Source organism: Roseibium sp. FZY0029 (assembly GCF_036350355.1).
GTDB lineage: Bacteria > Pseudomonadota > Alphaproteobacteria > Rhizobiales > Stappiaceae > Roseibium.
The window spans coordinates 420,438-478,108 of the sequence record NZ_JAZDVZ010000005.1 but is presented as its reverse complement, the minus strand read 5'-3'; the positions used below and the strand labels follow the sequence as shown (position 1 = coordinate 478,108).

The following is a 57,671-nucleotide window of genomic DNA, read 5'->3' as shown; positions in this document are numbered from 1 at the left end:
ACAACGTCGATGGATCCCTCGGTTTCCGCGTCGAAGCTTGCTCCATCCGCGACACGCACGACACCGTTTGTATCTACGGTGAAACGGTCATCGTCTACGGAATAGCTCACTGTCGCGGTTACATCGGCGTCGCTGGCGTGCGCGGTGATGCCGACGTCTGTTCCAGCCTTCGCATCTTCCGAAATCGTGTTTGCGGCAGCATCTGTGTCCGAAACCGCAGAGACGTCGTATTCATCGACATCAGAAACAGAAATGGTGAAGGTTTCCTGAGACGTGGAACCATCGGTCGAAGTGGCCGTGACCACAATATCGATAGAGCCCTCCGTCTCTGCGTCGAAAATCGCACCATCTGCAACGCGCACGACACCGTTTTCGTCAACCACGAAGCGATCGTCGTCGACCGTATAGGAGACTGTATCGGACGCGTTTTTATCGTCCGCAAAGGCGGTAACACCGACGGTTGTGCCCGCTGCCGCGTCTTCGGAAACGGTATTTTGACCCCTGTCTCTGTCGGTAACGCCCGTAATATCCTGCGCGATCAAATCGCCTGCAAGAATATCGCCGTCGGCAAATCGAAAATTCTCGACATTGACGACCGTGTCCGTACCGTCTGGAGAGCCGGACCTGTTGTCTGTAACCGTGAATATGCCCTCGCTCTCGGTAATCGTATAATCTGCAAAATTACCGCTAAAGACAGCCGTATCCGTGCCAAGACCACCATCGATCGTATCGTCGCCCGCACCGCCGGTGAGAATGTCGTCGCCCGGAATGACCGTAGCGGTACTTACAAAATCGGAGGTGAACAGATCTTCGGCCGCGCCGCCCGGAGGCGTAACCGTTGCCTCGAGCACCTCCTTGCCCTGGTTCTCCCAAACCTTGACGACAATCGTATAGATCTCGCCCGGCTCAAGATCGACGTCAGCCCAACGGGTTGTCGCGGACTGGTGATAATCGTTGTCCAGATAGTCGGTCTGGCTGTCATTCTGGTTGGTGAAGGTCAGCCGGTTGCCATATGCGTCAAAGATCTCGATTGTCGATCCATCGTCCGACCGCGTGGAAAACCGGTAGGTGCCGCCGTCGGCTGCGGTGAAATTGGACGTCAGGATAACGCCAAAGTCCTCTGGATTGTCGGAAGAACCGCGCGCCTGCTGAACAACTGTGTCCAGATCGAACGCATCTGTCGTTCCCTCGTCGATCAGCGTTCCGGACGATATGTCGCCCGTCTGGCCTGCTTCACCACTGAAGTTATGATCGTATACCTGGTAGTGCCAGGTGCCGGAAACAGGCGCATTTTCACCAAAGATCGTGTCGTTTCCAGCACCGCCTTCTATCGTGTCATCACCTTCACCACCAGCCAGCGTATCGGCAGCGTCATTTCCGGAAATGGTATCGTTGCCCGCCGCGCCATCAACGGTGCCGCCGCCCGCATGCACTATGATGGCATCGTCACCGGATCCACCGGTGATGCTGGTTTCCGCAACAGAAATGTCCGTGAAACTCTGACCACCATCTTCGAGTTGATAATCCTCGGCGACATCGGTTACGGACACGGAAAAGGCTTCCGAGGACGTGGAGCCGTCCGTAGACGTCGCCGTAACTGTCAAGGTGATGTTGGGCTCGCTTTCAAAATCGAACGACGCTCCATCGGCCACGCGGACGACGCCGTTTTCATCAACGGTAAAGCGTGTGTCATCGACGGAATAGGAGACCGTATCCGTAATGTCGCTGTCGGTGGCGAGAACGGTGATGCCGACTTGCGTTCCGGCAGAAGCATTTTCGGCAATCGAATTTGCCGATGTATCCTTATCGCTCACCGGTGTGACAACGCCTTCGTTGGCGTCGGATACGGCAATCGTGAATGTCTCTGTTGAACTCGAGCCATCGGTGGACGTGGCCGTCACGATGATCTTGATGGAACCTTCGGTTTCCGCATCAAAGCTCGCGCCGTCGGCAACGCGAACCACACCATTTTCATCGACAGTGAAGCGGGCATCATCGACAGAGTAGGTGACTGTGTCTGTAATGTCCTTGTCTTCTGCAAAAGCAGTGACACCAACACTTGTGCCGGCTGCCGCATCTTCAGAAACTGTGTTGGCCGATGTGTCTACGTCCTGAACTGCCGTCGTTGCGAATTCGTTTTCGTCAGCAACTGCCAAAGTGAAAGTCTGTGTGGACTGTGAACCGTCAGTCGATGTGGCCGTGACAGTGAAGGAAACAGTCGCTTCAGTTTCAGCGTCAAAGACAGCATCTTCGGCAATGCTGACCACTCCCTTGTCGTCAATCACAAACCGCGGGTCATCGACGGAGTAGGTGACGCTGTCCGTCACATCCTTGTCCGTCGCAACGACGGTAATACCGGTCTGACTGCCGCCAGCCAAACCTTCCGAGATTGTATCCGTCGCCGCTCCGACCGTTTCGATCGCGCTGACGTCATACTCGTTCACGTCACGGATCGCGATTGTAAAGGTTTCGGTTTGGGTTGCGCCATCGGAGCCTGTCGCAAGCACGACAATCTGGTGACTTCCGGTGGTTTCAGCGTCGAGTGCGCCGGCGACAGAGACGATACCCGTCTCCGGGTCGATAGAAAAAAGCCCGCCTGCATCATCGAGAAGACTGTAGACAACACTTGCGCCTTCCGCAGTGCTCGCGTTTGCCCGGATGCCTGTCGCGGAACCGGCAGCGGAATTCTCGTCGACCGTGTTTTCACTTTCATCAATATCCGTGACTGCGGACAGGTCTGACGTGATAACGCCAGTCGCAGCAATCGGACTATTGTCGCCGCCTTCACCGGAAGTGGCTGCATAAGCCGCCATGCTATTTTGCGTGCTGAACGATCCGTCAGACTGATCTGAAAAAGCGCTTCCGACGAAGGTCTGGTCCGGCCCTGTGTCCAAAGAAGAGGCGAGGCTCGCCGACGTGCCGTTACTGACCTGCGTGCCGCCACTGACCGGAGCACCGTCATCGCCAAAGCCGGAGGACTCTTGGGGAAGGTCGACAAGTGTCGCAAATTGATCCGCGTTCGTGTTTGCAGTTTCGCCGTCTTCTTCAGAAGTGAATTCCAGAGGGTCGTTTTCGAAACCGAAACCCTGCGCACCGGAAGAAGGATCATCCGCTTCGCCGTAGCGCTGCTCGTCCTCCTTACTCCCGAGATGCAGGTTGGCGTTCACCTGCTCCATGGACTCGCCCATGTCCTGGTCGAGATGGTAGTCGTGCACCTTGTCGAGAGACGGGTCCCGATTATCGAGAAGTCCCGAATGCAGAATGCTGTCGGAATTCAGTGTCGTCCTGGATTCCGTCGTGCCGTCTTTTGCATCGACTTTATTCTGGGTGTTTCGATTTTGAGTGTCGCTTGCCATTCCGGTCGCACGTCCGCACAATTTCCGATACTGTCAATGAACGGCGGCGTCCTTAACAAAGCGCAAAATTGCACATAGAATCTGAAAGTTAGTTCTAATAAAATTCGGGAAACACGGCGTAAGGTAAACGCTTTTTAAACCCGATCGGCACAGTTTGAGTGAGTAGATTCACCACTCTGGCCTTCATATGCTGAAACCGGTTTTTTCATCGTTCTTTTTGCCGCGTCTGAGAATTCGGCATTCTCCGTCCGGTAACTGGATCTCTTCGCCCGGTTTGCCGCGCGACGTCATTGTCGCATCCGTGTTTGCCAACATCATGGGCCTGGCGCTGCCCTTGGCAATTCTTCAGGTATATGACCGCGTTCTGCCGAACGCCTCCACGGACACGCTTCTGGTGCTTGTTCTTGGCGTCATTGTTTTTTTGATCACCGATGCTGCCATCAAGGTCTCAAGGAGCGCGGTTGTCGGCAGGCTAGGGGCCGGCTTCAACCATCAGGCACACATGGAGCTTTTTCGCAGGGTGCTCGGTGCGGAACCTTCTCAGTTTGCCAGCACGCCGGTGTCCGTTCAGGTACACAAACTGCGTTCGCTGCAATCGGTTGCCGATCACTACGGCGACCAGAGCCGCCTGTTGGCAATCGACTTGCCGGCAGGAGGTATCTTTCTGGCGGTGCTGGTTTTCATTGCCGGGCCGCTGGCTCTCGTTCCGGTGGCCTTGTTGGGCGTCTTCATGCTGTTCGCGCTGAACAGGAACAAGGTCCTGCAAAAGGTCGTCGCCGACCGGGCAGACCAGGACGACCGTAAATCCGATTTCATTCTCGAAGTGTTGTCTGGAGCGAAGACGGTCAAATCCCAGGCGATGGAAGCATTGATCATGCGCCGCTTCGAGCGGCTGCAACGCGTAACGGCCGAACTCAGTTCCAAATACATGCGGCTGTCAGGGCAGGCACGGGACGCATCGGCTCTCTTCGGCACTCTCACCACAATCTTTGTCGTCATCTTCGGTGCATTGATGACCATCTACGGCAACTTCAGTGTGGGGGGCGTTGCAGCCAGCACCTTGTTGTCCGGTCAATTCGTGCAGCCTTTTCTGCGCGCGATCAATCAACTCACCGACATGCAGCGCCTGAAGCACGATTACAGCCAGGTCAGCTCGCTGTTCGAACTGGCGGAAGTCGCTCCGCAGGAGCCTTTGAGTGTCGAGACCGATGGATCCATTCACCTGGTCAACGTTTCGGTCGCGCTCGATGAAGGCCGCCGCCCGGTGTTCGAAGATATCAACCTGACGATAGAATCCGGACAATTTGTCGGGTTCCGTGGGGCTGACGGCAGCGGCAAGTCTAGTCTCATGAAATTGTTGACCTGTGAAATCACGCCAACGTCCGGCAAGGTGATGATCGGGGGGCATGACTACGAAGGCATCCACCAGCACGCTCTGCGCAAGACGGTTGCCTACGTCGACAATCAGTCTTCCGTTTTCAACGGAACGATCCTCGAAAACATCACCATGTTCGGGGCGGTTTCCGACATCGCTCATGCGCGCATGGCGGCAAGCCTGATTGGACTTGAAAAAGAAATCCACCTTTTGCCACGTGGTTATGAAACACAGCTAGGCTCGGACCTGGGCGGCAAGGTTCCTGCCTCAACCCTGCAGCGCATCTGCATTGCCAGGGCTCTTGCGGGTGAGCCGAAGATCCTCATTTTGGACGAAGCGAATGCGCAACTGGATCAACAGGCCGAAAAGGCACTTGTCGAAGCGCTGATCCGTCTCAAAGGCTACCTGACGGTGATCATCATCAGCCACCGGCCTTCGATGCTGGCGGTCGCAGATCACCAATTCGAACTCAGGGACGGCTGTCTTCATGATCTCGGGTCCGTGAATGTCACCGGCGCACCTCAAAGAATGGGGATGCCGGCATGAGCAGGCCGCTGTTCAATCTTGAAGACATTCAAAGCGCCGACAATGCCGTGCACAGGCAGTGGCGCGATCTTTCGGCAGAACTGGCGGCGGACGGCAGTTCACCTGGCCATTTGGGGCTACCGGACGAAGGTGCGGCTCCTGCCGAACGATGCCTGATCCCACTCCTGCGCGAAATGCGCTGGCAGGGTAATGACCGGCTGTTGTTCGAAGCGTTGCCGCATTTCGATCGGATCGAAACCTTCCAGGCGTTGCGCACCGTACTCAGCCGGCTGACAGTCAAGACAACACCGTTCCATGGCGGCGCCGGAGAACTGACCCAGGCGCATTTGCCCTGTCTGCGTGTCACTGGTGACGATATTCAGGTACTCGTCACGAAAACTGAAAACGGGGAGTTTCGGGCGTATTCCGGACGGCAGGGTGCGGCGGTCATTGTTCCTGCCGCGGACATTCTGAAAACCGAGATCTATCTCGCTCTGGAAGACACTGACGAACACAGCCAGGTGCAGAACAACCGAAGCTGGTTCTCCACCGTGACCAGACGGTTCCGGACAAGCATTGTTTCCATCTTGGCTCTTGGGTTTATTCTGAACATCCTCGCCCTGGCACCGCCATTGTTCATCATGGCGATCTACGACAAGGCGATAGGTGCAAAATCGACCGAAGTTCTTCTGACGATGGCTGTCGGAATTGCAATCATCCTTCTTTGCGAAACCGCACTGCGGCGGATGAAAACATGGCTGCAATCCTATCTGGGTGGACGGATCGACGCGATTGTCGGCAACAAGACCTTTGAACGGATCCTCCATCTGCCGTACGCGATGTTGTCCGAAGCCCCAATTGGCACACAGGTCATGCGGCTGCGCTATTTCGACAGCGTGCGCGATATCTTTCAAAGCTCGCTGTTCAACGCGATCGTCGATATTCCTTTCACGCTGATCTTCATTGTCGCGATCTTTCTGATCGGCGGACCGGTTGCGCTGCCTCCACTGGCCTTGCTGGGGATTTACACGCTCCTGGCCGTTTATGTTTTGCCCAAAGTGCAAAGCGAAGTTGCGGCCGTTGGCGAGCAGAAGTCGAAGCTGAACAGTTTCATGATTGAAACCTTCCGCAATCAGCGTGCACTCAGAAACCTGTCGGTGGAAGAAACCTGGCTGGAGCGGTTTTCCGGTCTCTCCACCAACTTCAACAAGCTGAATATTCATGCGCGGCTGATCACGCATGTTCTGCAAACCCTTTCGCAGACCCTGATGACCATTTGTGGCGTTCTGGTTCTGGGGATCGGGGCAATGCGTGCCATGGAAGGGGAAATGAGTCTGGGGGCCCTGATCGCCACCATGGCGCTGAGCTGGCGCGTACTCAACCCGATGAACCAGGCGTTCCTGAGCGTCACCCAGCTCGCGCAGAGCCGCGCAGTAATCGAGCAGATCAACAATCTGATGCAGGTACAGCTCGAGCGTGAGCCGGGTCACTTGCCCAAGATCACGCGAGACATTCGCGGCGACCTGAAAATGTCGTCACTCGTGCTCAGATATCCAGGTGCAACAGAGGCTTCGCTAAAAGGCGTTGAGCTGACTGTGAAGGAAGGGGAAACCGTCGCTGTTACAGGCCCCAGCGGATCAGGCAAGACAGCGCTGTTTCAGGCAATCATCGGTCTGTTCCAGCCGCAGGTCGGATCCATCCTGTTTGACGGTCTGGACGTGCGCCAACTGGACACGGCCGAGTGGCGGTCCTCTATCGGCTACGCGCCAGACGATCTCGATTTTTTCTACGGCACCGTGAAACAGAATTTGCTGATGTCCGAACCGGCCGCAAGCGATGAGCGGTTAATCGAGATCACCGGCAGGCTCGGATTGCTGTCTTACCTGGAAGAAAATTTCAATGGACTGGAAACGCGTCTCAATGGCGAGGTGTTGAAGCAGATCCCGGACAACATGAAACAACGCATCGTGTTGGCCCGCGCCTTCGTGAAGATCGCGCCGCTGTACCTGTTCGACAACCCGGGAACGCATCTCGATTTTGAGGGCGACAAGAAGTTCATGGCGATGATCGAAGACCTCAAGGGCAAGGCGACCATCCTCATCAATACGCAGCGGCCAAGTCATATGAAGATGGCAAACCGCGTGGTCGTACTCAAAGGTGGCCAGATTGCGATGATGGGTCCGCCGGACCAGGTCGTACCGGTCCTGATGGGGCAGACCGCGAAAGCCGGATAAGAGAGATTCGATCGCAGGCATCAAAAAGCCCGCCGGGTTAATCCGGCGGGCTTTGTCGTGCGGACGAGTCAGGTCTTAAAAAACAGACTTCACCGCTTTCGCGGCTGCATCGACTACCTTGTCGATTTCACCTTGAGAAATGCACAGGGGAGGGGCAAACCCGAGGATATCACCCTGCGGCATGGCCCGGCCAATGACGCCTTCCTTCAACAGCGTCGCAGCGACCTGCGGCCCGGTTTTGCTTGCCGGGTCGAGATAGGTTCTGCTGGATTTGTCGGCAACGAATTCGACAGCGCACAAAAGACCGTCGCCGCGGATATCACCAACGTTTGCATGATCGCCAAGTGCATCCGTGAGAGCTTTCTTGAAGTAGGCACCCACAGACTTGGCGTTGGCGACCAGGCCCAGACTATCGATAAGCTTGAGATTGGCGACGCCGGCCGCAGCCCCGATCGGGTGCGCGGAATATGTCCAGCCATGGCCGATGGCGCCGAATTCATCGGTTCCATCCTCCAGCACCTTCCAGACCTTGTCGGAAATGATGGAGCCGGACAGGGGCGCATAGGCAGACGTCAGGCCCTTTGCGATGGTGATGAAGTCCGGCTTGATTCCGTAGTGGGTCGAACCGAACATGGAACCAAGACGGCCGAATCCGGACACGACTTCATCTGCAATCAGAAGAATGTCGTGTTTTGTGAGCACGGCTTGAATTGCTTCCCAATATCCGGCCGGTGGTGGTACGATCCCGCCTGTTCCAAGAGCTGGTTCGCCAATGAAGGCGGCAATCGTGTCAGCACCTTCCCGTTCGATCAGAGCCTCGAGATCGGCAACGCAATAGGCGACGAAATCAGCTTCGGACAGGGAAAGATCTTCCCGGCGGAAATAGTCGGGCGCGACCGTGTGCAGAACCTGCGACAGCGGCAGATCGAACTTCTTGTGAAACAGTTCAAGACCGGTCAAGGAACCCGTCATCAGCCCGGAACCGTGATAACCGCGCCAGCGAGAGATGATCTTCTTCTTTTCCGGACGGCCAAGAATGTTGTTGTAGTACCAGACAAGCTTGATGTTGGTTTCATTGGCATCTGACCCGCCAAGGCCGAAATAGACCTTGGACATGTGATCGGGCGCCCGATCCATCACCATCTTTGCAAGTGTGATGGAGGCTTCGGTGCCATGTCCGACATAGGCGTGATAATAGGCCAGCTCGCGCGCCTGCTCGGCAATTGCATCGGCAATTTCCGACCGACCATAGCCGACGTTGACGCAGTAAAGTCCGGCAAAGGCATCCAGAAGCTTTGTGCCGTCACGGTCTTCGATGTAGACACCGCTGCCACCGGTCACGATCCTGTTCGGACTTTCTCCGCGGGCATGTTGGGCGAGATGGGTCGAGGGATGAAAGAAGTTTTCCCGGTCCCAGGCATCCAGTTGGTCGTTCTTGAGCATATTCAAGTCCTTCTAATGTTGGCGTGGCCAGGTCAACTCCAGTCCCGGCAGACGTATTTGATTTCGGTAAAGGCCTCCAGACCGTAGCGAGCTCCTTCGCGGCCGAGACCGGATTGTTTGACGCCTCCGAAGGGGATCGGATAGCCGGTCACCTTTGTGCGGTTGACGGCAACCATGCCGTACTGAAGCGCTCGGCTGGCCCGGTAGATACGACGCGGGTTCTGGGTGTGGAGATAGGCAATAAGCCCATATTCGGTGTCGTTTGCCCGGGCGAGGACTTCTTCTTCCGTATCGAAGGCCGCAACCGCGGCAACAGGGCCAAACGTCTCCTCCCGGAAAATCGCCGCATCTGCAGGCACGTCGGCAAGCACCGTCGGTTCAAAAAACAAGGGGCCGGCCGGGTGACGGTGCCCACCGGTCAGGAGACGGGCGCCGCGGGCAAGTGCATCCCGCACATGGTGTTCCTGCTTGGCAATGGCCCGTTCATGCATCAACGGACCGATATCCGGATCCTCAAGCCCTGGCCCTACTGACAACGCTTCAACACGTTTGGTGAACGCCGCGCAAAACGCTTTATAGACTGGTCTTTCAATCAGAATGCGATTGGCTGCGAGACAATCCTGGCCGGAGGTCGCGAATTTTGCTGCGATTGCCTGATCGACTGCGTGATCCAGATCGGAATCGGCAAACACAAGGAATGGGGCATGACCGCCGAGCTCCAGCACAAGGCGCTTCACCGTCTCGGCCCCTTGCGAATAAAGAAGCTTGCCAATCTCTGTCGATCCTGTGAAGGAGACGGCCCTGACGCGAGGATCCGACATCCAGGGCTTCACAATGTCGCTGGCTTTGCCTGGGATCACGTTGAATACGCCCGCCGGAAGACCGGCCTGGTCGGCCAGTTCGGCAAGAGCAAGAGCGGAATAAGGAGTTTCCTGGGACGGATGGACTACCACCGTACAGCCCGCCGCCAGTGCAGCCGCTGCCTTTCGTGTGATCATCGCGCAGGGAAAGTTCCAGGGCGTGATCAATGCAGCAATGCCAACAGGTTCGCGCCAGACCTCCATCTCCGCGTCTGGAAGATGCGAAGTGATGCTCTCAATATTCGGGCGCTTGGCTTCTTCCGCATAAAACGAGACGAAGGAGGCCGCATAATCGATCTCTCCCCGGGACTCCGACAGCGGTTTGCCCTGTTCACGCGTCATGAGGCTGGCGAGATCTTCTTGGTTTTCGAGGATCAGAGCATGCCATGCCATCAGGTAAGTGGCTCTTTCCTGCGGCAGCAAGGCGGACCATTTCGAAAAGGCACTATCCGCCGCATCAACGGCGTCAGCAGATTCTTCGCGTGAGAGAGCAGTCACTTCACCGAGAAGACTTCCGTCCGCGGGGTCCGTTACCTGAAACACCTCGCCGCTGCGAGAGGCTACCCAACGACCTCCGGCATAGGCGAAATGCCTGACCAGATGGCGATTGTCGATCTGGTGAAAAAGCGAGCTCTCAAGAGCTGTCTCGGCAAGTGGCAGGGTCTGCATGGTGTCGCTCTCCAAGGTGGTGAGCAAACTTTAGAATTGTGCACGGGAACGAAACGCCTCTTCTGAGAAGGCATTACAGTTGTTTCGTTCTTATTCGGAGTGATCCGGCGATACATCCGTTCCCAGCATGCCGGTGAGCAACAAATCGAGAGAAGGTGAGGCGTTCTGCTTGACCGGTTTGGTGACCACATAGGTGAAGTAGCGCACAACGCCGAGGCCACGGTCGAGTAGGGCATCCATGAAGCGTTGGTAGCTGTCGATATCGCGTGTAACGGTTTGCATAAGGTAGTCGAGACCGCCCCCGATGGCCCAACAGGCAACGACTTCCTCACAGCTCCGGATTGCCCGCTCGAAGGCTTGAAAGTACTCGGCGCGGTGGTGTTCCAGCTCAACCGTCACGAAAACGGTGACGTGCGGTGCGATGTTTCGGAGAGAAAGACGGGCGCCATAACCTTCAATGATACCGGCTGCCTCCAGCCGTTCCAGGCGTTTCCAGCAAGGGCTGGGGCTGAGGTTGATGCGCTTGGCAAGATCGGCTTTTGAAATGCGCCCTTCTTCTGCGAGAACTTTGAGAATTTCGAGGTCTCTATTGTCCAGTTTCAGCATGCAGATCTCTTGCCGGTTCAGGAAACGAGCGTAGTGCCCGCATTCGATTTCTTGACCTTGCCAAGTGTAAGCGTTGCAATGGCCGTATCCTGAACGCCGGTGCCGGTCAAATCGCAGACGGTAATATCAGTTTCCTGGCGTCTGCCGGCGGTACTGCCCGTAACGACATCTCCCAGTTCGAGCACAGAGCTTGTATCCTGCAAAGCCCGGTATTCAAGGGCCGACCGCAGTTCGCCAAGTTTTTCGCATTGGCTGATCCGGTCGCAGACAACAGCGTCCGCCCGGCCCAGAATTTGCGGGTCAAGTTCGTTCTTGTCTTCCTGGTCGGAGCCCATGGCCGTGATATGCAGGCCGGGATGAAGACAATCTGCGCTCAGGATCGCCTCTTTCGCCGGTGTTGTTGTCACAACAAGCTGGCTGTCGGCAACAAGCTGCATCCGGTCTTCGACAGCGGCAACATTCATTCCAAGAAAAGCCGTCATTTCCGTAGCCAACTGCTTGGCCTTGTCCCGATCACGTCCCCAGATCAGTGCTCTTTGTGCCGGCCGCACCTTTGCGGCTGCAATCAATTGCAATCTTGCCTGAACACCGGTGCCCAGAATCCCGATTGTCGAGACTTCCGTGGGTGCCAGATGACGAGCGGCAACCGCTCCGGCGGCGGCCGTTCGGATGTCTGTCAGATAACCGTTGTCCAGAAAGATGGCCTGCACGAGGCCTGTCTTAGCGGACAACAGCACCATCAAACCGTTTAGACTGGATAACCCCAGCGCCGGATTGTTGAAGAAACCGGGAGAGACTTTGATCGCAAATCCATCAAGTCCGGGCACAAAGGCGGTTTTCACATCGACGTCCGCGTTTTCCTCCGGCAAGGCCATCGAGAGCACCGGTGGCATGACCACCGTACCGGTTGAAAGTTTTGCGAAAGCCTCTTCGATGCAGTTGATGACTTCCAGATCCATGTGAACGGACCGGCGCAAATCCGCTTCGTTTACCAGTCTAATTTCATGCGCCATAACGCTTTCCCTTTACCAAATAGCCATCAAGCGGCACGTCCTGACCTGTCATGATTTTCGTAAACTGGGTCATGTCGACGTTCCGCCCGGTGATGATTGTCGCAACTGGGCCTTTCAGACCGGGGAGCTTCCCGGCAAGACACGCAGCAATGCCGACGACACAAGCCCCTTCGGCAACGTGGTTGTCTTCGAAATAGAGCGTCTGCATCGCCCGGTAGATCTCCTCTTCGCTTACCAGAACGATTTCATCGAGAAGATCCCGGCACATGGCGAAGGACAGCCTGTTTTCCAGTCCGATGCCGCCACCCAGCGAATCTGCAAGGCTCGCCACCTCCAGAACTTCCACGGGATGCCCGGTATCTATGGAGGCTTTCATGGCGGCACCCCGGTCCATCGTAAGGCCAACAATACGGATCGACGGATTGATGGACTTTGCCGCGAGCGCAACACCGGCGGCAAGCCCTCCGCCTGATAGGGGAATCAGGAGCGTGCCGAGGTTTGGAAGGTCTTCGAGGATTTCAAGACCAATGGTTCCTTGACCCGCGATTACATAAGGATCATCAAACGGTGAAATTTCGAATACGCCGGGTGATTTCGCGAGCGCCTGGCAGTCGGCGAGAGCGTCATCCTGACTGTTGCCGACGATTCGCGTTTCGGCGCCCAAAGCCCTGATGCCTTCCAATTTGGTTCGCGGCACCAGTGACGACATGCAGATAACAGCTTTCATACCAAGCTGCCTTGCTGCGAAAGCAACCCCGCGCCCATGATTGCCAGTGGAACAGCAGGTGAGGGTGTGGGTTCCTTCGGGCGCATTCAATGCGGCATTCGTGGCACCGCGCAGCTTGAAGGCGCCTGTCGGCTGCATCGTTTCCATCTTTAGAAAAAACGGCTGACCCGACTGCTCAGACATAAACCTTGAAGGCAGCAAGGGGGTCCTGATGACTTCGCCGGCGATGGCTTTTCGCGCTTCAAGAATGTCCGCAAGCGATAACTGCATCGACCGTCTCCAGGCCCGTTTGGTGCCGAAAATGCCTCCCGCAAAGGAGGAGTATTGACTACTTGTGTACAAATGAACCTCTTCGCGCAAGAGCTGTCATCTTGAATTGCTTATTTTCTTGATTTTTGAAATCGCTGGGTTCTTATTTGTGTACAAATAAACGACGAGGCCCAATCATGCCAGGTCATGACCTTCCTTTCAGCGATGCCGAGTACCAGCGCCGTCTCAACCTTGTCCGTAAAGACATGGTCAAACGGGGCATAGATGTCCTGTTTCTTGAGGACCCTTCCAACATGGCCTGGACCACAGGCTATGACGGCTGGTCTTTCTATGTGCATCAGGGGGTCGTTGTCTTTCTGGACGAAGAACCGATCTGGTGGGGGCGCCGGCAGGATGCCAACGGCGCTCGCCGCACTGTCTGGATGGATGACGCGCGTGTTGCCTCTTACGCCGATCACTTCATTCAGTCGTCCGAACGCCATCCCATGCAGGACCTTGCCCGGCTGCTGGAATCCAAAGGTTATGCGAACAGGAAAATCGGCGTCGAACTGGAGAACTACTACTTTTCGGCCAAGGCATTCCTGACGCTGCAGCACGAACTGCCCAACGCTGAGTTCATCGATGCCACGAGCATGGTCAACTGGTTGAGAGCGGTCAAATCGGATGAGGAACTGGTCTTCATGCGCAAGGCGGCCAGGATCTCCGAGAAGATCATGGACGGCGTCTTCCATCGGGTTGCCCCGGGTATGCGTAAGGCCGATTTGGTCGCGGAAATCTATGCCGACGCCATTCGTGGTCTGGACGATGCCTGGGGAGACTACCCGGCCATTGTGCCGCTCCTGCCGAGTGGCGCGGATGCATCTGCACCGCACCTGACATGGGACGGACGTTTCATGCAGGAGGGAGAAGCGACATTCTTCGAACTTTCCGGCTGTTTCCGCCGTTATCACGCTCCTCTGTGCCGAACTGTTTTTCTCGGAAAGCCGGAGCAATATCTTCTCGACGCAGAAAAGGCTTTGGTTGAGGGCCTGGAGGCTGGTCTCGACACTGCAAGAGCCGGCAACACCGCAGGTGACATCGCGCGGGCATTGGCGAAACCGCTTGAAGCGGCAGGTATCGAGCGTGGCGCGCGGGCAGGGTACCCGATCGGCATTTCCTATCCTCCCGATTGGGGGGAGCGTACGATTTCCATTCGTGAGGAAGATACCACCGTCCTGAAACCTGGCATGACATTTCACTTCATGCCGGGACTATGGATGGATGGCTGGGGCCTGGAAATCACCGAGAGCATCCTCATCAAGGAAAACGGGCGTGCGGAATGTCTATGCAACAGACCTCGAGAATTGTTCGTGAAGTCCTGAGATAGAAATGCGCTCAGACCTGTTGAACCGGACAATTTCGATTCTGGATCGCCTGATTGGTTTCCCGACCGTCTCCGCAGACAGCAATCTCGAACTGATCAGCTTTTCGGCGACCTTGCTTCGTGAAGCAGGTGCAAAGGTGACGGTATCAAGGGATGCTACAGGCAGAAAAGCCAATCTCTTCGCCACGATCGGCCCGGATATTTCCGGCGGGGTCGTTTTGTCGGGCCACACGGATGTCGTTCCTGCCGACCCGACCGAATGGACCTGTAACCCTTTCCAGATGCGGGAAGAGAACGGGTTGCTTTACGGGCGCGGCACTTGCGACATGAAGGGCTACATCGCTGCCGTTCTCGCCAAGTCTCAGGATTACGCCCTGCTTGATCTGAAGCGACCTCTGCACGTTGCCCTGACCTATGACGAGGAAGTCGGGTGCTTTGGTGCGCGGCATCTGGTTGAAGAGCTACAGCAAAGTGCCATCCGACCATCCGTAGCGATTATCGGTGAACCGACTGAAATGCGGGTCATTGAAGGCCACAAAGGCTGTTACGAATACACAACCGCCTTCCACGGCACGGATGGACATGCCTCGGAACCGGACAAGGGTGTCAACGCCATTCACGTTGCCGCCGCCTATATTTCCCGCATGCTGGAACTGGCCGAGACCATGAAGGCCAAAACCGGCCCGGACAGCGAACGTTATACCCCTCCCTGGACAACGCTTCAGGTTGGCCGGATCGATGGTGGTTCTGCGCGCAACGTCATAGCCCGGCATTGCGCCGTCGAATGGGAAATGCGCCCGGTGCGTACGGAAGATGCGCTCCAGATAAAGGCCGCACTTGAGGCCTACAGCCGGGATGTCCTGTTGCCACAGATGACATCCGTTTATCCGGACGCGGAAATTGTGACTGAAATCATTGGCGAAGTGGCGGGGCTGGCGGTGATGCCGCAAAACGAAGCGCGGGATATTGTCACTTCGCTGACCGGCGCGAATCTAAGCGATGTCGTCTCTTTCGGCACGGAGGCAGGTTTGTTCCAGGCGCTCGGGCTATCGGTCGTGGTCTGCGGCCCCGGTTCCATTACCCAGGCTCACAAGCCGGATGAATTTCTGGCCGTCGAACAGCTCGACAAGTGCCTTGCCATGCTTACGGGCCTGGAAAAAACCCTGTTGCAGTCCCCATGACCAATCAGGATGTAACCGCGTCGTCAGACGTAGCAGACCTGCTGAGCCAGGCGGCAAGTGCGCAGGAACGGTTCCAGATCATGTATTCGGTCCTGAGAGACAGGATCTGCATGCTGGTCTATCCGCCTGGAACGCAATTGAGCGAAGAAACGCTGGCGTCCGAATTTGGAATCAGCCGCTCCCCCTTGCGAAAGGCATTGCAGATCCTGGAAGCAGATGGACTTCTGTTATCGCAGCAGGGTGTCGGTACTCTGGTGACAGAGGTCGACCTTCAGGAGCTGACACAAGTCTATGAACTCAGACTGGAATTGAACGAGTTGACGGGCAAGCTCTGTCCGCGTCCTCTTGATCGGGAACTGGCGGTCCTGTTCAACGGCCTCAAGCTAAGGGCCGAAAGACTGAGCGCTGCGCCGGACAGGACAGTCTTTGCCCGCCTCAACATTGATTTCTTTCATGCCTTCCAGCAATTGACCCTGAACGTCCCCCTCCAGGACGTTTCGGAGAAACTCTTTTACAAGACCTGTCGCATCTGGCTGACGCTGATACCAGAAGAGGATTTGCAGAAGGAGGTTGCCATTTTCTGTGGTGAAATCCTGGAGATCGCGAATGCTGTACGCCTTGGCGATTTTCAGGCTGCGGCACTGATACGACGAGCCCATCTCTCCATGGGGTTCAACCGACTGAAAACCGCCACGCAACACGGCGCCGACGCGAAGGCTGTCTAGCAGAACCATTTTTCTGGTCCGCGGAGCAAGACTGGAACGAATAAGACCGCTCCCGAAAGCGATTGTGGTGGGATACAATCATGTGCTTCCGGGAGCGGCCTGGGCTATCAAAGAAGATGAACGAACTTCTTTGAATTCGAAAAAGATTCAATAACCTCAAATTAATCCAGTCTACTTCGCTTCTAATATCTTACGTACTTACAAAAGTTCTAAAAGAATCTCAGTGTCTCTTCGATATCTTAGTCAATCTTCGGACTGTTGAAGTCGTAACCTTACAGTCGGATTCTATATTTCTTTGAACATATTTTCCCTTTTCGAGGGAGTATTCTAAAAAGACACAAAGCTCATTCGCATGGGCAACAAGCACTCTGTGACCTGACACGACCGTATCGGTCACCTCCAAATCCTGCCCCCAGGCCCAGCCCCCATAAGACGTTCCACCACTCGATCTGAGAACAATTTCAAAAAAATTGCCTCCATCGCTTTCGGGCATTTTGAAAACGAGGTCCAAATTGTCCTCGTCATCTTTCGTAGGCTCTCCTGCGCCGAGCCAGACGGAGCTGATAGTCGCGGAGACCAAATCGCCAAAAGGATAGAAAGGGGTGCCTTCGTACCAAAGAAACTCCGTAATAACGGAACCGATATCGTTAGCTTTCTCGAATGGTCGAACATTATCTCCGTATGCTGCGTAGTTCCTCCTGAAGGAGATCTTACCAGACATGAATGGCTTCCTTACTATCTGATACTACGAAGTTTTTTGCTTTTGACCGCGAAGCGTGATCACCCTTCGTCCCGCCGGCAAAGCTACAGTCACAATAGAGCCGTCACACCAGCGTGACTCGCGAATGGGAGTGGTATTCTTCTGTGCGGGGAACTGTGTTAGAAAAAATTACAAGGGGGTATAGTGATGAATAAAAGTAGTTCAGGCTCTAATATTCGACTACTTGGCGTTCCGTCAGTGTATTATTCACGGAATACCCCGTTCCCTGCCAAGGGATACGCATTGCTTGCAGTATTACTCCTGGTTCCAGGCAACGAACTTGCTCGCCAGAAAGTTGCGGCATTGCTTTGGGAAGATGTTTCTCAATCCAGAGCCATGGCAAATCTCAGGCAGTTGCTGGTGAGAGTTCAAAGCCGTCAACCCGAAGCCGGGCCGCTCATTGAAACGACTCAGACGAGAATCAGCCTGGGCCCTGGGGCACAAAGCTCCGATCTGGCCGCCTTCCTTTCCTCATGCAACGCAACTGATCTCGACGGCATGATGGCCGGCATTGAACAGTTCAGCGGCGAGCTGCTTGACGGAATGGAATTCGAGGGTGAGCAACTCAATCTGTGGCTTTTGACCGAACGCGCGAGCCTCAGGGAAAAACTGTTCAACAGAGCAGCGACCGCGCTTGAGGAAACGACGCGCTTCGGTGCTGATCGCGGCGGCAACATTGCAAAGATCGCCGACAGGCTCCTGGCCTTCGAGCCAGACAGCCCTGAGTGCTACCGGATCATTTCGAAAGCTTATGGCCGGTGCGGCGACCAGGATGGTGTTGACCGTATCGACCGGTTGATGAATTCGGTTCTCAATCCGTCCTTGCCAGGCGTTTCAGGCAATACCGGCGCAAAGCCGGCCGTGCAGGCGATGAGCGTGCCTGCAAGTGTCAAGCCGGTAGAGCAGCGTGCGGCTCCCCAGAAAGCTCCGGTGCCACGGGTCGCTTTTTCCGCACCACGCCATATCGATCAACATCCGGACGTCCAGCTCGCGGAAGCATTTGTCGAGGACGTCGCCAACAGCTTCTCCAGGTTCAAGACCTTTGTTGTGGTGTCACCTTTCAGCACGATGCGTGACTTTCGTGGTGGCAACATCAGCAAATGGGAAAAAATCCGGTCCAACTACTCCGTTCAGAGTTTCCTGCTGCCCGGTAGCCAGAGGATTTCATTCACTGTCCTGGACGATGGTACGGGTGAGATAATCTGGTCCGCTGAATATTCCATGGAACCGGATGATCTCCATTATACGTTCCGGCTGCTTGCAAAAACCGTAGCGGCCAATCTTGCCCAGCAGATCGAGCGTCAGATGCTCGATTCCGGGCGGGCAATCAATTCCCAAAGCTATCTGCACGTCTTGAGAGGCCAGAATCTTATCAAGACCTGCAATCTCAGCATGATCCGCAGGGCCCGGAAGGAATTCCGACAGGGACTGACCTACGACAAGGATCTGTCGATCGCCCGCGCGCGCATCGCTCAGACAATGCAACTTGAATGGCTGCTACTCGGGGGAACGGATCCGCACCTTCTTCACCGGGCAAAGGCAGAAGCTGATGCAGCCATCGAGATCGATTCCTCTGCTGGTATCGGGTACTGGATGGCGGCAGTTATCGCCCTCTATCAGCGGGATTACACGACATCGGAAGCCAAATTCCAGGAAGCCGAGACATTGAGCCCGAACTCGTCGGATCTGCTCATTCAGCACGCAGACGCGCTTGCTCATTTCGGCAAACCCAAGGAAGCCTGGAAACGCTTCAAGCACGCTATCGACCTTAATCCCCTCGCGCCGGATATCTACTGGTGGGCGGGTGCAAGCATTGCCTTCAAGCTGGCGGATTACGCCGAAGCGGTAAGGCTCTGCAAGCAAATGGAGGATGAGGAACCGGCACTGCGTGTGCTGACCGCAAGCCTCGCCCTCGATGGCCAGATAGACACTGCAAGACAATATGCGCGCCGTCTGATGGATGTTTATCCCGGGATGACCGCACAAGAAATTGTTCGCTTCCAACCAGACAAGAATCCCGAGAACAACAGGATTTTTCTGGAAGGTTTGAAACTCGCTGGCTTCGACTAACACATTCTTTCAACAGGAGAAAATTATGGCTCAATCATCATTTTACGTCATCGGCAAACGCGGCCACGGTGTTGTTTTTCTCAGAATGGACCCGCTGCGCGTATCACGGGTCTCTCATGAGACAATCATGACGTATGAACAGCAAAATGCCGGTGTGGACGGGTATGCCAAGATCGCTGCCGCCGCCCGCGTTCTGTTTGCCGAAAGTGACGGAAATCCGGAAACCAGCCTCAGCCAGGTCGAGTCGGAAGGTATCTACCAGGCCATCAAGCAGGGCAGCACCATTTCCGATGTCGATTTTGCCTTCCTGACCGATGTCGACGACAGCGATTGGGATCTCAACAGACTGAGCTGGGCACCGATCCAGGACCCGGTTTCGAAAACCGGTTCCGGAGCCACCAATTCCGAATCGCTTCAGGACGCAGTGCTGTCGGATGATTGATCCGTTAGCCGTCGATACTGGCAAGTCATAACGCTACAGGAGGTATTCGTTGTGCAATCCGATCCTTTCTCTCCGCAATTCCTGCGCAGCTTCGGCATTACCAGATTGGGTGAGATCACCGGACTGGACACGATCGGTATACCGGTCTGGTTCGCTACCAGACCGAATTCCCGGTCTCTTTCCATTTCGCAAGGAAAGGGCGTAACGGACGATCAGGCGAAGATTTCGGCAGTCATGGAAGCCGTTGAATGTGCCGTCGCGGAACAGCCGCGGCAGCACGTCACGAAATTCGCGACGATTGAAGACATGGCGCGCCAGCAGCGAAGTGTCATTCCCTTCTTCGATGTAGCCCGGGTCAATCCACACCAGCTTGATCCGACACGCCAGCGCGCCTGGGTTCCAGGAACATCCCTGATTTCAGGGCAGGAGCGTTTCGCGCCTTACGAGCTCGTGGGAATGGATATGCGAAGCGACATGCCCTGGGACAGGGATGCGTTCCGCATGACGTCTCAAGGCTTGGCAGCCCATTTCTCGATCGACAAGGCAATCGAACACGCTTTGCTCGAACTGGTGGAGCATGACGCATCGAGCCTGGTCGACACCTTCGGCCTGTTCGGCAACAACATCCGCGAAGTTACCGATTACAAAGGTGTAAAGGCGGATCTCGATGCCATACTCGACAAGGTGGCTCAGGCTGGCCTCGATCTTCATGTCTACGCTCTGCCGGGCCGCGTTAAGCTGCCTGTGATCGCAGCCGTGATATCGCGGCAGGTAAATGGTCCAATGGGTGTCATTTCACGCGCTCCCGCCGGAATTGCCTGCCGAACCAATGTTGCGGATGCCATTCTTGCCGCCTTGTTGGAAGCCGTGCAATCGCGCCTCACCGACATTGCCGGCGCCCGCGATGATCTTTCGATGGAACGTTTCCAGCAGTCGAAAGACGGTGTGAGCAAGAACCAGCCACCACTCGTTTCTCTTGCACAGCTTGAGGCCGAGTTACAGCCGGCCAAACAAACGTCTTCAATGTGTTGGCAGGATATTCTGAAACTGATGCAGGCCGCAGGCATCGAAGATGCCTACCTGTTCCCGCTGAAGTCTCCGGTTCAGGATGTTCACGTCGTCAGAACGATCGTCACAGGCCTGGATGCACATGCAGGCGGCTTTTCGGAAATGTCCATGAATTCAATCTTGCTGACGACGGAAGTGCTGAGCACTGCATGCTGAAACCTGTCGTTTTCGCTGGACCGAGCATTCACGGCCTGCCTGCTGATTTTGCTCGCGGCCTGGACGTTCGTCCGCCTGCTGCGCGTGGTGACATCCTGCGTGCAGCAGGGGAGGGACGAACCGTCATCGGACTGATTGACGGCTATTTCAACTCGACCCCGTCCGTTTGGCACAAGGAGATCCTGTTTGCCCTGCAGGCGGGATGCAGCCTCTTTGGCGCTGCCAGCATGGGCGCGCTTCGGGCAGCCGAATGTTCAGCGTTCGGGATGGTGGGCATCGGGGCGATTTTCGAAGACTATCACGCCGGAAGACGCTTGTCCGACGCGGACGTGGCCGTGACCCATGCACCTGCGGAACTGGGCTTTTGCCCGCTAACGCTGGCCCTGGTGGATGCGGAAGCAACGCTCGCTGCTGCTCTTCATCAAGATTTAATCTGTGAAAGCATGCACGGCAAATTGCTTCGTGCTGCAACCGATCTGCATTTCACAAGGCGCACCTGGTCGCAGGTCCTCAGTGACGCGGATCTTTCCGGAAATGACCGCACTCAATTCGTGGAATGCCTGCCTGAGTTTGAGCAGAGCGTGAAACGACAGGACGCGGAATTGCTTTTACGCACCCTCAAAGAAAACATCGAACCCGAGATCTACGATGGTCAGAACAGTTGGAAACTTCAGAACACTTTGTTTCTCAAGTCTCTTGAAAAAGACGTTTTCGGCAGGTGACGGCCTATGAAAATGGAGAGCGTAACAGCAAGTACCACATGGACGATCGTACCGGATTGTGGCGGCTTGATTGACAAGATCGCGATCTCACTCCCCAACAAGGTGTTTGAATCTGAAAATCCCCACGCGGAGAAAATTCTTACCGCGATAGGGAATTTACTGGGGGCCATGCCGTCGAACGTTTCAATCCTGGTCTTTACGGACGCCAGCAACGAAGCGGCTGCGCAAGACTGGTTCAAACTGCAAACCTCATGCCCTCACGAGATTATCCTGGCGGGCGACGTTCCATTGCAAAGTGCCGATATCTGGACGCAGGATTCGTTCCTTGTTCAAACACGCGGCAGCGATTTGCGGTTGGCCGCCCCCAAAAGCGACTGGCCGAATGGACTCTTGCCATCGCTGCTCGCAGATCACCTATCTGTTGCCTGCAACGATCTGCCACTCTTCCTGCCAGGGGGGGACCAGATTGTCGGAGAGGATTTTCGCCTTATCGGACAAACAAGCCGGTTGAGATCGGCAGCGACAAAATATGGCGGCGATGGAACACTGCTCGAGGCAGACAGACGCATCAGCCAACTCGATTACAGGCCTGTCTGTTATTGGGGATACCGCAGAAGCGATCTCACCAGAAATCCCTCGTCCTACTGGGGAAGAGAACGCTCCGATAACGAGACAATCTCTGCTTCCGAAGAGAAAAAAGATCTGCTTCTCTCACAGATAGTTCTGCAAAGCGCTTCGCAGTTGACACGGATTCGGCCGGATCTGGTAACCAGAATCGAACGGTGCGAAAGCCATGTCGACAGATATGTCTCGCCAACAGGACTGCGGCGCAACGGCAAGAACCTGCTCCTGCTAGCAGATCCCGTTGCCGTGACCCCTGAAGCGGAAAGCAAGGCAAAAAGGGAAAAAAGGCTCCTTGATGTCTCAGAGTATTGGTTGAGAGAGCAGGGATTCGAGATCATCCGTAACCCTGTCCCTTTTGCCACCGATGTGAAAAACGCAATCCGTCCGCGCCTTTACAACAATATTCTGCTGGAAAATGCGGTTCGTGATGGCAATGGCAAACCGATCATGTGGCTACCGTGCTTCGGCGAAGACGAACGTTTCACGGATTACGATACGGAAAATGCCAGACTCTGGATGGACCTCGGCTTCGAACCAAAACAGGTCTACGGATGGGAAAGCCTCGCCCACGCAAACGGCGCGCTCCGCTGCTCTTCCAAGGTCATCAGCCGGGTTCCTGGGACTGCCTGACGATGAGCAGGGTAGGCATCGAAGCTAGTTCGCTTCCATGACCAATTTGCATAAATTTTCTTGGAAAAAGTTGGCTGGGGAACCTGGATTCGAACCAGGACTAACGGAGTCAGAGTCCGTGGGTCTACCGTTAACCTATTCCCCAACACTGCTCATCAAATGAGCTGCCAATCGATCGGTAGTGAACGAGAAGGGTGTCTCGCTCCCGATTGGTGTGCCGCATATACATCTATCACATCGGCGATTGCAAGACCTACCTCGGACTTTTTTCTGAAATCGAACACCTGTGGAAAGTCTCGCGAAAGACTGCATACATTCCTGTCACGGAAAGCTTTTCCAGCGACGGGCAACCTGTTACAGTTTTGTCAACGAAAGACGCGGTCTCCGGCAGCGCCCCTTTAAAACGGCGGCAGCACCGGAGATCTGAAAGGCAAAAACGTGACTCAGTCAGGTCAGGAACCGCCCGAGAAAGGGCGTCGTACCCCTGATGTGTCCGGAAACAGCGGGGCTCCCATGGAGTCCAGAGGACCGTCCAGACGGCGCCGCAAGCGGAAGTCAGGCAAGGGTTCCAAAGGCAATCCTGCGGCACTGGTTAACAGTACCGCAAATGGTGCGTCTCCAACGGACGGGCATATTCCGTCCAAGGCTGTGAACGGACCCGTCGACAAAGCACTCTCCGCGCAGGAACAGCCTGCGCGCAAGGGGGAGGGTGAATCTTCATCCCAGAGACGCCGCAAAAAGAGAAAACGCGGGCGCACCTATAAGGCTGATGGGGCGCAAGCGGTAGGCTCGGGTGCCACAAATGGTGTTTCGCTTCAGGATGGAGCGAGACTTCACCCAGACGCGACTACCAGCCTGAAGGGTAAGAAAGCCGCCCGCAGGCGTGGACGCCGCCGAAAACAGGCTTCCAGCGGTGCAGAGCATACTGCCGACACCCAGAGCGCCGATGCCGACATCACCGTTGCGGCATCCACATCCGAACGCGGCTCTTCTTCGAACTCGGATCGCCTCCAGGAAACGCGTTCACGCAGGAATGGCGAAAATCGCCAGCCTTCTGGCCTGAGAGAGCATGGGGACGGGGGGCGAAGCGGGACTGGCTATGATCGGTCTTCAGCGCGAAACAACGCACCACTTTATGCCGCGCTCGACTTGGGAACCAATAACTGCCGTTTGTTGATCGCCCGCCCGGAAGAGCGTGGGTTCCGAGTCGTCGACGCCTATTCCAGGATCGTTCGCCTTGGAGAAGGCGTTGGCTCCAACAGGATGTTGAGCGAAGCGGCCATGGATCGGGCGATTGACGCTCTGGCCCAGTGCCACCGAAAACTTGCCGACAGGGGGGTTGCCAGATCCCGGCTGATCGCCACGGAAGCCTGCCGCGCTGCAGAAAATGGGTCCGCCTTTATCGAGAGAGTCAAGGCGGAAACAGGGCTTGCGCTGGAAGTCGTCAACCGCGAAACGGAAGCCAGGCTCGCCGTCGCTGGCTGCGCCTCGCTTGTCGACCACGAAGCCGACGGTGTGATTCTGTTCGACATTGGCGGCGGGTCTTCGGAAATCGTCTGGCTGGATCTGCGTAACCGGTGTGGTGCGCGTGGCTACGCATTGACCCGCTTTATCCGGTCGTGGATTTCCTTGCCTGTCGGCGTCGTAAATCTTGCAGAAAGACATGGCGGTGTCCATGTAACGCCAGACATCTTCGAAGCTATGATCGACGATGCGTCAGAGCATCTTGCTGCGTTCAATCTTGCCAGCAACCTGACAGAGGCGATCGCGTCAGGCAGGGTTCACATGTTGGGCACATCGGGCACGGTCACGACCCTGGCGGGTGTGCATCTGGGCCTGAAACGCTACGACAGACGCAGGGTTGACGGCACATGGCTGGAGGATGGCGACGTCTCCAGGATGATTGATCAACTGCGTGACATGCCCTATGAGGCGCGTGTGGATAATCCCTGCATTGGTGCGGACCGGGCTGATCTGGTTCTGGCTGGCTGCGCCATCCTGGAAGCCATCCGGCGCCGCTGGAGCTGCTCTCGCCTGCGTGTTGCGGACAGGGGGCTGCGAGAAGGCATTCTCACGGAATTGATGGCGGCGGACGGGGTCTGGTCGCACAGGAAAAACGGCGCACGCCAGGATCGCGGACGCCAAAGGAACAGAACATGAGCCAAGGCAAAAAAGGAACCGGTGACCGAGGTCTCCATGTCAAGGTGAAGACCTCTGCAGGCCGGCGCGAATCCTCGACGCGTTGGCTTCAGCGGCAACTGAATGACCCCTATGTTCGCCGCGCCAAAATGGATGGCTACAGGTCACGTGCTGCGTACAAGCTGATCGAGATCGACGACAAGCACAAATTGCTGAAACCCGGTTACCGGGTGGTCGATCTGGGATGCGCACCGGGTGGCTGGTGCCAAGTGGCCGTGCAGAGGGTGCAGTCGTCTGTAGAATCGCCAAAGGTTGTCGGCATCGATTACCTGGAAATGGATCATGTGCGCGGAACCACGTTTCTGCAAAAAGACTTTCTGGACGATGATGCCCCGGCGGCCTTGATGGAGGCCCTGGGTGGACATAAACCGGATGTTGTCCTGTCCGACATGGCGGCCCCGACGACCGGTCACAAACAGACAGATCATCTGCGGACCACGCATCTTTTCGAAATTGCGATCGATTTCGCGAGACGGAACCTCGTGCCGGGCGGCTCCTTCCTTGCAAAGGTATTTCGCGGCGGAACTGAAAACGCTCTGCTGCACGATCTGAAACGTGAGTTCAAGTCGGTGGCCCATATCAAGCCACCTGCAAGCCGTAAGGAAAGTCCGGAGCTTTATGTGATCGCCAAAGGTTTCCGAGGCAGCGATCTCGATCCCGATTGACCTGGTTGTATAGGCAGTGCTGAAAGTCAGCTGCCGGCTACGCAGATGGGGGGAGCGCCGTATAAAGGTCAGCCCCCCTTTCTTTTCTGTCACCTGCGTGTTATTGACCCGCGCCAACTTCTCCGGCACAGCCGAAGCGACTCGAAAGATGCAGGCTTTTGAAAAAAGCGTGCGTCTCAGCTATTTTTTTACAAGGGGAATTGGCAATGGCATCCTTTTACGTCCCTACCACCGGACAGCAAGCCCTGACGTTTGACGACGTCCTGCTGATCCCCGGCCACTCGGAAGTAATGCCGGGTGAGGTCGATCTGCGCACCCGCGTCACGCGAGAGCTGGAACTCAACATTCCGATCATTTCATCCGCTATGGACACCGTCACCGAGGGCCGCTTGGCGATTGCCATGGCTCAGGCGGGCGGCATTGGCGTCATCCACCGCAACCTGTCTCTCGACCAGCAGGCCGAAGAGGTTCGGATGGTCAAGAAGTTCGAATCTGGAATGGTCGTCAATCCGTTGGTGATTGGACCGGACGCAACCCTGCAAGACGCGCTCGACCTGATGAAACGGTATGGTATCTCCGGCGTTCCGGTCGTTGAAAACGGCGGAGCAGGCGGTCAGACTACAGGCAAGCTCGTCGGCATCCTGACAAACCGTGATGTGCGCTTTGCTTCAAATCCCGACCAGAAAATTCACGAGCTGATGACGAAGGAAGATCTCGTCACGGTGAACGAGAATGTCAGCCAGGATGACGCCAAGCGCCTCCTTCACCAAAATCGCATTGAAAAACTGCTGGTTGTCGATGACAACCGGAACTGCATCGGCCTGATCACCGTCAAGGACATGGAAAAGGCACAGCTTAACCCGAATGCCTCGAAGGACGACCAGGGCAGGCTGCGCGTTGCGGCCGCAACCAGCGTCGGCGAGGAAGGGTTCGCACGTGCAGAACGCCTGATCGACGCGGGTGTTGATCTTCTTGTGGTCGATACCGCGCACGGTCACTCCCAGAAGGTTCTGGACATGGTTGGCCGCGTGAAAAGCCTGTCCAACTCCGTACAGGTTCTTGCCGGCAACGTGGCAACAAGTGAAGCGACCAAGGCCCTTATCGATGCGGGCGCAGATGCTGTTAAGGTCGGTATCGGACCGGGATCCATATGCACCACCAGAATTGTTGCTGGTGTCGGCGTGCCACAGCTTACCGCGATCATGGATTCGGTAAACGAGGCGGACAAGCAGGGTGTTCCGGTTGTCGCGGACGGTGGCATCAAGTTTTCCGGTGACCTTGCCAAGGCAATTGCCGCCGGTGCGGCCTCTGTCATGGTCGGTTCACTGCTGGCAGGCACCGAGGAAAGCCCGGGCGAAGTCTATCTTCACCAGGGCCGCTCCTACAAGTCCTATCGTGGTATGGGATCCGTCGGCGCCATGGCGCGCGGCTCTGCCGACCGCTACTTCCAGGCGGAGGTGCGCGACAGCCTCAAGCTGGTACCGGAAGGCATCGAAGGCCAGGTCCCCTATAAGGGTGCCCTCAGCAGCGTTCTTCATCAGCTTGCTGGCGGCCTGAGGGCTGCCATGGGGTATGTTGGCGGCAAAACAATTCCCGATTTCCAGGAAAAGGCGAGGTTTGTGCGTATTTCCGGCGCAGGTCTGCGGGAAAGCCATGCGCACGATGTTACCATTACGCGGGAAAGCCCGAACTACCCGTCCAACGTTTAAACCAATTGGCATCGGGGCACCGGCAGACAGGTGCCCCCCGCAAAGGAACAACATGAAAGACGGCGGACGCCTCGCGGCGGCGATAGAAGTCCTGACAGAAGTGGAAACACGGCACAGGCCGGTGCAACTCGCCTTGAAAGACTGGGGCGCCGCGCACCGGTTTGCCGGGTCCGGAGACCGCACGGTCATTGGCAACCTCGTGTTTGACGCCCTTCGAAACAAGGCTTCTCTTGGCGCACGGATGAAGGACAACTCGGCGCGCGCCGTCGTGCTGGCAACCTATTGCCTTGGCTGGGGCAAGGGACTTGAAGCGCTGACGGATATCCTTGAAAAGGACCATCATGCCCCGGAGGCTCTGTCCGATGCCGAAATCGCCTGCCTGACGACGGCGGAAGACCATGCACCGTCACTCCATGAACAGGCAGATGTTCCGGAATGGCTTTGGCCGCATTTTGAGACTGCGTTCGGTGAAAATGCGGTCCAAGAAGGCCAGGCGCTTGCAACGCGCGCGCCGGTTGACATGAGAACCAATACGCTGAAGTCCGACCGAGAAAAGGTTCTCAAGCGTCTGGCGCATACCGGGGCGAAGGCAACACCGCTATCACCGGCTGGAATGCGCATCGAGGCAAAGCCTGATCTTGGCCGCATGCCACATGTTCAGGCTGAAGAAGGCTACCGCAAGGGTTGGTTTGAACTGCAGGACGAAGCCAGTCAACTGGCAGCCCATCTTGCCCAGGCCAAACCCGGGCAGCAGGTGCTGGATTTTTGCGCTGGCGGAGGCGGCAAGACCTTGGCTCTTGCGGCGGCCATGCAGAACAAGGGACAGCTTTATGCCTATGACGCCGATCGTCTGAGGCTGGCACCGATTCATGAACGCCTGCAGCGGGCTGGTGTACGCAACATTCAGGTGAAGGACCCTGCCAGCTCCAGTCTGGATGATCTGACAGGTCAGATGGACCTGGTTTTTATCGACGCGCCCTGCACGGGCACCGGCGTATGGCGTCGCCGTCCGGACTCCAAATGGAAGCTTGCGGAAAAGGCGTTGCAGGATCGGATCGACGATCAGCGCCGGGTGCTGGAGACCGCGAGCCAATATGTGAAACCGGGCGGACGGCTAGCGTACGCCACATGTTCCGTTCTACACGCAGAGAACCAGGATCAGGCGAGCTGGTTCCTGGAACAAAACCCGTCCTTCCAACCTGTTTCGGCTCTCGATATCTGGCAGAAGACGCTGCCGGAAGCACAGCTTCCGAAATATGTCTCCGAACGTGGAGATATTCTGCTGACGCCGGCCTCAACACAGACCGACGGTTTCTTTATTGCCCTGTTTCAGCGGGAGCAGTGATTTCTCACTTTTCTTGCCGTCAGGATCTGTCCTGGCGGCGGAGACCGAGCACATTCGGCAGCTGATCGCTGTCGGTGCTGAGCAGCGGCTTTGAAGCCGCGGGCTTTTCGTTTTCCTGACTTGCTGTTGGCTGTTGCGTGCCTTCTGCTTCCAACGTGTTGGAAGGCGCGGTGTCAGGCTTTGGTGAGCTCTGGTTTTCTTCTGCAGACGATGCCGGTTCCTTCACCGGGCGAGTTTCGGTGCTGTTGTTATCAGCATCGGCCAGGCGTTCAACCAGGTCACGAATTGCCGGTTCAAGACCATCACCGCGAGACATCGCCGTCAGGACGGACCGTGCCTGGTTTGAATATTTGAGAGCGGCGAGGGCGGCCCCCAGAGCGTTGAGCGGCTCTTTTGCCGTTTTATCCAGATCATGCGCTGCGAGGGCGTGCTTCAGGGCGGCGCCATGATCACCAAACTTGCGGGCAATGCTGCTAAGCCGGACGTGGGTCTGCACGGAGCGGGGAGCAAGTTTCAGCGCGGCAAGGGCTGCTTCCCTCGCGTCTTCCCATTCGCCTTTTCCGGCAAGTGCGTCGGAGAGAAGATCCAGCGGCAGAGGATCTGCCGGCGCGCGTTCACTTGCCCTGATAGTCAGCTCGATCACTTCGTCAAAACGTTTCCGCAACAACAGTGTCTGCGAAAGCCCTATCAGCGCCGGTCCGTAGTTCGGGTCGGCCTTAAGCGCTTTCCGGTAAGCCGCAATCGCGGCCGCCTTCTGATCGACACGGGCCTGTGTGTCGGCGAAAAGTGACAAGACTGCGGGGGTGTCCGGCAAAAGCTCCAACAGGCGCTTGGCGGGGACAGCAGCTTCCTCCGGCTTGTCTTCTTTCAGCAAAACACTGGCGAGACCGTATAGGGCATTGCGGTTGTCCGGCGCTTGAGCGAGGACGTCCGCAAAATTTTGCCGGGCATTCACCGTGTCGCCAAGCAGCAGTTGGCAGTTGCCGAGGCTGGCGCGGGCGTTAAGATGATCGGGTTCGGCAAAGACAATCCGGCGGAGCTGCGACTGTGCTTCGTCCAGATAGCCGGTTTGAAGCAGGGCGGAAGCCGTTCGATAGGCGATTTCCGTGTCGTCGGGAGACAGTTCCTGCGCCTTTAGATAAGACACCAGAGCCCTGTCCAGATTGCCGGAATTCTCCAGGGCAATGGCTTCTTCGAACGCTTTACGGGCGGCTGCGGTCATCTGTGTCGGTTATCCTAAGAGCACCTGCCTGCAGCTTGTCTCACCGGAAACGACGCAGGGGGCTCATGGTTAACCTAAGGAGCGGGCGGGCGCCGGTCAAAAGCGAATTTCAGCCGTACACAGCTTGTCCGCCGGAAACATCTGTCAGCCAAACTTGAGCCACAGGAATGCCATGGAGGCGGCGTCGACAGTAAAATCTTGTGCGGGACAGCAACTGGTGTGAAATTCGGGTTCAATTTACTGAAAAGACCGGTTAGAAGCTGGCCATGACCCAGCATCAGCGCATCCTTATTATCGACTTCGGCTCCCAGGTCACGCAGCTCATCGCGCGGCGCCTGCGCGAGCTGAACGTTTATTGCGAAATCCACCCCTATCAGAACGTCACCGACTTATTTCTGGCCGAGTTTGCCCCCAAGGCGGTGATCTTCTCGGGCGGACCGGATTCGGTGACGCGTGAAGGTTCGCCGCGCCCCCCTGAAAGCGTCTACGCATTGGGTGTTCCGATCCTTGGGATCTGCTACGGCCAACAGGTGATGATGCAGCAGCTCGGCGGAAAGGTCGATGGCGGCAAGATTTCCGGCGGTGGCGGAACGGCGGAATTCGGCAGGGCTTTCGTGACGCCTGCCGAGAGTAAGCTCTCTTTGCTGGATGGCTGGTTCGCGGACGGAAGAGAGCAGGTCTGGATGAGCCACGGCGATCATGTCAGCCGGATCGCGCCGGGCTTCGAAGTCTATGGAACCTCACCGAACGCGCCTTACGCGATCACCGCGGACAAGGCGAAAAACTTCTACGCCGTTCAGTTCCACCCGGAAGTGCATCACACGCCGAACGGCAAGAAGCTTTATGAAAATTTCGTACGCCTGGCCGGCTTCACCGGTGACTGGACCATGGGCGCCTATAAAGACGATGCCATTGCCAGGATCCGCGAACAGGTAGGCGACAAGAAAGTCATTTGCGGCCTGTCGGGTGGTGTCGACAGTTCTGTTGCCGCTGTGCTCATCCATGAGGCGATCGGAGATCAGCTTACGTGCGTCTTCGTCGACCACGGCTTGTTGCGCCTGAATGAGGCCGATGAAGTTGTCTCCATGTTCCGCGATAACTACAACATTCCTCTGATCCACGCGGACGAGAGCGACCTATTCCTGGGAGAACTGGACGGCGTTTCCGACCCGGAAACAAAACGCAAGATCATCGGGAAGCTCTTCATCGACGTTTTCCAGAAACATGCAAATGAGATTGAGGGCGCTGAATTCCTCGCTCAAGGCACGCTTTATCCCGACGTCATCGAGAGTGTCAGTTTTTCCGGTGGCCCGTCGGTCACAATCAAGTCGCATCACAATGTTGGCGGCCTGCCGGAAAAGATGGGTCTGAAACTGGTCGAACCGCTGCGTGAACTTTTCAAGGACGAGGTGAGGGCGCTTGGCCGCGAACTTGGACTGCCCGAGAAGTTCATCGGCCGCCACCCGTTCCCCGGACCGGGTCTCGCCATTCGGTGCCCGGGCGAAATTACCCGCGAGAAGCTGGATATCCTGCGCAAGGCAGATGCTGTTTATATCGACCAGATCCGCCAACACGGCCTCTATGACGAAATCTGGCAGGCGTTCGTTGCGATCCTGCCCGTACGCACCGTCGGCGTCATGGGCGACGGGCGAACCTATGATTACGCCTGCGCACTGAGAGCTGTCACATCGGTCGACGGCATGACGGCCGACTACTATCCCTTCACACATGACTTTCTGGGTGAAACGGCAACCCGTATCATCAATGAGGTTCAGGGCATCAACCGGGTAACCTACGACATCACGTCAAAGCCTCCCGGTACTATCGAATGGGAATAAGGTGGCAAGCCGGATCGTGAAGATCCGGCTCCACTAAGCAGACCTTGCCATCGATGCCGGTGATTGCTTCAGGTGTAAGCGGCCAGACGCGGCAAAACTCTGTACGTAATTACTCAAAAAACCGGAATCACCCGCAAATTGAAAAGCGTAGCCGCTTTTCGAAAACTCGCTTTTTGAGCGTGAGCCGCCAACAGGTAGCGGTTACTTAACCGACTACGTGTATGCGTTCAACTTGTAGTGAACCAGGCCAACGCTTAGTAATTTCCTTTTCAGACCCATGAGGGGAAGATGAATAGTGAGTAAACTAACTAAATTTATTTCCGGGTATGAGAACGATGGCTTCAGCTTAGGAAAATCTGCTCGAAAAAAACGGATTCAATACTTTTGCGAACTCATCGAGAATGTGTTCAGGGAAAAGGGGTCCGTAAAAATTCTCGATATTGGCGGCACGGTTCAATATTGGAGGATCCTCGATGAAGATTTTCTTGATCGAAACAATGTCCATATTACACTTCTCAATCTTCCAGGGTCGCAAGCTTTTGAGGCTGTCGGGAGATTTGATTTTCTGACCGGTGACGCCACGGACGATATCTGGAGCCAATTGAACCAGCAGGACTACGACCTGATACATTCAAATTCAGTGATCGAGCATGTGGGCGACTGGGCGCAAATGAGGAAGTTTGCGTCAAATATCAAACATTTCCATGGCGGCTATTTTGTCCAGACACCGAATTTCTGGTTTCCCGTTGAACCGCACTGCATGACGCTCTTTTTTCACTGGCTGCCGAAGCCACTCAGAGTGTGGCTGGTCGCCCATTTCTCGCTGGGACATTGGGACAAAGGGGCCAATACGGACGAAGCCGTCGAAATCGTCGAAAGCGCTCGTCTGCTGAGCAAGTCGATGTTCAAGGCACTTTTTGATGATGCCCTGATCAAACAGGAAAAGTTCCTGTTTTTGACCAAATCGTTCATGGGTATCAGGCTGGACGGTGGCGAAGCCTCTTCCTGACGAGAAAGTCCCAACACGCGCACCTTTCAGGCGAGTAAAAGCAGACTTTTGAGCAGGTCATATGTCTATGCTCGCTTGGCCCGTGTGACGACTACTCAAATGTGGACCTGAATGAACACTCCGCGATATCCGGACCTGACAGCAGACTGCACCTCATGCGCGGCCCTTTGCTGTGTCGTTTTCGCGTTCGACCGTTCGGAGTCCTTTGGGATCGACAAGGCGGCAGGCGAAGTTTGTCCCAATCTGGATAGCTGCGGCAGATGCAGCATCTTCGACGACAGATCCGAACTCGGGTTCAGTGGCTGCATTGCATACGATTGTCATGGGGCCGGACAGCGGGTAACGCAGGAAGTCTTTCACGGGTCCTCGTGGAGAGACAATCCAGGTCTGACAACGCGAATGGGTGAAGCGCTTTCAGTCCTTCGTCAAATTCACGAAAAATTGCTTCTCCTGAAAGCCGCCGAAACCCTGCCACTCGATCACGGGGAGCGAGAGCGGCTTTCTGAACTTCAGCTACATTTGGCCCCGGAAGAATGCTGGACTGAGGAGCGCCTGAAGGAGTTTCCCTTAGCTGACACTTCACGGCAGGTATCTTTGTTCCTGACGGGCTTGCGGCGTCACTTCACCGCTCAAAACTAACGAAACGTCACGCGGCACTATCTCGCACATCTGATGCAGAATGCTGCTGCCGGATCAACTTCCAGCCGTTTAGCGGAAATCTCTTCGCCGCACTCGACGCAGAAGCCATATTCACCGGCTTCCAGTCTTGAAAGGGCGGCATCGATTTTTTGAATGCTGGCCCTGCGTTGCCGTTCGGAGGCCTGTGCCATCGCTTGCCCCTGAAGCGCGTCCATTCTCGACAACCTGCCGACAGATTGCTGATCGAGTTCAACCGTGGCCCTGGCTTCGCCGGACATTTCGCTCAAAGTTTCAAGTTCGGTCTTGAGCGACAAAAGCTTGATCCGAATGTCTGCAACGTCGTGTTCCGCCATCTCCAAGCCTCCAACGAAAGCATGAAGATGACGGCGTGAATGTGCAAGAGGGCAGGTGTCACCGGTTAAACGGCATCAATTGATCCTAAAACCCGGCTAAAACGATCTTTCCGATAGTTTTGTTGCTTTCAATCTTCTGATGCGCCAGGCGCAGATTATCTGCATTGATGGGTTCAATCACTTCCGTCAACGTGGTCTTGATCTTGCCCACATCGACAAGGTCTGCGATGTTGTTCAACAGCTTCCGTTGCTCCTCCATATCGGCCGTCTGGTACATGGAACGAGTAAACATCATCTCCCAGTGGATCGATATCGCCTTCAGTTTGAAGGGGCCAATGCTGACGTTGTCGGGATCATCGATGAGCAGAAAACGCCCCTGTGGCGCGATCAATTCCGCAATATCCGTCACATGTTGCCCTGTGTGCGTTGTAGAGAAAACATAGCCGGGGGCTTCCAACCCCAGAGCTTCGATCTGAGGCGCCATCGGTTTTGAATGATCAAGAACATGATGCGCGCCAAGCTTGCTCACCCAGTCACGGCTCTCCGGTCTTGAAGCAGTTGCGATAATTGTCATGTCCGTCAATTGACGGGCGAGTTGCACTGCTATGGAACCGACTCCTCCCGAACCGCCAATGATCAGGAGAGTGTTCGAGCCAGCCGGAACCGGGTCATTCACTTTAAGCCGATCGAACAGGGCTTCCCAGGCGGTGATCGCGGTCAAGGGCATGGCAGCTGCCTCGGAAAAACTCAGACGCTTGGGTTTGCGGCCCACAATGCGTTCATCTATGAGATGGTACTCCGAGTTGGTTCCGTCCCTGGTAATGTCGCCGGCATAATAGACCTCGTCGCCTACCTTGTAGCTGGTAACATCAGGTCCCACTTCGGCGACGATCCCGGCTGCGTCGTATCCAAGGACGACGGGCGCGCCGTTTTGCGAAGTTCGGGATTGGCGAACCTTGGTGTCGACAGGGTTGACCGCAACAGCCTTGACCAAAACGAGAAGATCTTTTCCGGAAGGTACCGGCCTCGGAAGGTCGAGATCATTCAACGACTTCGGGTCATCAATAGGAAGTGGTTCAAAAAATCCGATGGTACGCATGCTGTATTCTCCTGATTTGCGTACCAAACAAATTGATCATAAAATCGTATGAAGCAAGAATGCACAATTTCAGCAGTAACTGACAGAAAAGAACCTTAGGCACAAAATGGATACCGTTAGGAAATCAGGACCCAAACTGGTCAAGGATGTTTATGGCTGCCATCCAGGCTGTGCTGTCGAAGCAGCGCTTAGTTTGATCGACGGCAAGTGGAAAGGCGTCATTCTGTTCCTGCTGATGGAAAAAGAAGTCATGCGCTTCAACGAGTTCCAGAAAGCGCTGCCAGACATCACCCAACGGATCTTGACCGCTCAACTACGTAGTATGGAAGCTGACGGACTGATCGTGAGGACCGTCTATCCTGTTGTTCCGCCGAAGGTTGAATATCAACTGACCGACCTTGGTGCGTCGCTGGAGCCGGTGGTGAAGGCCCTTGCACGCTGGGGGAACGAAAACAAGACGCTCTGGCCAAAAGGGTTTAAACGGGACAGCCACCTTCAGCAGGCAGGCTGACGTTTTTCGAGGCAGATGAGTTTCGTTTGTCGTTCGCAAACCGTTAGGCCGCCTGACGCATTCGTGACTTTTTCAATTCGCAGCCCGTTGCGAGGATGCTCCCGCAAAAACCAAGGGAGATATGCGTCATGAATCTAAGATGTTCGACAGCGTTTGCGGTGTTGATCCTGATATCGGCGTTCGGAGCGTTCTCAGCACGGGCAGGTGAGGCCGAGATTGTTTCGGCAAAAGCAACCGAATCTGCAGGCACGTGGACATTCGCAGTCACTCTCAGACATGAAGATACAGGTTGGGATCACTACGCCGACCTCTGGCAAATCTTTACGCCAGATGGAGAATTGCTGGGCGAGAGAGTGCTCCTTCACCCCCATGTCGAAGAACAACCCTTCACGCGATCCCTATCAGGCATCACGATCCCAGAGGGAGTGTCACAGGTCATCATCCGGGCACGAGACACGGTGCACGGTGTTTCGCCACAAGAATACAAGTTGAACCTGGACCGTTAAGCGTTGCCTCAATCAGGTGCGGATAAAGGCCAATATTCCGTCCGCAACGAATTGAACGGAAAGAGCGGCCAGCAGCACGCCCAACAGACGGGTGATAACGAGTTGTGCCGTTTCCCCAAGGAGCCGTTCAATCTTGTCAGCCAGCAGAAATGCCCCCATGCAACTCAGCAGAATGATTGCGATGACACCACCTAACCCGGCGTAGGCAAGTGTGTCCGGTGCCTGGCTGGACAGCAGAATGATTGCGGAGATCGCGGCCGGGCCGGAGATAAGCGGGATTGCCAGCGGAAAGATAGCCAGTTCGTTCAGCGTCCCGTGATGCGTTTCGGATTCCATCGCCTTTTCGGCGGTCTCGGTTTTCCGTGCCTGGCGCTTGCCGAATATCATTTCGATGGCAATCAGAAACAAAAGGATGCCACCGGCAACGCGGAATGCCGACACCGATATTCCAAGAACATTCAGCACCGTCTGTCCGGAGGCATAAAACACCAGAAGAATCCCTGCTGCCGTGATGGTTGCTCTTACGGCAACTTTTCGCCTGTCGTGCTTGCTCATTCCCGCCGTGATTGCCAGAAACATCGGGGCCAGACCGACCGGATCGATGGTGACGAAAAGCGTCGCGAAGGCGTTGATGTAGTAGTCCAGCATGTCGATTCCCGGAGCGGTTTTTAGGGAGCTTTTGACGCCTTACTATAGGGCTTTGCGGGGTCCTGAGGCCTTGTCGGGCCAAATGATTTTTACCCCCTGTGTATACTTCTCATAACGCATTGAAACTTAACCCTTATTACTTTGACGGAAAACCTCCGGGAATTTGGAGCGGCGTCTTGAATCGGATATAAAAGATCCAGCAATAACAATGAAATGAGTGTCTTCCTTGGCTGACCAGGACAATAGCACGCCCACTGACGGTCTTCCGTCCGATATCAAACCGGTCTCCATCGTCGATGAAATGAAGCGCAGCTATCTCGATTACGCGATGAGCGTGATCGTTTCGCGTGCGCTGCCTGACGTCCGCGACGGCCTCAAACCGGTACACCGGCGCATTCTCTACTCGATGCACGAAAACGGCTACGAGTGGAACAAACCCTATCGCAAGTCGGCCCGCGTGGTCGGTGACGTCATGGGTAAATACCACCCGCACGGCGACAGCGCGATTTACGATGCGCTCGTGCGTATGGCGCAGGATTTCTCGCTGCGGCTGCCTCTGATCGACGGGCAGGGCAACTTCGGCTCCGTTGACGGTGACCCGGCTGCGGCCATGCGTTACACCGAGTGCCGGCTGGAAAAAGTCGCCCACAAATTGCTGGACGATATCGACAAGGAAACAGTCGACTTTCAGGAGAACTACGATAACTCCGAAAGCGAACCTGTCGTTCTTCCGGCCAAGTTCCCAAATCTTCTGGTCAACGGGGCCGGCGGCATCGCGGTTGGCATGGCCACCAACATTCCGCCGCATAACTTGGGCGAAGTCATCGACGCCGCCATTGCCGTGATGGAAAATCCGGCGATGTCCCTCGAAGAACTGATGCAGATCGTCCCCGGCCCGGACTTCCCGACAGGCGGCATGATCCTTGGCCGGTCAGGCATTCGCAGTGCCTATGAAACCGCCCGCGGTTCCATCGTCATGCGGGCAAAGGTCGATGTCGAGGAAGTGCGCAAGGACCGTACGGCGTTGATCGTTACGGAGATCCCGTATCAGGTCAACAAATCGACCATGATCGAGAAGATTGCCGAACTGGTGCGCGACAAACGTATCGAAGGCATCTCGGACATCCGCGACGAAAGCGATCGCTCTGGCATGCGTGTCGTGATCGAACTGAAGCGCGATGCGGTTCCGGACGTGATCCTGAACCAGCTTTACCGCTTTAGCCAGTTGCAGACATCCTTCGGCGCCAACATTGTCGCGCTGAACGGCGGCAAGCCGGAGCAGATGAACCTCTCCGACATGCTGCGCGCCTTCGTGTCATTCCGCGAGGAAGTGATCCAGCGGCGCACCCGCTACCTTCTGAAGAAAGCGCGCGACCGTGCCCACATCTTGGTCGGTCTGGGTATCGCAGTTGCCAATATCGATGAAGTCATCAAGCTGATCCGCGGCGCTCCGGACCCGGCGACGGCCAGAGCGCAGCTTATGGAGCGCAACTGGCCGGCAAAGGATGTTGAATCGCTCATTCTTCTGATCGACGACCCGCGCCACATGGTGCAGGACGACGGCACCTACAAACTGTCAGAGGAACAGGCTCGAGCCATTCTCGATCTGCGTCTGCAGCGCCTGACGGCCATGGGCCGCGACGAAATCGAGGAAGAACTCAACAAGATCGGTGCGGAAATTTCCGACTATCTCGACATTCTGCGCTCCCGGGCCAGGATCCAGGAGATCGTTCGCAACGAAATGCTTGAGATCAAACAGGAATTCGCTACGCCACGCCGGACGGAAATCATCGAAGGCGGCGCCGATTTCGACGAAGAAGACCTGATCCAGCGTGAAGACATGGTCGTGACCGTCTCTCACGGCGGCTACATCAAGCGCGTGCCTCTGGCGACCTACCGGGCACAGCGTCGAGGCGGCAAGGGCCGATCCGGCATGGCGACCAAGGACGAGGATTTCGTCACCCGGCTGTTTGTCGCCAACACGCATACGCCGGTTCTGTTCTTCTCTTCACGCGGCATCTGTTACAAGATGAAGGTCTGGCGTCTTCCGCTTGGCGGGCCAACCTCGCGCGGAAAGGCCTTGATCAACCTGCTGCCGCTTGAACAGGGCGAACAGATCACGTCGATCCTGCCCTTGCCGGAGGACGAGGACAGCTGGGCAAACCTGGATGTCATGTTCGCAACCATTCGCGGCACCATCCGGCGCAACAAGCTGTCCGATTTCGTCAATATCAACCGCAATGGCAAGATCGCCATGAAGCTGGAAGACGGCGACGGCATTGTCGGCGTCGACACCTGCTCCGAACATGACGATGTGATGCTCACGACCAACTTCGGTCAGTGTATCCGCTTCCCAGTGACCGATGTGCGTGTCTTCGCCGGCCGTAATTCGGTTGGTGTGCGCGGGATCCGTCTTGCGGATGAAGACCGCGTGATCTCCATGCAGATCCTGCACCACATCGATGTGACCGCGGAAGAGCGTGCAGCCTATCTGAAACTTTCCCGTGCGATGCGCGGCGAAGCGGATGAAAACGGCAACGGCACAGATGAAGAAGGCGTTGTCGCCGGCGATCTGCCTCAGGAACGCTACGCACAGATGAGCGCGGCCGAACAGATCATCCTGACCATCTCGGAAAACGGCTACGGCAAGCGGACGTCTTCGTTCGAATACCGGGTCACCGGCCGAGGCGGTAAGGGCATCACGGCCATGGCTGTCAACAGCCGCAATGGTGGTCTGATCTCGTCCTTCCCGGTCGAGGACAGCCACCAGATCATGCTGGTAACGGATGGCGGTCAGTTGATCCGTTGTCCGGTGGACGGTATCCGCATCGCCGGACGTGCAACCCAGGGCGTGATCGTCTTCAAGACGGCAGCCGACGAAAAGGTCGTTGCAGTGGAAGGCATCTCTGAAGTCGACGAGGACGATGTTCTCGAAGACGGCCTGGAAGGAGAAGCTGAGGGATCAGCTGAACCGGGTGCGAGCGACGCTGGAAACGATACCGCTGAAGGAGATGAGACACCTCCTGAAGCCTGATCTCTGAATGGCGAAGGCTAAAACGACAACAGCGGCCAGGGTGGAACCTGAGCCGCTGTTTGCCGTTACGGGGAAGAAAGGTCTGAGACGAAACTCAGTTGGCCACGGGGTAGCGGGCCAGAATGGTTTCGTTGGCGGTCGGTGCGGTTTTTTCGACCGTGACAAAGGACACGTTGCGAACGCGGGACGCGCCGGTCAGGGCAGCTGCACAATCTTCACTCCACGCACCCCAGGTCTGGGACTGGCAGGCTTTTGTTGCCGGTGCCTGCACCTCACGATCTGATTTGGTGCTCGCAAGTCCCTGCGTTGCCATGTTGGTCAGGCCTTCCGCCTGGGAAGCGTTGCCCGGGGGCATGCTCATCATGCCCGCTGCAATCATGGTCAGCAAAGCCAGAACGAAAATGGCTGCCATCTTGAAGTGACCGGCCGGATCGATTGCCTTTGTCTGCAAAGAGAACGGACGTACAGCGATTGCCGTTGCGGTCCGGTCGATTGTGGTAGTGCTCCTCATGGTACTGGCTCCTGCTCACGCCAATTGATTTCGATGGAGCCACCTTGACCCAGGCCTGCATAGAGAGATGTGACGACCGTCACACAATGTCAGTTACTGGCAAAAGACCCGTTTAGACTTGCGTTCCACTTGTTAGGTCGGAGCAGGCAGAGTAAGGAAGGGGCCATGAATCGTATTGCGCTTTATCCAGGATCCTTTGATCCTGTTACCAACGGCCACATGGATATACTTCGCCAGTCGCTTGCACTGGCTGACAGGGTTGTTGTTGCCATCGGTGTGCATCCCGGAAAGTCGCCCCTGTTTTCCTTCAAGGAACGGGTCGAGTTGATCCATGCGTCCGCAAGGTCCGAATTCACACCGGAGGAAGCCGAGCGGATCGATGTGATCGCGTTCGACAATCTGGTGATCGAGACAGCGCGGCAGCAAAAGGCAGCCTATCTGGTTCGTGGCCTGCGTGATGGCACCGATCTCGACTATGAGATGCAGATGGCGGGCATGAACGGCACCCTTGAGCCGGACATACGAACGGTATTTCTTCCTGCATCTCCGCCTGTGCGCCACATCACGGCCACCTTGGTGCGTCAAATCGCAAAGATGGGCGGTGAAATTTCCGCTTTTGTTCCGGAACCGGTGGCCGAACCATTGAGGCTGCGGGCAAAAACCGGCGCATGAACCAAAGCCAAGCTCTAGACCTGAACCTTAGGAGTCTCCAGTGTCGCGCTTTTTTGCAGTTTTTGCCGTTCTGGCATCACTCTTGATCCTGCCGTCGGCTGTTAACGCCCAGGCAACCGATCCTGAAAACACGATTTATCTCGACCTGAAAGACGGTCGCGTCGTCATCCAGTTGCGTCCGGATCTTGCTCCGGCTCACGTCGAGCGGATCAAGAAACTTGCCCGCGAAGGATTTTACGACGGGATCGTCTTCCACCGCGTGATCGACGGTTTCATGGCGCAGACCGGTGATCCCACCGGAACCGGCACGGGCCGCTCTAACGAGCCAAACCTGAAAGCCGAATTTTCCGACGCGCCGTTCAAGCGCGGCACCCTCGGAATGGCGCGCTCCGCCAGCCCGGATAGTGCCAATTCGCAGTTTTTCATCATGTTCGGTGACGGCGACTGGCTGAACGGTCAGTACACAGTGTTCGGCGAAGTGGTCGATGGCATGGAATTTGTCGACAACATCACGCGCGGCGAACCGCCGGCAAACCCGGACAAGATCATCAAGATGCAAGTTGCTGCGGACGCTCAATAAGCCTCCGGCCTCACAGAATTCAAAGACACCCAAGGAGATACTCTATGGCTGACATCAAAGACGCCGAAAACACCCTTCTCATGGAAACCAGCCAGGGGCCGGTCGTTATCGAAATGAAACCGGATCTTGCGCCGACCCATGTCGCCCGCATCAAGGAACTGGTCCGCGATGGCTTCTATGACGGCATCGTCTTTCACCGCGTGATTGACGGCTTCATGGCGCAGACCGGCTGCCCGCAGGGTTCCGGCACTGGCGGTTCCGGCAAGAAACTGAAAGCGGAATTCAGCAACGAAAAGCACGTGCGCGGCACCTGTTCCATGGCCCGTGCAATGGACCCGAACTCCGGCGACAGCCAGTTCTTCATTTGCTTCACCGATGCCCCCTGGCTTGACGGTCAGTACACTGTTTGGGGTGAAGTGATCGAAGGCATGGACAATATCGACAAGATCAAACGCGGTGAGCCGGTTTCCAATCCGGACAACATCGTTTCCTTGAAAGTTGCGGCTGACGCAGCCTAAGCCTTCCGAAAAGCACTCCTTTTGAAGCAGCGCGGGCAAACACCCGCGCTGTTTTGCTTTGGATGAGGCCTCAGACTGTTGACCTGCTTCTCCGTCACCAGTAAGAGCCGCTGACTGAAAGTGCGGTTACCGGTCAGAATGGATTTGGCGCCGCATCCTGAAACTTTCCAGAGATCCGGCAGTAGCAACACGCCATGCGCGTCGACCAATTCGATTTTGATCTTCCCAACGAACGGATCGCCTTGCGCCCGGCACGGCCGCGCGATTCCGCACGTATGCTGGTTGTAAGGCCGGGGACGCAACCGCTACTATCCGACGCCGGGGTTCGTGACCTGCCGCACCTGCTGGAGCCTGGCGATGCGCTGGTTTTCAACGATACCAAGGTTATCCCTGCGCAACTCGAGGGAACACGCCTTCGAGGTGACATTAGCGCGGGCGTTGGCGCGACGCTTCACATGCGTACGGGACCAGATCGCTGGAAGGCCTTCGTCAGGCCGGCCAAGAAGCTGCAGGTCGGCGATACCGTGCTGTTCGAAGGGTTCGGCACAAGGCTGACGGCGGAAGTGACCGATAAAGGCGATAGCGGCGAAGTTCTGCTGACGTTCGATCGATCCGGTCCAGACCTTGACGTCGCCATCGCGTCCGTCGGACACATTCCGCTGCCGCCATATATCGCGCAAAAGCGTGGTGAGGACGACCAGGACCGCAAGGATTACCAGACGATATTCGCCGAGAAGGACGGCGCTGTCGCCGCTCCAACGGCAGGTCTTCATTTCACGCCGGAATTGCTGCAGGCCTTGAGCGACCGAGGTATCGAGCAGCACCGCGTAACGCTGCATGTTGGTGCGGGCACCTTCCTGCCGGTGAAGGCGGAAGACACTGCAGATCACAAGATGCACGCCGAATGGGGGGAAGTCTCTGAAGAGACCGCTGCCGCACTCCTGGCCGTCAAGGCGCGGGGAAACAAGGTTGTCAGCGTCGGCACGACTTCCCTGCGTATTCTTGAAAGTTCAGCCCAGAAAACCGGCGTCATCGCGGCATTTGCCGGGGAAACATCCATTTTCATCACGCCCGGTTATCGTTTCAAGGCAATCGACGCGCTGATGACCAACTTCCACCTTCCGCGGTCCACGCTATTCATGCTGGTGTCGGCTCTTTCGGGCCTGGACACGATGCGTCATGCCTATGCACACGCTATTTCGCAGGAATACCGTTTTTACAGTTACGGCGACGCATCGCTGCTGTTTCCGCAGGAAGGGGCCGTCTGAGGACCGAATATGACCGAAACAACCGGCACAACATTCAGCTTCAAGCTGATCACCACCGATGGCGCGGCACGGCGAGGCGAGATCACGACGCCGCACGGCGTTGTCCGCACGCCCGCTTTCATGCCGGTCGGCACCCAGGCGACCGTGAAGGCGATGTACCCGGAGCAGGTGCGCGAAACGGGTGCCGATGTGGTTCTCGGCAATACCTATCACCTGATGCTGCGCCCAACCGCAGAACGGGTAGCGAAACTTGGTGGGCTCCACACCTTCATGAACTGGCCGCACACGATCCTGACCGACAGCGGAGGGTTCCAGGTGATGTCGCTTGCGCAGCTTCGCAAACTGGATGAAGACGGCGTGCGTTTCCAAAGCCATATCGATGGTCAGAAATACCATCTGACACCGGAACGCTCCGTCGAGATCCAGGGTCTGCTCGGCTCCGATATCCAGATGCAGCTGGATGAATGCATCAAATTGCCAAGCCCGCGTGAAGAAGTTCAAAGAGCGATGGAACTGTCGCTGAGATGGGCTGAACGTTCACGCAACCAGTTTGAATCCATGGGCGGACCGGGCAAGGGGCAGGGGCTCTATGGCATCGTGCAGGGTGGTGATCAGCCCGACCTTCGGATTCGTTCTGCCGAAGAGCTCGGCAAGATGCCGTTTGAGGGCTACTCGGTTGGCGGCCTGGCGGTCGGTGAACCGCAGGACGTGATGCTGAGCATGCTCGACATCACCACACCGGTGATGCCAGCCGACAAACCGCGTTACCTGATGGGTGTCGGAACGCCGGACGACCTTCTGGAAAGCGTGAAACGTGGGATCGACCAGTTTGATTGCGTGATGCCGACAAGAGCCGGACGTCATGGTCTGGCCTATACCCGATTTGGCAAGGTCAATCTGAAGAACGCCCGGCATCAGGAAGATCCGCGACCGCTGGATGAGGCGAGCACCTGTCCCGCGTCAAGCGTCTACAGCCGAGCCTATCTGCACCATCTGGTGCGTGCAGGTGAAGGACTGGCCGGCATGCTGCTCACCTGGAACAACATCGCCTACTATCAATTCCTGATGCAGGGCATGCGCGATGCAATCGAAGCCGGGCGCTTCGAAGATTTCTATGCCAAGACCAAGGAAGACTGGGCGCGCGGAGACATTGCCGCGCTGTAACCCGGCTATCTGAATTTTGGCCCAGAGCGAAACAGCTAGGCGGAAAATCCGTCTGCTGTTGTCAGATAGCAGCCGGAGATCTTCCAACTGCCGTCATCCTGTTGCTCGAAACTGTAGAGCGCCAGCCAGTTCTTGCCCTTGGGGCCTGTTACGTAGACTTCCTGCGTCGGTCCAAGTTTGGTCATCTTAGACCGGCCGAACGTTACGCTTTGAGGCTTGTACACGGGCTGATAGCCTTGACGCACCATCTCCATAAAGAACTCGGGCGTCTGAAACCTCTGTTGCAGGGAACTGGTTGCAAAGGAGAAGGCCGCCTGGGCATTTCCCGTTGCAAAGGCACTCATCTGATTTTTGATGATCTGGTGAAAGGCACTGCTGTCGAGGCCGTCCTCGGCACGGACAGCCCCGGAGGCCAGCAACGTGCTGACGCCGGCAACCGCCACCATCTTCCAGAAACGAGCATGAGCCATGTTCGGTGTCTCCTTTCCTGAAACCTGATCAGTATACGGCTCAAAACTCTTTTCAGATTGCTAAAATACCAGCAAACCCCTGCGGCAATTACTAGCATTCTGAAGCTTTTGGAGGCAGGCGCCAGAAATCGTTTCTAAACGAAGCGCGGCGAGTTGCGGTAGGACCAGAAAATAGTCCTTTAAAATCAAAGGCGCCAAAGCTGGACCCCCTCCGGGCATTCATTCCGGTCCAGAAGTGCCGGTATGTCGGCAACGAGGCCGCGCTCATCTTTCAAAAGATCCTTTAGCACCTGCCACCCTGCGCCATCCTGGAAAAACTGACGATGTGGGACAGCAAGAACGGCAACGTCTGCTGCCTCAAGCTCACCTTGAGGCGTGAGGGTGATTCCATATTCGGCAGTGACCTCATCGGGCTGGGCGAGAGGATCGCAGACCTGAACGCTTGCGCCGAACTTTTCCAGTTCTCTGACGAGGTCCACAACCTTTGAATTGCGGGTGTCTGGCACATTGGCCTTGTAGGTGATGCCAAGCACGACAACCTTCGGCGGCATGGGCATTCCGAGCTTCACGCTTTCCTGAATCACCTTGCCGGCAATGAAAGCCGGCATTGCCTCGTTTGTCCCGCGCCCCGCCAGGATGACCTGTGGCGTCATGCCGATCTCATGCGCCTTGTGTGTCAGATAGTAGGGATCGACGCCAATGCAGTGGCCACCGACCAGTCCCGGTTGAAACGGCAGGAAGTTCCATTTGGTCGATGAGCCCTTCAGAACATCTCGTGTATCGATGCCCATCTGGTGAAACAGCATCGCCAGTTCATTCATGAGGGCGATGTTGAGATCGCGCTGCGTGTTCTCGATCACCTTTGCCGCTTCCGCCACCCGGATCGACGGCGCGAGGTGAATTCCGGCCGTGACAACTGCCCCATAGAGTTTGGCAAGCGTTTCGGCCACTTCCGGTGTTGAGCCTGAAACGATTTTGGTAATGTCCGCAAAGCCGCGCTCGGTATCACCCGGGTTGATACGTTCCGGAGAATAACCGACAGCAAAATCCTTACCGAAGATCAGGCCCGATTCCTGCTCAAGAACTGGAACGGCAATTTCCTCTGTCGCGCCCGGATACACGGTGGATTCGAACACCACGATGCCGCCGGACTTCAGATTGCGGCCAACGGTTGCCGCCGCGCTGCTGAAAGGCGACAGGTCCGGCCGTTTGGCATGATCAACCGGTGTCGGCACGGCGACGATCAGAACATCCCGGTCTTTCAGATCTGTTTCCCGACCGGAAAAAACAAGCGTTTCCTGATGCAAATCCGCTTCACTGACGGAGGCCGTGCTGTCGCGACCGCTACGCAACTCGCTCAGTCGATCTTCATTGATATCAAACCCGAGAACATCAAATCCCTTCGCAGCGAAGGCCACCGCCACGGGCAGACCGACATAACCCAGACCGATGACCGCGATCCTGGTGGCGTAAATGGAATTGTCGTGCATGAGGCATCCGGGATTGGAGCAAACGGAAAAGGCCGGATCTGCGAAAGACCCGGCCCACTCCTAATGGCTTCTGGCGAACCTTTTCAAGCCCGCAGTGAAAACGCCCGCAGATTATTCTGCGGCCATGGGCTTGCGGATGATCTCTTCCATGAAGGGAACCAGCTCCCGAGCCAGTTTCGGATCGTCCATGCCGAATGCGATATTGGCACTCAGGAAGCCGGCCTTGTTGCCGCAATCGTAGCTTCGGCCTTCGAACTTGAGCGATGCGAAGTTCTGTTCCTTCATCAAGGCGAGCATGCTGTCGGTGAGCTGAATTTCACCGCCAGCACCTTTGTCCTGATTGGACAGAAGATCGAAGATTTCCGGCTGAAGAATATAGCGGCCCGTGATCATCAGATTGGAAGGAGCCGTACCGGGCGCAGGTTTCTCGACCATGTTGGAGATCTTGTGCGCGTTGGCGCTGATTTCCCCGGCAAGTTCCACAATGCCGTACTGATCTGTCTGGTCTTCGGGAACCTCTTCCACGGCGATGATGTTGCCACCGGTATCCTGATAAAGGTCGACCATCTGCTTGAGGCAGCTGACCTGTGACTTGATGATCACGTCCGGCAGAAGGATGGCAAAGGGTTCGTTGCCGATGATATCGCGCGCGCACCAGATTGCGTGACCGAGGCCGAGCGGTGCCTGCTGGCGGGTGAAGGAAGTTGCACCTGGAACCGGACGGTGTTTTTCCAGAAGCTCCAATGCAGCGGTCTTGTTTCTTGACCTGAGCGTATCTTCCAGCTCATAGGCCATGTCGAAATGGTCTTCGATGACATGTTTGTTTCGCCCGGTGACGAATACGATATGTTCAATGCCTGCGGCCCGTGCTTCATCCACTACATACTGGATGATCGGACGGTCAACGATTGTCAGCATTTCCTTGGGGACTGCTTTTGTTGCAGGCAGGAAACGTGTGCCAAGACCTGCCACGGGCAGGATCGCTTTGCGAATGGGCTTGTTCATGTCAGGCCTTCCGATTGTCTACAAATACGAACTCAATCATCTTTTACCCACTAATAGTCATAAGAGATGCCGAACACACGGTCAAAACTCAGATCGTCCGCAGGCGCAACGTTGCAGTTTACCCAAGCAAATATCTACCAACCCCGAAATTGAGGTTCGGTTGCAAGCTTGTGCACTGCAATACTAACGCAATAACTTCCACAAAGTGATCATTTTATGTCGCGGTTGGCGCTCTCGCTTTTAAATCGATTTAAAGGCAAAGCGCTTTCCGCCAGAGCTCTGTTGCGGGCTGGGCAAAAGAGCGCTATTGAACAGCGCAAGTTCCGGGATCGGACCTGTTTCTTGAATGAGTTGCTGCGCACAAGTGGCAACCGCACTGCAAATGGTGGAAAATGACCGAGGCAAACCGCGTAGTTTCCGTAGGCAATGTTACTTTCAGCAATGACGCACCCTTCAGCCTCATTGCTGGTCCTTGCCAGCTTGAGAGCCGCGAACACGCGCTGGAATGTGCAGCGGCCATCAAGGAAATTGCGGATCGTCTCGGGATCGGCGTCATTTACAAGACATCCTACGACAAGGCCAACCGGACATCCCTGGCCGGCAAGCGGGGTGTCGGTATGGAAGACGCCATGCCGATCTTCGCCGAAGTGAAGGAAAAATTCGGCATGCCGGTCCTGACCGATGTGCACAGCCCTGAGCAATGCGCGCCGGTCGCGGAAGTTGTTGATGTTCTGCAGATCCCCGCGTTCCTCTGCCGCCAGACGGACCTGCTTGTTGCAGCCGCGAAGACCGGGCGTGTGATCAACGTCAAGAAAGGCCAGTTCCTGGCGCCCTGGGACATGAAAAACGTGCTGGGCAAGGTAACCGGTTCGGGCAACGCCAATGTAATGTTGACCGAACGTGGAGCCAGCTTCGGCTACAACACGCTTGTCACCGACATGCGCTCGCTGCCGATCATGGCACAGACCGGCGCTCCGGTCATTTTTGATGCGACCCATTCCGTCCAGCAGCCGGGCGGGCAGGGGGCTTCCACCGGCGGCGACCGGACCATGGTGCCTGTTCTGGCCCGCGCTGCCGTTGCAGTTGGCGTTGCTGGCCTCTTCATCGAAACACACCCCGATCCGGACAACGCCCCGTCCGATGGACCGAACATGGTTCCGCTCGATCAGCTCGAAGCATTGCTGGCGCAGTTGAAGGCTCTCGACAACGTCGTCAAGGCCCCGGCAGCAGCCGCAGAGTAATCAAGTTCAGCCGCGCCTAGTGTGCGGCTTTCTTTTGTGGAGCAAAAGCTCCCGGAAAAACCGCCGGTTCTCCGGCTTCCAAACGGCCGGATCCTATCCGGCAACCGTACATTTCAGGTGCATGCGACAAGGGAGTTCTTTCCATGACCGCCATTATCGATGTCATCGGCCGTCAGATTTTCGACAGCCGTGGTAACCCGACCGTCGAAGTCGACGTCTTCCTCGAAGACGGCTCTTTTGGCCGGGCAGCCGTTCCGTCCGGCGCGTCCACCGGTGCGCATGAAGCCGTTGAGCTGCGCGATGGCGGCGATCGTTTCATGGGCAAGGGCGTCCAGAACGCCGTTGATGCAGTCAATGGCGAAATCTTCGAGACCGTCGGCGGTCTGGACGCTGAAGATCAACTTCAGATCGACCAGGCGATGATCGATCTCGACGGCACCCACAACAAGTCGCGCCTCGGCGCAAACGCCATCCTTGGTGTTTCGCTTGCCGTTGCCCGCGCCGCCGCGCAAGCTTCCGGCCTGCCGCTCTACCGCTATGTTGGCGGCACGTCTGCTCGCACTTTGCCGGTTCCCATGATGAACATCATCAACGGCGGTGCGCATGCCGACAATCCGATCGACTTCCAGGAATTCATGATCATGCCGGTCGGTGCCGAGTCGCTTGGTGACGCGGTCCGCATGGGCTCTGAAATTTTCCACACCCTGAAAAAGGCGCTGAGCGCAGCCGGTCACAACACAAATGTTGGTGACGAAGGCGGCTTTGCTCCCAATCTGGAATCCACTGATGCCGCCATCGGCTTTGTCATGAAGGCAATCGAAACCGCCGGTTACAAGCCGGGCGAAGATGTCTTCCTGGCACTGGACGCGGCATCGACCGAGTTCTTCAAGGACGGCAAATACCTGCTGGAAGGCGAAGGCAAGACGCTGGCACCTGAGGAAATGGCAAAATATCTCGCTGATCTCGTGTCGCGCTACCCGATCATTTCGATCGAAGACGGTCTGGCTGAAGACGACTGGGACGGCTGGAAAGCCACCACCGACCTTATCGGCAACAAGTGCCAGCTGGTCGGCGACGATCTGTTCGTGACCAACTCTGAGCGCCTGCGCAAGGGCATCGATCTTGGTGTTGCCAACTCGATCCTCATCAAGGTCAACCAGATCGGTACGCTTTCCGAAACGCTGGATGCCGTCGAAACCGCGCACAAGGCTGCCTATACCGCAGTGATGTCCCACCGCTCGGGTGAAACCGAAGACAGCACCATCGCCGACCTCGCTGTTGCCACCAACTGCGGCCAGATCAAAACCGGATCGCTGGCCCGTTCAGACCGGCTTGCAAAGTACAACCAGCTCATCCGTATCGAGGAAGAATTGGGTGCACAGGCGGTTTATGCAGGTCGCTCGATCCTGCGTGGCTGATTTCTGCCTCCTGTGAAAATGAGAAAAGCCCCGTATTTCGTGCGGGGCTTTTTGCTTTTCGTGTCAAGTAGACACTTCTAATTGGAGATTGCAGCCTGCGGATCGGTTCGGGTTTCTTCCGCATGAAGAAGGGCTGCAGCAATGGTCTCCGGCTTTTCAGCTCCGGCCAGTACAAACCTGCCATCTATGATGAAACAGGGCACCCCGGTGATCCCTGACTTGTGGGCATTGGCAATTTGCGCCTCGACCTTGTCAAGGTCGGTTTCCGTTCCCAGGAGGTGCTCCACCAGATCAGACTGCATACCCGCTTCCTCGGCAATGCGAACCAGCACCTCAGAACGCGTGAGATCTTCCCCCTTCAGGAAGTAGGCTTTGAACAGCAGTTCCACGACCTCGTCCTGAAGATCATCATCGCGGGACCAAAGGATCAGCCTGTGACAGTCGAGCGTGTTTGGCGACAGGGTGATGTCCTCAAAGGCAAAGTCTATACCTTCTTCCTGCCCCGCGGCCTTGATCTGCCTGTAAAAAGCGTCAGCCTTGTCCAGGCCGCCAAATTTGTCGCTCAGATAGTGTTTTCTGTCCTTACCCGACTTCGGCAAGGTCGCGTCGAGCTGAAACGGGTGCCAACGAACCAGCACGTCGAGCTGTGGAACCGATTTCAACGCCGCTTCCAGGCGCCTTTTTCCGATGAAACACCAGGGGCACATCACATCGGAAACGACATCGACGGTAAGGGCGGACGGTAAGGTCATCGGACATCCAGAACGTTGGAGAGATTTTATCAGGCTAAAGACTCTGACAAATATGCCAACCCCAAATTCACGGCAGTGTTAAGGCAATGCATAAAACGCGTCGCAGGAGTGGCATCTGTTCACAGGACAGTGTGCGTAAGGATGGAGTTGATCCGCTTCTGCAGCCTTGTCGTGCCGGCTTCATTTTTCAAAACGGCCACCGGCCCGAAATCCTTCACGAGACAGACAAGGTCTTCGTCCCGGCTGGTGGCATCGGCAATTGACAACAAGGTGGTATTGATATCCTCCAGTTCCTCGGACGATGACGCGGTAATGCCGAAGTTCTCCGGTTGAAGCCGCATTTCCCAAAGATCGAGCCCGCGCGCGGCAAGACCGTTGCTGCAAGCTTCCAGATACCTGGTGTATTCCTCCACCCCAAGACCACCCTGGTTGATCCGCTGGCGCAACCACACGTGACTTTCCGCAAGCACTCTGTCGGCAAGGCGCCGTCGTTTGCCGAACCGCATCGCGGAGTTCAAGCGGTGGGAGAGTGTTTCCTTTCGGTTTTCACCGACGAGAACATCGGAAGCACCGTTCCGGAAGAGGTGAGCGATATCTTCCTCTCGCTCGCAAACAGCCAGTACCGGCAATCCGGCGAAGCGGGCATCTCTTCTGATCTGTTGCATATAGTCGACGGCGTCATCGAACGGCGCGTCTATCACAACCGCGTCGAAAGCGCGTTTCGACATGAATTCAACCGCCATGCTCCCGTCAAACGCACCGACAACTTCAACCTTTTCCTCGCTGGCATCTTGCCATTCCAGAAACCGGCCACTGAGGCCGACCACGAGCAGGCTGCTTGTCCCGGAATGATGCGGGGCGGTGCCGAAACCGGGAATTCTGCCGAAGATACGTCTGCGAAGCTGGGCCTCGTCGGATCGCAGCAATGCCCGCTGGTGGATGCAAATCAGCATCAGCAGCACTTCGTCGGGCACGATCCTGTCAATGATCGCTGTCGGTTGAAGGCCGGTCGGCAGAATATCGTCACTACCGGTGAGGATGTAAAAAGGGACTTCGCTGGCGAGGTTTTTGATTTGCGGCAAAAGCCAGGAAAAGAAATCGTCGCGGCGTTCGCCTTCAAGACTGATGATATCGACCACGATTGCCGCAGGCAGGGCCGTGGGAAGCTTGCTGCCCCTATCGAACATGCTGACGAGCGAGACGTCTAAATCTTCGGGCGCATCGCCATTGCTGCTCCGCCTCGGCCGACGTCCCGCATACCAATACGGGCCGCGCCAGGAAAGCGACGTTTCAACATCCATTCTTTATCCCCACCTACGCCACGGCGGCGGGCAAACGCTGCGTCCGCATGGTCAGCCGTTCCCGACTGATGGTTCCGTCCTCATTCCGCGGCAGAGACTGTAAAATCAGCACACGATGGGGGATCTTGGCAAGATCCACGCCTTCGGCATCCAGATAGGCAAAAAAGGCGCCTGCATCAGGAACATTCCCGGCCTCGGGAACGAGCGCTGCATACATTCTGGCACCCAGAAGCGGGTCTTCCACGATGAAGGCTGCAGCTTCCCGTATACCCGGATAACCTGCATAGACCACATCGACCGTTTCGAGATTGCCGGTACCAAGCGCGTAGTGTCCCGGTATCCCGAAGCCGGCGATGCCCCCATCTGTGAGTTCGACCTTGATATTGGTGTTCAGGAAACCGTTGCCTTCCCAGCGCACACGCCTCTGGTCACCGTTGATGGTGCGCCAGCCGACATCGGGGACAATGGGGCCCTTGACCAAAAGCGTAGGAATTTGCGCTTCCACCTCGTCGGTGACTGCGATTTCTAGGAGGGCTGGCCCGCTTTCGCACCCGATTGGCCCGCTATGCTTTCCCAGCGCGGTGGCCTTCATCTTCGCCGATGGACCTCGTGCCTTTGCGACGAGCGCAAACTCGTCAGCGATGTGAAGGTCGATAAGCCGGCGTCGGGCGACGAAGGTCGTCGGATGGGGCGCAGCGATGTTCCACGCGGCAAGCAAGGTTGTTTTCGTGTTTTCCAGTTTCCGGTCGAGCGTTTGTGCCAACGGCCCGGGTGTCATCACGATATCCGCCTGAACCTCGTTTGCATGAGCTGCGAGATTTGCAAGGGACGTCGGGTGATGCAGGTGCAAGGTGCTACCGGTCAACAGCCAGGGCGCAAGTCCTCCGCCAAGGCCAGTCAAACCGCTGAGCGAGTAGGGCAGAACCATCACGCTGGCATCGCGCACATGGGCTTCCTGCACGATCATATGCGCAACGGATACCCAGTGATTGTGACAGCGTGTGACTGGAACGTTTTCCTCACCGCTGCGGCTCCAGCAGATGGTTGCGGTGTGATCCGCAGGATCAGGTCGCTCGCTGGGGGTGAACTTCAACTCGTCACCCATTTCGGCAAGCATCGGACCAAGTTCGATCAACCCGTCCGGAATATCCTTGCCGAGCCCAAAAACAAACCGCAACGAGAACAGATCTGCGGCAACATCCCGCGCGGCAACACCAACATCACGCGTTTCGACGCGATCAGCGGCAACGAACCCCTTGGCTCCAATGGAATTCAGCGCCTCCAGAACGTTTTTCTGCCGCCAATGCAGTGGGAGGGGGGAAATGATCAGATCGGCCCGCAGCGCAGCCAGGATTGCGATGACGGTATCGACCGTATTGGGGGCCTGAACACCGACAACGTGATCGGATGAAAGGCCAACGGTCGTGTAAAAGGCCGCGAGCCGATCAATCTCCCGGTCAGCTTCGGCGTAGGTCAGCGCGCGGGGGAGGCCGCCGGTCCAGGTTGCCCTGTCCGGAGCATCGACCAGGGCAAGCCGGTCGGGGTGTTCTGCTGCTGTCTTTCGGAACATTTCATCAAGCGGCACATCGGACCAGGCTCCGCTTTGATGATACTCCTCGGACAGGCTTTCAGGCGTGGCTTTCATGTTATTCTTCGTCCATTGGTCCGATTATTGCGCCGTGGCTGACCACCAGGTGTCGTACTCGTGGCCATAAAGCGACTCGTTTTGAGGTGGTACGACCTGCTTCCAGTGAGCAACCCAATCGTCTGCGACATGGTAAAGCGGTACTGCATAGGCGCCGGAAATCAGAACGCGATCGAATGCGCGAACGGCGGAGACAAAATCGTCCCGGCTCCGCGCTCCGACGATTTCATCGATAATTGCGTCTATTGCAGGTTCGTTTGCGCCGACAAAGTTGAAGGAGCCTTCTGTTTCCGCAGCTTTTGACGACCAGCGGCCATATTGTTCGGCTCCCGGGGACAACGAGGCGGTCCAAGTATTGAACACCATATCGAAATCACGTTTGGTCCTGCGGTCTTCGAACTGGGTGGGATCGACACTGCGTACGCTTGCCTCAACACCGAGCAGCTCCAGCGTCCGGATATAGGCAAGGGCCAGCTTCTCTTCGTCTTCGTTCTTCGCCAGGATTTCAAAAGAAAGCTGCTTGCCGCTTTCGGCGTGAACAAGTTTGCCGTCCTTGAGCTTGTAGCCTGCCTTACCAAACGCTTCGAGCGCCGCCCGTAGTACTTTCCTGTCCCGGCCCGAACCATCAGCTTCGGCCGGACGCCAGGTGCCGTCCATGACTTCAGGGTCGACCGCGTCGGGGAAGGGGGCAAGAAGCTCCTTTTCGCGATCGCTAGCAGGGCGGCCGATCGACGATAGTTCCGAGTTGTCCCAGTAACCGGCCGTACGCGTGTAGAGGCCATAGTAAAGGTTTCGGTTCACCCACTCGAAATCGAACAGCATGCGCAAAGCCTTGCGCACGGCAGGGTCGGAGAATTGATCCCTGCGGGTGTTGAACGCGATACCTTGCATGGCGGCGGGGATACCAAGCGGAATCGCACGCTTGAGCACGTCGCCGTTTTTCACCGCCGGAAAATCAAGGCCCGTTGCCCAACGGGCGGGGTCGCGGAACTGAAGTGCCTGAACAAGGCCCTTTTTGAAGGATTCCTGCAATGTGGTTTCGTCGCGGAAATACTCGATCCGGATTTCATCGAAATTGTCGAAACCAGCTTTTACCGGCAGATCCTTGGCCCAGTAATCCGGGTTCTTTTCATAAACAACCAGCCGGCCCGGCTCGATTGTCTTGAACGTGTAAGGCCCGGTCCCCACTGGAGGGTTCAAGGATGATTTGTCGAAGTTTTCCGCATCGGTGCTGGCCTTCGAATAGATAGGAGCCAGTGCAATCAGAAGGGGCAATTCGCGATTGTCTCCATTTCCGAACACCAGCTTCAGCCGGTTCGGCGCGGTCACCTGCTTTTCGGTAATGGCTGCGTACCAATTGCGAAAAGGCGGGCGGCCCTTGTCGCGGATAACATCCAGAGAAAAGATGACATCCTCTACGGTAACAGGCGTTCCGTCGGAAAACCTGGCGTCCGGGTTAAGCTCGAATTCGATCCATTCCCGGCTGTCCGGCATCCGCACGCGTTGGGCCAATAGCCCATAGAGCGAAAAGGGCTCCGCATAGGAGCGAACCATCAGGCTTTCCAGGACATTGTTGCCGAATTCACGCTCCCGCATACCGCGGGCCGACGTCCAGCCCCCCTGGACGATGAAGGAATTCAGGCTGTCGAAGGTTCCCTGGACACCAAGACTAATTGTGCCGCCTTTGGGCGCATCGGGGTTGGCGTAGGGAAAAGGCTCGTCAGGACCAAGGGCGGGCGTCCCATGCATGGCGATGGCATGCGTCCAGGGAACGGTTTCTTCGTCCGCTGCGGCAGGAAGGCTGAATGTCAATACGAGCACACAAACGGACGAAGCCGCCAAACCGATCGCCTTGCCGGCATGAATAAGAAGACCGGAAACTATCGAACTACGCATCACCACCGCCGGAGATTCTGTTGATTCCCAAGCTTCAGAATAGCACACGGTTAACAGCGACGCGCCCGGCACAAACAACAAACCTCAAGATATTCAGGTTTGAATTGACCATTTGGGGTGCGTTGCAAATCGGCCACCCTCTCGCCCAAATTAAGTGTCTTACCATGGTTTAACGGTTTGAATGTTGTTACGGGCCTTGCGGTTGGTTCCGGAATGCCCCAGAACAACGCGAAAGTTTCGTACACGCACGATTGAGGACGTTTCGATGACGAGTGTTTTGAAAAGAGGATTGTTCGGATGTGCAGTAGGTGCATTCGTAGCCGTGTCTTCTTTTGCTGGTGCACCCGCAATCGCCCAGGAAGAAAAAAGCCCATGGACGAAAGCGTGTAACACCAATCCGAACACGCAGAAGCAAATCTGCTTTATTTCGATTGAATTGCGCACCAATACCGGCCAGTTCCTGAGCAACATTGCCATTCAGGAAACTGAGGGGGAAGCCCGCAAGAAGCTGCTGGTCGCCGTACCGACCGGCGTTCTGATCCAGCCTGGCGTGCGCATTCAGATCGATGACGGCAAGCCCGTTCAGGGCAAGTACAGCATCTGCGCACCCAACGCCTGCTATGCAGAACTGGCGATTGATGACTCCTTCATCAACACCATGAAGCAGGGTGGCGAAATGATTGTGGCTCCGTACAACCAGCAAGCCAAGGAAATCGTCTTCAAGATGACCCTGATCGGCTTCACCAAGGTGTACGACGGCGAGCCCATGAACCTTGCTGAATTGCAAAAGCGTCAGGAAGAGCTGCAGAGCGAATTGCAGAAGCGGGCCGACGAAGCACGTCAGAAGCTGATCGACGCTCAAAAGCAGAGCCAGTAAGAAACTGCGTTTTCAGAATTGAAGAAGGCCGGAACTTTGAAAGTTCCGGCCTTTTTCGTATTTGAACACCCATGTCAGCAGGCAAGCCAGACCACAGGTCCGTTCAGTGGATCTCCACGCTGCGTGGCAGATAGGACCCGTCGGTCTGTTCCTCGAAAATTTCTTCCACCTGCGGATGGCGCACCGGTTCTCCGGTCATGTCCGCTTCCAGGTTCTGTTCGCTGACGTAGGCCACATATTCGGTTTCCTCGTTTTCAGCGAGGAGATGATAAAACGGCTGATCGCGCAAAGGACGCACGTCTTCCGGGATCGCGTTCCACCATTCTTCCGTATTGCTGAAGGTCGGATCGACATCGAAAATCACGCCCCGGAAGGGGTAAATCCGGTGCCGGACGACCTGGCCAATTCTGAATTTTGCCGTTCGCATGGTTACTCGTCCGCATACTGCATGCACTGCCGGGATACCGTGTCGGCAGCCTGCGTGCAAGCATTGTAACATTAAACCTTAGACGACGAGCCTTGCGAAAGTCTAAAGGCCATAGACCTCCGCGCGTTCCGCGTCCTTCGATGCAACCAGTTTCGCAAGATCAACGATCACCTTCGCCTGCTTCCAGGTCGCGTCATCTTGCATCTTGCCATCAATCATCACCGCACCGGTGCCGTCCGGCATTGCTTCAAGAATTTTCCGTGCAAATGCAACCTCTCCAGGATCCGGCGAAAAGACCTTTTTCGCGATCTGGATCTGGGTCGGGTGAAGGGACCAGGCCCCCAGGCACCCCATCAGAAAAGCATTGCGGAACTGGCTTTCACAGGCTGCGGCGTCAGAAAAGTCTCCAAAAGGTCCGTAGAACGGTTTCAGGCCGTAAGACAGGCAGGCATCGACCATCTTGCCGATTGTATAGTGCCACAGATCCTGCTGATAAGCGGTCCGACTGCTTGCCCCGTCCGCGTCGGACAGCACCGCGTAGTCCGGGTGGCCGCCGCCAACCCGTGTGGTTTTCATGCCCCTCGACGCAGCAAGGTCTGCTGGCCCGAGGCTCATGCCATGCATACGCGGGCTCGCCGCTGCAATCTCCTCGACATTCTTCACGCCTTCCGCTGTTTCCAGAATAGCGTGGATCATGATCGGTTTGGAAAGACCGGCCTTGGCTTCCAGTTGCGCAAGTAGCTGATCAAGGTAGTGAATGTCCCACGCGCCTTCGACCTTGGGCAGCATCACCACATCGAGCTTTTCACCAACTGCAGGCACGATTTCCAGGAGGTCGTC

At 56.3% G+C, this 57,671-nt stretch carries 48 protein-coding genes and 1 tRNA gene (2 of these 49 cut by a window edge); 27 read left to right on the top strand and 22 right to left on the bottom strand.

Going from position 1 to position 57,671, the window contains the following annotated elements; genetic code table 11:
* Window positions 1-3,356 carry the 5' portion of a cadherin domain-containing protein gene (locus V1T76_RS16955; RefSeq protein WP_330561827.1) on the bottom strand. It extends 3,667 nt beyond the left edge of the window, so only the first 3,356 of its 7,023 coding nucleotides appear in the window; its start codon is at window positions 3,354-3,356; the stop codon falls past the left edge of the window.
* A gap of 274 nt (window positions 3,357-3,630) precedes the next feature.
* Here V1T76_RS16955 and V1T76_RS16950 point away from each other — a divergent pair, with 274 nt between their 5' ends.
* Both V1T76_RS16950 and V1T76_RS16945 read left to right on the top strand, forming a co-directional pair.
* Window positions 3,631-5,277: a peptidase domain-containing ABC transporter gene (locus V1T76_RS16950; RefSeq protein ID WP_330561826.1), complete on the top strand. Its 1,647-nt coding sequence runs from the start codon at window positions 3,631-3,633 to the stop codon at window positions 5,275-5,277.
* Window positions 5,274-7,490, top strand: a complete 2,217-nt coding sequence (locus V1T76_RS16945) for a peptidase domain-containing ABC transporter (protein ID WP_330561824.1) — start codon at window positions 5,274-5,276, stop codon at window positions 7,488-7,490. The genes V1T76_RS16950 and V1T76_RS16945 overlap by 4 nt, the downstream gene beginning before the upstream one ends.
* Before the next feature lie 75 nt (window positions 7,491-7,565).
* Here V1T76_RS16945 and V1T76_RS16940 read toward each other — a convergent pair whose 3' ends face one another.
* From V1T76_RS16940 to eutB, 5 genes are all read right to left on the bottom strand, one after another.
* Entirely contained in the window at window positions 7,566-8,933 is a 1,368-nt protein-coding gene (locus tag V1T76_RS16940; RefSeq protein ID WP_330561823.1) for an aspartate aminotransferase family protein, read from the bottom strand.
* 32 nt (window positions 8,934-8,965) lie between these two features.
* Window positions 8,966-10,462, bottom strand: a complete 1,497-nt coding sequence (locus V1T76_RS16935) for an NAD-dependent succinate-semialdehyde dehydrogenase (RefSeq protein WP_330561822.1) — start codon at window positions 10,460-10,462, stop codon at window positions 8,966-8,968.
* A 90-nt stretch (window positions 10,463-10,552) separates the two neighbouring features.
* The gene (locus V1T76_RS16930; RefSeq protein ID WP_330561821.1) at window positions 10,553-11,068 is read right to left on the bottom strand and encodes an Lrp/AsnC family transcriptional regulator; all 516 of its coding nucleotides are present in this window, start codon (window positions 11,066-11,068) and stop codon (window positions 10,553-10,555) included.
* Window positions 11,069-11,085: 17 nt separating this feature from the next.
* Window positions 11,086-12,081: a cyclodeaminase gene (locus V1T76_RS16925; protein WP_330561819.1), complete on the bottom strand. Its 996-nt coding sequence runs from the start codon at window positions 12,079-12,081 to the stop codon at window positions 11,086-11,088.
* On the bottom strand, window positions 12,071-13,078 hold the full coding sequence (gene eutB / locus V1T76_RS16920; RefSeq protein ID WP_330561818.1) for a hydroxyectoine utilization dehydratase EutB: 1,008 nt from the start codon (window positions 13,076-13,078) through the stop codon (window positions 12,071-12,073). The genes V1T76_RS16925 and eutB overlap by 11 nt, the downstream gene beginning before the upstream one ends.
* A 176-nt stretch (window positions 13,079-13,254) precedes the next feature.
* Between eutB and doeA the strand changes: the two genes are divergently transcribed.
* From doeA to V1T76_RS16905, 3 genes are read left to right on the top strand one after another with little or no spacing between them, the layout of a single operon-like run.
* Window positions 13,255-14,439 carry an ectoine hydrolase DoeA gene (gene doeA / locus V1T76_RS16915; protein WP_330561817.1) on the top strand — a complete coding sequence of 395 codons (1,185 nt, stop codon included), beginning with the start codon at window positions 13,255-13,257 and terminating at the stop codon, window positions 14,437-14,439.
* Between the two features lie 7 nt (window positions 14,440-14,446).
* A complete protein-coding gene (gene argE, locus V1T76_RS16910) occupies window positions 14,447-15,622 on the top strand; it encodes an acetylornithine deacetylase (protein WP_330561816.1) in 1,176 nt (391 codons plus the stop codon).
* The gene (locus V1T76_RS16905) at window positions 15,619-16,347 is read left to right on the top strand and encodes a GntR family transcriptional regulator (RefSeq protein WP_330561815.1); all 729 of its coding nucleotides are present in this window, start codon (window positions 15,619-15,621) and stop codon (window positions 16,345-16,347) included. The genes argE and V1T76_RS16905 overlap by 4 nt, the downstream gene beginning before the upstream one ends.
* Before the next feature lie 220 nt (window positions 16,348-16,567).
* Here V1T76_RS16905 and V1T76_RS16900 read toward each other — a convergent pair whose 3' ends face one another.
* Window positions 16,568-17,068, bottom strand: a complete 501-nt coding sequence (locus tag V1T76_RS16900; RefSeq protein WP_330561814.1) for a hypothetical protein — start codon at window positions 17,066-17,068, stop codon at window positions 16,568-16,570.
* 282 nt (window positions 17,069-17,350) lie between these two features.
* Here V1T76_RS16900 and V1T76_RS16895 point away from each other — a divergent pair, with 282 nt between their 5' ends.
* From V1T76_RS16895 to V1T76_RS16875, 5 genes are read left to right on the top strand one after another with little or no spacing between them, the layout of a single operon-like run.
* On the top strand, window positions 17,351-19,177 hold the full coding sequence (locus V1T76_RS16895) for an SARP family transcriptional regulator (RefSeq protein ID WP_330561813.1): 1,827 nt from the start codon (window positions 17,351-17,353) through the stop codon (window positions 19,175-19,177).
* Window positions 19,178-19,202: 25 nt separating this feature from the next.
* The gene (locus tag V1T76_RS16890; protein ID WP_330561812.1) at window positions 19,203-19,619 is read left to right on the top strand and encodes a hypothetical protein; all 417 of its coding nucleotides are present in this window, start codon (window positions 19,203-19,205) and stop codon (window positions 19,617-19,619) included.
* A 51-nt stretch (window positions 19,620-19,670) separates the two neighbouring features.
* Window positions 19,671-20,843, top strand: a complete 1,173-nt coding sequence (locus V1T76_RS16885) for a YcaO-like family protein (RefSeq protein ID WP_330561811.1) — start codon at window positions 19,671-19,673, stop codon at window positions 20,841-20,843.
* Entirely contained in the window at window positions 20,840-21,565 is a 726-nt protein-coding gene (locus tag V1T76_RS16880) for a TfuA-like protein (protein WP_442970140.1), read from the top strand. The genes V1T76_RS16885 and V1T76_RS16880 overlap by 4 nt, the downstream gene beginning before the upstream one ends.
* Before the next feature lie 6 nt (window positions 21,566-21,571).
* The gene (locus V1T76_RS16875) at window positions 21,572-22,819 is read left to right on the top strand and encodes a hypothetical protein (protein ID WP_330561809.1); all 1,248 of its coding nucleotides are present in this window, start codon (window positions 21,572-21,574) and stop codon (window positions 22,817-22,819) included.
* A 71-nt stretch (window positions 22,820-22,890) separates the two neighbouring features.
* Here V1T76_RS16875 and V1T76_RS16870 read toward each other — a convergent pair.
* Window positions 22,891-22,964, bottom strand: a tRNA-Gln gene (locus V1T76_RS16870).
* A gap of 1,025 nt (window positions 22,965-23,989) precedes the next feature.
* Between V1T76_RS16870 and V1T76_RS29060 the strand changes: the two genes are divergently transcribed.
* The 4 genes from V1T76_RS29060 to V1T76_RS16850 all read left to right on the top strand — a co-directional run bounded on the left by V1T76_RS29060 (window position 23,990) and on the right by V1T76_RS16850 (window position 28,737).
* Complete coding sequence (locus V1T76_RS29060) at window positions 23,990-24,979, top strand: Ppx/GppA phosphatase family protein (RefSeq protein WP_442970136.1); 990 nt, start codon at window positions 23,990-23,992, stop codon at window positions 24,977-24,979.
* Complete coding sequence (locus V1T76_RS16860) at window positions 24,976-25,683, top strand: RlmE family RNA methyltransferase (RefSeq protein ID WP_330561807.1); 708 nt, start codon at window positions 24,976-24,978, stop codon at window positions 25,681-25,683. The genes V1T76_RS29060 and V1T76_RS16860 overlap by 4 nt, the downstream gene beginning before the upstream one ends.
* A 206-nt stretch (window positions 25,684-25,889) precedes the next feature.
* The gene (guaB, locus tag V1T76_RS16855; RefSeq protein WP_330561806.1) at window positions 25,890-27,392 is read left to right on the top strand and encodes an IMP dehydrogenase; all 1,503 of its coding nucleotides are present in this window, start codon (window positions 25,890-25,892) and stop codon (window positions 27,390-27,392) included.
* A gap of 52 nt (window positions 27,393-27,444) precedes the next feature.
* Window positions 27,445-28,737, top strand: a complete 1,293-nt coding sequence (locus tag V1T76_RS16850) for an RsmB/NOP family class I SAM-dependent RNA methyltransferase (protein ID WP_330561805.1) — start codon at window positions 27,445-27,447, stop codon at window positions 28,735-28,737.
* A 19-nt stretch (window positions 28,738-28,756) separates the two neighbouring features.
* On the opposite strand, the gene V1T76_RS16845 is transcribed toward V1T76_RS16850, so the two are convergent.
* The gene (locus V1T76_RS16845; RefSeq protein WP_330561804.1) at window positions 28,757-29,959 is read right to left on the bottom strand and encodes a tetratricopeptide repeat protein; all 1,203 of its coding nucleotides are present in this window, start codon (window positions 29,957-29,959) and stop codon (window positions 28,757-28,759) included.
* Between the two features lie 266 nt (window positions 29,960-30,225).
* Between V1T76_RS16845 and guaA the strand changes: the two genes are divergently transcribed.
* From guaA to V1T76_RS16830, 3 genes are all read left to right on the top strand, one after another.
* Window positions 30,226-31,797, top strand: coding sequence for a glutamine-hydrolyzing GMP synthase (gene guaA, locus V1T76_RS16840; RefSeq protein WP_330561803.1), 1,572 nt, complete (start codon window positions 30,226-30,228; stop codon window positions 31,795-31,797).
* Between the two features lie 295 nt (window positions 31,798-32,092).
* The gene (locus tag V1T76_RS16835; protein WP_330561802.1) at window positions 32,093-32,806 is read left to right on the top strand and encodes an SAM-dependent methyltransferase; all 714 of its coding nucleotides are present in this window, start codon (window positions 32,093-32,095) and stop codon (window positions 32,804-32,806) included.
* 399 nt (window positions 32,807-33,205) lie between these two features.
* Window positions 33,206-33,445 carry a hypothetical protein gene (locus V1T76_RS16830; RefSeq protein ID WP_330561801.1) on the top strand — a complete coding sequence of 80 codons (240 nt, stop codon included), beginning with the start codon at window positions 33,206-33,208 and terminating at the stop codon, window positions 33,443-33,445.
* 17 nt (window positions 33,446-33,462) lie between these two features.
* Here V1T76_RS16830 and V1T76_RS16825 read toward each other — a convergent pair whose 3' ends face one another.
* Window positions 33,463-33,798: a TraR/DksA family transcriptional regulator gene (locus tag V1T76_RS16825; RefSeq protein WP_330561800.1), complete on the bottom strand. Its 336-nt coding sequence runs from the start codon at window positions 33,796-33,798 to the stop codon at window positions 33,463-33,465.
* Window positions 33,799-33,883: 85 nt separating this feature from the next.
* Window positions 33,884-34,897 (bottom strand): zinc-binding alcohol dehydrogenase family protein, encoded by a 1,014-nt coding sequence (locus V1T76_RS16820; RefSeq protein ID WP_330561799.1) that lies wholly within the window; start codon window positions 34,895-34,897, stop codon window positions 33,884-33,886.
* A 106-nt stretch (window positions 34,898-35,003) separates the two neighbouring features.
* On the opposite strand from V1T76_RS16820, the gene V1T76_RS16815 reads away from it, so the two are divergent.
* Entirely contained in the window at window positions 35,004-35,408 is a 405-nt protein-coding gene (locus tag V1T76_RS16815; protein ID WP_330561798.1) for a winged helix-turn-helix transcriptional regulator, read from the top strand.
* A 518-nt stretch (window positions 35,409-35,926) separates the two neighbouring features.
* Here V1T76_RS16815 and V1T76_RS16810 read toward each other — a convergent pair.
* Window positions 35,927-36,562 (bottom strand): MarC family protein, encoded by a 636-nt coding sequence (locus V1T76_RS16810; RefSeq protein WP_330561796.1) that lies wholly within the window; start codon window positions 36,560-36,562, stop codon window positions 35,927-35,929.
* A gap of 226 nt (window positions 36,563-36,788) precedes the next feature.
* On the opposite strand from V1T76_RS16810, the gene gyrA reads away from it, so the two are divergent.
* Entirely contained in the window at window positions 36,789-39,596 is a 2,808-nt protein-coding gene (gene gyrA / locus V1T76_RS16805) for a DNA gyrase subunit A (protein WP_330561795.1), read from the top strand.
* Window positions 39,597-39,690: 94 nt separating this feature from the next.
* On the opposite strand, the gene V1T76_RS16800 is transcribed toward gyrA, so the two are convergent.
* Entirely contained in the window at window positions 39,691-40,107 is a 417-nt protein-coding gene (locus V1T76_RS16800) for a phosphopantetheine adenylyltransferase (RefSeq protein ID WP_330561794.1), read from the bottom strand.
* Between the two features lie 165 nt (window positions 40,108-40,272).
* On the opposite strand from V1T76_RS16800, the gene coaD reads away from it, so the two are divergent.
* The 5 genes from coaD (at window position 40,273) to tgt (ending at window position 44,309) form a co-directional block, all read left to right on the top strand.
* Window positions 40,273-40,779 (top strand): pantetheine-phosphate adenylyltransferase, encoded by a 507-nt coding sequence (coaD, locus tag V1T76_RS16795; RefSeq protein WP_006933366.1) that lies wholly within the window; start codon window positions 40,273-40,275, stop codon window positions 40,777-40,779.
* An 82-nt stretch (window positions 40,780-40,861) separates the two neighbouring features.
* Window positions 40,862-41,359, top strand: a complete 498-nt coding sequence (locus V1T76_RS16790; protein ID WP_330561981.1) for a peptidylprolyl isomerase — start codon at window positions 40,862-40,864, stop codon at window positions 41,357-41,359.
* A gap of 44 nt (window positions 41,360-41,403) precedes the next feature.
* On the top strand, window positions 41,404-41,877 hold the full coding sequence (locus V1T76_RS16785; protein ID WP_330561793.1) for a peptidylprolyl isomerase: 474 nt from the start codon (window positions 41,404-41,406) through the stop codon (window positions 41,875-41,877).
* 194 nt (window positions 41,878-42,071) lie between these two features.
* A complete protein-coding gene (queA, locus tag V1T76_RS16780) occupies window positions 42,072-43,145 on the top strand; it encodes a tRNA preQ1(34) S-adenosylmethionine ribosyltransferase-isomerase QueA (RefSeq protein ID WP_330561792.1) in 1,074 nt (357 codons plus the stop codon).
* Window positions 43,146-43,154: 9 nt separating this feature from the next.
* Window positions 43,155-44,309: a tRNA guanosine(34) transglycosylase Tgt gene (tgt, locus tag V1T76_RS16775; protein WP_330561791.1), complete on the top strand. Its 1,155-nt coding sequence runs from the start codon at window positions 43,155-43,157 to the stop codon at window positions 44,307-44,309.
* A 35-nt stretch (window positions 44,310-44,344) separates the two neighbouring features.
* Here the strand turns inward: tgt and V1T76_RS16770 are convergent, their stop codons facing one another.
* The 3 genes from V1T76_RS16770 to galU all read right to left on the bottom strand — a co-directional run bounded on the left by V1T76_RS16770 (window position 44,345) and on the right by galU (window position 47,274).
* Window positions 44,345-44,779 carry a DUF4864 domain-containing protein gene (locus V1T76_RS16770; protein ID WP_330561790.1) on the bottom strand — a complete coding sequence of 145 codons (435 nt, stop codon included), beginning with the start codon at window positions 44,777-44,779 and terminating at the stop codon, window positions 44,345-44,347.
* Between the two features lie 185 nt (window positions 44,780-44,964).
* A complete protein-coding gene (locus V1T76_RS16765) occupies window positions 44,965-46,269 on the bottom strand; it encodes a nucleotide sugar dehydrogenase (RefSeq protein ID WP_330561789.1) in 1,305 nt (434 codons plus the stop codon).
* A gap of 111 nt (window positions 46,270-46,380) precedes the next feature.
* A complete protein-coding gene (galU, locus tag V1T76_RS16760; protein WP_330561788.1) occupies window positions 46,381-47,274 on the bottom strand; it encodes a UTP--glucose-1-phosphate uridylyltransferase GalU in 894 nt (297 codons plus the stop codon).
* A 392-nt stretch (window positions 47,275-47,666) separates the two neighbouring features.
* Here galU and kdsA point away from each other — a divergent pair, with 392 nt between their 5' ends.
* Together kdsA and eno are read left to right on the top strand one after the other, a co-directional pair.
* A complete protein-coding gene (gene kdsA, locus V1T76_RS16755) occupies window positions 47,667-48,515 on the top strand; it encodes a 3-deoxy-8-phosphooctulonate synthase (protein ID WP_330561787.1) in 849 nt (282 codons plus the stop codon).
* Between the two features lie 143 nt (window positions 48,516-48,658).
* Window positions 48,659-49,933 (top strand): phosphopyruvate hydratase, encoded by a 1,275-nt coding sequence (eno, locus tag V1T76_RS16750; protein ID WP_330561785.1) that lies wholly within the window; start codon window positions 48,659-48,661, stop codon window positions 49,931-49,933.
* A 77-nt stretch (window positions 49,934-50,010) separates the two neighbouring features.
* Here eno and V1T76_RS16745 read toward each other — a convergent pair whose 3' ends face one another.
* The 4 genes from V1T76_RS16745 to V1T76_RS16730 form a co-directional block, all read right to left on the bottom strand.
* A complete protein-coding gene (locus V1T76_RS16745) occupies window positions 50,011-50,685 on the bottom strand; it encodes a DsbA family oxidoreductase (RefSeq protein ID WP_330561784.1) in 675 nt (224 codons plus the stop codon).
* A 119-nt stretch (window positions 50,686-50,804) separates the two neighbouring features.
* On the bottom strand, window positions 50,805-51,986 hold the full coding sequence (locus V1T76_RS16740; protein ID WP_330561783.1) for a hypothetical protein: 1,182 nt from the start codon (window positions 51,984-51,986) through the stop codon (window positions 50,805-50,807).
* A gap of 13 nt (window positions 51,987-51,999) precedes the next feature.
* On the bottom strand, window positions 52,000-53,631 hold the full coding sequence (locus V1T76_RS16735; protein ID WP_330561782.1) for a class I adenylate-forming enzyme family protein: 1,632 nt from the start codon (window positions 53,629-53,631) through the stop codon (window positions 52,000-52,002).
* A gap of 24 nt (window positions 53,632-53,655) precedes the next feature.
* The gene (locus V1T76_RS16730) at window positions 53,656-55,527 is read right to left on the bottom strand and encodes an extracellular solute-binding protein (RefSeq protein ID WP_330561781.1); all 1,872 of its coding nucleotides are present in this window, start codon (window positions 55,525-55,527) and stop codon (window positions 53,656-53,658) included.
* A 322-nt stretch (window positions 55,528-55,849) separates the two neighbouring features.
* Here V1T76_RS16730 and V1T76_RS16725 point away from each other — a divergent pair, with 322 nt between their 5' ends.
* Window positions 55,850-56,404: an invasion associated locus B family protein gene (locus V1T76_RS16725; protein ID WP_330561780.1), complete on the top strand. Its 555-nt coding sequence runs from the start codon at window positions 55,850-55,852 to the stop codon at window positions 56,402-56,404.
* A gap of 103 nt (window positions 56,405-56,507) precedes the next feature.
* Here V1T76_RS16725 and hspQ read toward each other — a convergent pair whose 3' ends face one another.
* Both hspQ and V1T76_RS16715 read right to left on the bottom strand, forming a co-directional pair.
* Window positions 56,508-56,831, bottom strand: coding sequence for a heat shock protein HspQ (gene hspQ, locus V1T76_RS16720; RefSeq protein WP_022998644.1), 324 nt, complete (start codon window positions 56,829-56,831; stop codon window positions 56,508-56,510).
* Window positions 56,832-56,933: 102 nt separating this feature from the next.
* A protein-coding gene (locus V1T76_RS16715) for an HpcH/HpaI aldolase/citrate lyase family protein (RefSeq protein WP_330561779.1) crosses the window boundary here: on the bottom strand, window positions 56,934-57,671 show its 3' portion. Its footprint extends 303 nt past the window's final position; only the last 738 of its 1,041 coding nucleotides appear in the window; its start codon lies off the right edge, out of view — the gene reads right to left on this strand; the stop codon is at window positions 56,934-56,936.

What these genes read in the sequence shown, in the direction of transcription:
- V1T76_RS16945 (WP_330561824.1), top strand. Translation starts at nt 5,274, where the DNA reads ATGAGCAGGCCGCTGTTCAATCTTGAAGACATTCAAAGCGCCGACAAT.
- V1T76_RS16940 (WP_330561823.1), bottom strand. Translation starts at nt 8,933, where the DNA reads ATGCTCAAGAACGACCAACTGGATGCCTGGGACCGGGAAAACTTCTTT.
- V1T76_RS16935 (WP_330561822.1), bottom strand. Translation starts at nt 10,462, where the DNA reads ATGCAGACCCTGCCACTTGCCGAGACAGCTCTTGAGAGCTCGCTTTTT.
- V1T76_RS16930 (WP_330561821.1), bottom strand. Translation starts at nt 11,068, where the DNA reads ATGCTGAAACTGGACAATAGAGACCTCGAAATTCTCAAAGTTCTCGCA.
- V1T76_RS16925 (WP_330561819.1), bottom strand. Translation starts at nt 12,081, where the DNA reads ATGGCGCATGAAATTAGACTGGTAAACGAAGCGGATTTGCGCCGGTCC.
- eutB (WP_330561818.1), bottom strand. Translation starts at nt 13,078, where the DNA reads ATGCAGTTATCGCTTGCGGACATTCTTGAAGCGCGAAAAGCCATCGCC.
- doeA (WP_330561817.1), top strand. Translation starts at nt 13,255, where the DNA reads ATGCCAGGTCATGACCTTCCTTTCAGCGATGCCGAGTACCAGCGCCGT.
- argE (WP_330561816.1), top strand. Translation starts at nt 14,447, where the DNA reads ATGCGCTCAGACCTGTTGAACCGGACAATTTCGATTCTGGATCGCCTG.
- V1T76_RS16905 (WP_330561815.1), top strand. Translation starts at nt 15,619, where the DNA reads ATGACCAATCAGGATGTAACCGCGTCGTCAGACGTAGCAGACCTGCTG.
- V1T76_RS16900 (WP_330561814.1), bottom strand. Translation starts at nt 17,068, where the DNA reads ATGTCTGGTAAGATCTCCTTCAGGAGGAACTACGCAGCATACGGAGAT.
- V1T76_RS16890 (WP_330561812.1), top strand. Translation starts at nt 19,203, where the DNA reads ATGGCTCAATCATCATTTTACGTCATCGGCAAACGCGGCCACGGTGTT.
- V1T76_RS16875 (WP_330561809.1), top strand. Translation starts at nt 21,572, where the DNA reads ATGAAAATGGAGAGCGTAACAGCAAGTACCACATGGACGATCGTACCG.
- V1T76_RS16860 (WP_330561807.1), top strand. Translation starts at nt 24,976, where the DNA reads ATGAGCCAAGGCAAAAAAGGAACCGGTGACCGAGGTCTCCATGTCAAG.
- guaB (WP_330561806.1), top strand. Translation starts at nt 25,890, where the DNA reads ATGGCATCCTTTTACGTCCCTACCACCGGACAGCAAGCCCTGACGTTT.
- V1T76_RS16850 (WP_330561805.1), top strand. Translation starts at nt 27,445, where the DNA reads ATGAAAGACGGCGGACGCCTCGCGGCGGCGATAGAAGTCCTGACAGAA.
- V1T76_RS16845 (WP_330561804.1), bottom strand. Translation starts at nt 29,959, where the DNA reads ATGACCGCAGCCGCCCGTAAAGCGTTCGAAGAAGCCATTGCCCTGGAG.
- guaA (WP_330561803.1), top strand. Translation starts at nt 30,226, where the DNA reads ATGACCCAGCATCAGCGCATCCTTATTATCGACTTCGGCTCCCAGGTC.
- V1T76_RS16830 (WP_330561801.1), top strand. Translation starts at nt 33,206, where the DNA reads ATGGGTGAAGCGCTTTCAGTCCTTCGTCAAATTCACGAAAAATTGCTT.
- V1T76_RS16825 (WP_330561800.1), bottom strand. Translation starts at nt 33,798, where the DNA reads ATGGCGGAACACGACGTTGCAGACATTCGGATCAAGCTTTTGTCGCTC.
- V1T76_RS16820 (WP_330561799.1), bottom strand. Translation starts at nt 34,897, where the DNA reads ATGCGTACCATCGGATTTTTTGAACCACTTCCTATTGATGACCCGAAG.
- V1T76_RS16815 (WP_330561798.1), top strand. Translation starts at nt 35,004, where the DNA reads ATGGATACCGTTAGGAAATCAGGACCCAAACTGGTCAAGGATGTTTAT.
- V1T76_RS16810 (WP_330561796.1), bottom strand. Translation starts at nt 36,562, where the DNA reads ATGCTGGACTACTACATCAACGCCTTCGCGACGCTTTTCGTCACCATC.
- V1T76_RS16800 (WP_330561794.1), bottom strand. Translation starts at nt 40,107, where the DNA reads ATGAGGAGCACTACCACAATCGACCGGACCGCAACGGCAATCGCTGTA.
- coaD (WP_006933366.1), top strand. Translation starts at nt 40,273, where the DNA reads ATGAATCGTATTGCGCTTTATCCAGGATCCTTTGATCCTGTTACCAAC.
- V1T76_RS16785 (WP_330561793.1), top strand. Translation starts at nt 41,404, where the DNA reads ATGGCTGACATCAAAGACGCCGAAAACACCCTTCTCATGGAAACCAGC.
- queA (WP_330561792.1), top strand. Translation starts at nt 42,072, where the DNA reads ATGCGCGTCGACCAATTCGATTTTGATCTTCCCAACGAACGGATCGCC.
- tgt (WP_330561791.1), top strand. Translation starts at nt 43,155, where the DNA reads ATGACCGAAACAACCGGCACAACATTCAGCTTCAAGCTGATCACCACC.
- V1T76_RS16770 (WP_330561790.1), bottom strand. Translation starts at nt 44,779, where the DNA reads ATGGCTCATGCTCGTTTCTGGAAGATGGTGGCGGTTGCCGGCGTCAGC.
- V1T76_RS16765 (WP_330561789.1), bottom strand. Translation starts at nt 46,269, where the DNA reads ATGCACGACAATTCCATTTACGCCACCAGGATCGCGGTCATCGGTCTG.
- galU (WP_330561788.1), bottom strand. Translation starts at nt 47,274, where the DNA reads ATGAACAAGCCCATTCGCAAAGCGATCCTGCCCGTGGCAGGTCTTGGC.
- kdsA (WP_330561787.1), top strand. Translation starts at nt 47,667, where the DNA reads ATGACCGAGGCAAACCGCGTAGTTTCCGTAGGCAATGTTACTTTCAGC.
- eno (WP_330561785.1), top strand. Translation starts at nt 48,659, where the DNA reads ATGACCGCCATTATCGATGTCATCGGCCGTCAGATTTTCGACAGCCGT.
- V1T76_RS16745 (WP_330561784.1), bottom strand. Translation starts at nt 50,685, where the DNA reads ATGACCTTACCGTCCGCCCTTACCGTCGATGTCGTTTCCGATGTGATG.
- V1T76_RS16740 (WP_330561783.1), bottom strand. Translation starts at nt 51,986, where the DNA reads ATGGATGTTGAAACGTCGCTTTCCTGGCGCGGCCCGTATTGGTATGCG.
- V1T76_RS16735 (WP_330561782.1), bottom strand. Translation starts at nt 53,631, where the DNA reads ATGAAAGCCACGCCTGAAAGCCTGTCCGAGGAGTATCATCAAAGCGGA.
- V1T76_RS16730 (WP_330561781.1), bottom strand. Translation starts at nt 55,527, where the DNA reads ATGCGTAGTTCGATAGTTTCCGGTCTTCTTATTCATGCCGGCAAGGCG.
- hspQ (WP_022998644.1), bottom strand. Translation starts at nt 56,831, where the DNA reads ATGCGAACGGCAAAATTCAGAATTGGCCAGGTCGTCCGGCACCGGATT.